The organism is Rhizobium pisi (genome assembly GCF_003938655.1).
In the GTDB taxonomy this organism is placed as follows: Bacteria; Pseudomonadota; Alphaproteobacteria; order Rhizobiales; family Rhizobiaceae; genus Rhizobium; species Rhizobium pisi.
Genome location: NZ_RJJT01000006.1, coordinates 224,844 through 280,391, shown reverse-complemented (window position 1 = coordinate 280,391; position 55,548 = coordinate 224,844). Strand labels below are relative to the sequence as shown.

The 55,548-nt window shown below is 60.0% G+C and carries 59 protein-coding genes (2 of these 59 running past the window's edge); 28 read left to right on the top strand and 31 right to left on the bottom strand.

Annotation, left to right across the window (positions count from 1 at the left end; translation table 11 throughout):
• Positions 1–249, top strand: the 3' portion of a protein-coding gene (locus tag EFD55_RS10975) for a fumarylacetoacetate hydrolase family protein (RefSeq protein ID WP_125845069.1). The gene continues 777 nt to the left of window position 1, outside the view; only the last 249 of its 1,026 coding nucleotides appear in the window; its start codon lies off the left edge, out of view; the stop codon is at positions 247–249.
• Positions 246–902, top strand: coding sequence for a maleylacetoacetate isomerase (gene maiA / locus EFD55_RS10970; RefSeq protein ID WP_125845068.1), 657 nt, complete (start codon positions 246–248; stop codon positions 900–902). Before EFD55_RS10975 ends, maiA begins: the two co-directional genes overlap by 4 nt.
• A gap of 28 nt (positions 903–930) precedes the next feature.
• Here the strand turns inward: maiA and EFD55_RS10965 are convergent, their stop codons facing one another.
• Positions 931–1,401: an MEKHLA domain-containing protein gene (locus EFD55_RS10965; RefSeq protein ID WP_125845067.1), complete on the bottom strand. Its 471-nt coding sequence runs from the start codon at positions 1,399–1,401 to the stop codon at positions 931–933.
• On the bottom strand, positions 1,385–1,624 hold the full coding sequence (locus EFD55_RS10960; protein ID WP_125845066.1) for a hypothetical protein: 240 nt from the start codon (positions 1,622–1,624) through the stop codon (positions 1,385–1,387). The genes EFD55_RS10965 and EFD55_RS10960 overlap by 17 nt, the downstream gene beginning before the upstream one ends.
• A gap of 32 nt (positions 1,625–1,656) precedes the next feature.
• On the opposite strand from EFD55_RS10960, the gene EFD55_RS10955 reads away from it, so the two are divergent.
• Positions 1,657–2,097 carry a DUF2314 domain-containing protein gene (locus tag EFD55_RS10955; RefSeq protein WP_245438451.1) on the top strand — a complete coding sequence of 147 codons (441 nt, stop codon included), beginning with the start codon at positions 1,657–1,659 and terminating at the stop codon, positions 2,095–2,097.
• A 166-nt stretch (positions 2,098–2,263) separates the two neighbouring features.
• Here EFD55_RS10955 and EFD55_RS10950 read toward each other — a convergent pair whose 3' ends face one another.
• On the bottom strand, positions 2,264–2,548 hold the full coding sequence (locus EFD55_RS10950) for a hypothetical protein (protein WP_245438449.1): 285 nt from the start codon (positions 2,546–2,548) through the stop codon (positions 2,264–2,266).
• Between the two features lie 75 nt (positions 2,549–2,623).
• Here EFD55_RS10950 and EFD55_RS10945 point away from each other — a divergent pair, with 75 nt between their 5' ends.
• Positions 2,624–2,920, top strand: coding sequence for a hypothetical protein (locus tag EFD55_RS10945; protein ID WP_125845064.1), 297 nt, complete (start codon positions 2,624–2,626; stop codon positions 2,918–2,920).
• 95 nt (positions 2,921–3,015) lie between these two features.
• On the opposite strand, the gene EFD55_RS10940 is transcribed toward EFD55_RS10945, so the two are convergent.
• Positions 3,016–6,831, bottom strand: a complete 3,816-nt coding sequence (locus EFD55_RS10940) for a vitamin B12-dependent ribonucleotide reductase (RefSeq protein WP_125845063.1) — start codon at positions 6,829–6,831, stop codon at positions 3,016–3,018.
• A gap of 121 nt (positions 6,832–6,952) precedes the next feature.
• Here EFD55_RS10940 and EFD55_RS33115 point away from each other — a divergent pair, with 121 nt between their 5' ends.
• Positions 6,953–7,234 carry a hypothetical protein gene (locus tag EFD55_RS33115; protein ID WP_164737615.1) on the top strand — a complete coding sequence of 94 codons (282 nt, stop codon included), beginning with the start codon at positions 6,953–6,955 and terminating at the stop codon, positions 7,232–7,234.
• 186 nt (positions 7,235–7,420) lie between these two features.
• Here the strand turns inward: EFD55_RS33115 and EFD55_RS10935 are convergent, their stop codons facing one another.
• The 4 genes from EFD55_RS10935 to EFD55_RS10920 form a co-directional block, all read right to left on the bottom strand.
• Positions 7,421–8,011 (bottom strand): hypothetical protein, encoded by a 591-nt coding sequence (locus tag EFD55_RS10935; RefSeq protein ID WP_125845062.1) that lies wholly within the window; start codon positions 8,009–8,011, stop codon positions 7,421–7,423.
• A 189-nt stretch (positions 8,012–8,200) separates the two neighbouring features.
• Positions 8,201–8,695, bottom strand: a complete 495-nt coding sequence (gene gpt / locus EFD55_RS10930; RefSeq protein ID WP_125845061.1) for a xanthine phosphoribosyltransferase — start codon at positions 8,693–8,695, stop codon at positions 8,201–8,203.
• 206 nt (positions 8,696–8,901) lie between these two features.
• A complete protein-coding gene (locus EFD55_RS10925; protein ID WP_125845060.1) occupies positions 8,902–9,744 on the bottom strand; it encodes a putative universal stress family protein in 843 nt (280 codons plus the stop codon).
• Between the two features lie 106 nt (positions 9,745–9,850).
• The gene (locus tag EFD55_RS10920; protein WP_125845059.1) at positions 9,851–10,627 is read right to left on the bottom strand and encodes a competence/damage-inducible protein A; all 777 of its coding nucleotides are present in this window, start codon (positions 10,625–10,627) and stop codon (positions 9,851–9,853) included.
• A 290-nt stretch (positions 10,628–10,917) separates the two neighbouring features.
• Here EFD55_RS10920 and wrbA point away from each other — a divergent pair, with 290 nt between their 5' ends.
• Together wrbA and EFD55_RS10910 are read left to right on the top strand one after the other, a co-directional pair.
• Entirely contained in the window at positions 10,918–11,514 is a 597-nt protein-coding gene (gene wrbA, locus EFD55_RS10915; RefSeq protein ID WP_125845058.1) for an NAD(P)H:quinone oxidoreductase type IV, read from the top strand.
• A gap of 369 nt (positions 11,515–11,883) precedes the next feature.
• Positions 11,884–13,110: a tyrosine-type recombinase/integrase gene (locus EFD55_RS10910; RefSeq protein WP_125845057.1), complete on the top strand. Its 1,227-nt coding sequence runs from the start codon at positions 11,884–11,886 to the stop codon at positions 13,108–13,110.
• A gap of 82 nt (positions 13,111–13,192) precedes the next feature.
• Here the strand turns inward: EFD55_RS10910 and EFD55_RS10905 are convergent, their stop codons facing one another.
• Positions 13,193–13,411 carry a hypothetical protein gene (locus EFD55_RS10905; protein WP_125845056.1) on the bottom strand — a complete coding sequence of 73 codons (219 nt, stop codon included), beginning with the start codon at positions 13,409–13,411 and terminating at the stop codon, positions 13,193–13,195.
• A gap of 24 nt (positions 13,412–13,435) precedes the next feature.
• Complete coding sequence (locus EFD55_RS10900; protein ID WP_125845055.1) at positions 13,436–15,367, bottom strand: hypothetical protein; 1,932 nt, start codon at positions 15,365–15,367, stop codon at positions 13,436–13,438.
• A gap of 226 nt (positions 15,368–15,593) precedes the next feature.
• On the opposite strand from EFD55_RS10900, the gene EFD55_RS10895 reads away from it, so the two are divergent.
• From EFD55_RS10895 to EFD55_RS10855, 8 genes are all read left to right on the top strand, one after another.
• The gene (locus tag EFD55_RS10895; RefSeq protein ID WP_125845054.1) at positions 15,594–15,977 is read left to right on the top strand and encodes a hypothetical protein; all 384 of its coding nucleotides are present in this window, start codon (positions 15,594–15,596) and stop codon (positions 15,975–15,977) included.
• Positions 15,978–16,065: 88 nt separating this feature from the next.
• On the top strand, positions 16,066–17,265 hold the full coding sequence (locus EFD55_RS10890; protein ID WP_125845053.1) for a YcaO-like family protein: 1,200 nt from the start codon (positions 16,066–16,068) through the stop codon (positions 17,263–17,265).
• Positions 17,262–17,981: a TfuA-like protein gene (locus tag EFD55_RS10885; RefSeq protein WP_125845052.1), complete on the top strand. Its 720-nt coding sequence runs from the start codon at positions 17,262–17,264 to the stop codon at positions 17,979–17,981. The genes EFD55_RS10890 and EFD55_RS10885 overlap by 4 nt, the downstream gene beginning before the upstream one ends.
• 629 nt (positions 17,982–18,610) lie before the next feature.
• The gene (locus EFD55_RS10875) at positions 18,611–18,811 is read left to right on the top strand and encodes a hypothetical protein (RefSeq protein WP_245438446.1); all 201 of its coding nucleotides are present in this window, start codon (positions 18,611–18,613) and stop codon (positions 18,809–18,811) included.
• 560 nt (positions 18,812–19,371) lie between these two features.
• Positions 19,372–19,767: a hypothetical protein gene (locus EFD55_RS10870; RefSeq protein WP_125845050.1), complete on the top strand. Its 396-nt coding sequence runs from the start codon at positions 19,372–19,374 to the stop codon at positions 19,765–19,767.
• Positions 19,768–20,029: 262 nt separating this feature from the next.
• Complete coding sequence (locus tag EFD55_RS33730; RefSeq protein WP_125845049.1) at positions 20,030–20,362, top strand: sunset domain-containing protein; 333 nt, start codon at positions 20,030–20,032, stop codon at positions 20,360–20,362.
• 86 nt (positions 20,363–20,448) lie between these two features.
• Complete coding sequence (locus EFD55_RS10860) at positions 20,449–20,730, top strand: ribbon-helix-helix domain-containing protein (RefSeq protein ID WP_125845048.1); 282 nt, start codon at positions 20,449–20,451, stop codon at positions 20,728–20,730.
• Positions 20,720–21,031 (top strand): type II toxin-antitoxin system RelE/ParE family toxin, encoded by a 312-nt coding sequence (locus EFD55_RS10855; protein WP_125845047.1) that lies wholly within the window; start codon positions 20,720–20,722, stop codon positions 21,029–21,031. Before EFD55_RS10860 ends, EFD55_RS10855 begins: the two co-directional genes overlap by 11 nt.
• Before the next feature lie 578 nt (positions 21,032–21,609).
• On the opposite strand, the gene EFD55_RS10850 is transcribed toward EFD55_RS10855, so the two are convergent.
• Positions 21,610–21,984 (bottom strand): VanZ family protein, encoded by a 375-nt coding sequence (locus tag EFD55_RS10850; protein ID WP_125845046.1) that lies wholly within the window; start codon positions 21,982–21,984, stop codon positions 21,610–21,612.
• A 213-nt stretch (positions 21,985–22,197) separates the two neighbouring features.
• On the opposite strand from EFD55_RS10850, the gene ilvA reads away from it, so the two are divergent.
• From ilvA to EFD55_RS10830, 4 genes are all read left to right on the top strand, one after another.
• Positions 22,198–23,448 (top strand): threonine ammonia-lyase, encoded by a 1,251-nt coding sequence (gene ilvA, locus EFD55_RS10845; RefSeq protein ID WP_125845045.1) that lies wholly within the window; start codon positions 22,198–22,200, stop codon positions 23,446–23,448.
• A gap of 37 nt (positions 23,449–23,485) precedes the next feature.
• Positions 23,486–23,812 (top strand): HlyU family transcriptional regulator, encoded by a 327-nt coding sequence (locus EFD55_RS10840; protein ID WP_125845044.1) that lies wholly within the window; start codon positions 23,486–23,488, stop codon positions 23,810–23,812.
• A 255-nt stretch (positions 23,813–24,067) separates the two neighbouring features.
• Positions 24,068–25,336, top strand: coding sequence for a GGDEF domain-containing protein (locus EFD55_RS10835; protein WP_125845043.1), 1,269 nt, complete (start codon positions 24,068–24,070; stop codon positions 25,334–25,336).
• Positions 25,337–25,657: 321 nt separating this feature from the next.
• Complete coding sequence (locus EFD55_RS10830) at positions 25,658–26,794, top strand: MFS transporter (protein ID WP_245438453.1); 1,137 nt, start codon at positions 25,658–25,660, stop codon at positions 26,792–26,794.
• Positions 26,795–26,843: 49 nt separating this feature from the next.
• Here the strand turns inward: EFD55_RS10830 and EFD55_RS10825 are convergent, their stop codons facing one another.
• Positions 26,844–27,620, bottom strand: a complete 777-nt coding sequence (locus EFD55_RS10825) for an SDR family oxidoreductase (protein ID WP_125845042.1) — start codon at positions 27,618–27,620, stop codon at positions 26,844–26,846.
• Positions 27,621–27,727: 107 nt separating this feature from the next.
• Here EFD55_RS10825 and EFD55_RS10820 point away from each other — a divergent pair, with 107 nt between their 5' ends.
• Positions 27,728–28,303: a TetR/AcrR family transcriptional regulator gene (locus EFD55_RS10820; protein WP_125845041.1), complete on the top strand. Its 576-nt coding sequence runs from the start codon at positions 27,728–27,730 to the stop codon at positions 28,301–28,303.
• A 48-nt stretch (positions 28,304–28,351) separates the two neighbouring features.
• On the opposite strand, the gene EFD55_RS10815 is transcribed toward EFD55_RS10820, so the two are convergent.
• Entirely contained in the window at positions 28,352–28,966 is a 615-nt protein-coding gene (locus EFD55_RS10815; protein WP_125845040.1) for an FMN-dependent NADH-azoreductase, read from the bottom strand.
• Positions 28,967–29,105: 139 nt separating this feature from the next.
• Between EFD55_RS10815 and EFD55_RS10810 the strand changes: the two genes are divergently transcribed.
• Complete coding sequence (locus tag EFD55_RS10810; RefSeq protein ID WP_125845039.1) at positions 29,106–30,074, top strand: LysR family transcriptional regulator; 969 nt, start codon at positions 29,106–29,108, stop codon at positions 30,072–30,074.
• A 38-nt stretch (positions 30,075–30,112) separates the two neighbouring features.
• On the opposite strand, the gene EFD55_RS10805 is transcribed toward EFD55_RS10810, so the two are convergent.
• Positions 30,113–32,101: a bifunctional 2',3'-cyclic-nucleotide 2'-phosphodiesterase/3'-nucleotidase gene (locus tag EFD55_RS10805; RefSeq protein WP_125845038.1), complete on the bottom strand. Its 1,989-nt coding sequence runs from the start codon at positions 32,099–32,101 to the stop codon at positions 30,113–30,115.
• Between the two features lie 174 nt (positions 32,102–32,275).
• Here EFD55_RS10805 and EFD55_RS10800 point away from each other — a divergent pair, with 174 nt between their 5' ends.
• Complete coding sequence (locus EFD55_RS10800; protein ID WP_125845037.1) at positions 32,276–32,998, top strand: hypothetical protein; 723 nt, start codon at positions 32,276–32,278, stop codon at positions 32,996–32,998.
• Here EFD55_RS10800 and EFD55_RS10795 read toward each other — a convergent pair.
• From EFD55_RS10795 to EFD55_RS10785, 3 genes are all read right to left on the bottom strand, one after another.
• On the bottom strand, positions 32,968–33,372 hold the full coding sequence (locus EFD55_RS10795) for a PilZ domain-containing protein (RefSeq protein ID WP_125845036.1): 405 nt from the start codon (positions 33,370–33,372) through the stop codon (positions 32,968–32,970). The two genes, EFD55_RS10800 and EFD55_RS10795, sit on opposite strands and share 31 nt — an antisense overlap.
• Before the next feature lie 86 nt (positions 33,373–33,458).
• Positions 33,459–34,343, bottom strand: coding sequence for a DMT family transporter (locus EFD55_RS10790; protein ID WP_125845035.1), 885 nt, complete (start codon positions 34,341–34,343; stop codon positions 33,459–33,461).
• Between the two features lie 72 nt (positions 34,344–34,415).
• Positions 34,416–34,877 (bottom strand): Lrp/AsnC family transcriptional regulator, encoded by a 462-nt coding sequence (locus EFD55_RS10785; RefSeq protein WP_125845034.1) that lies wholly within the window; start codon positions 34,875–34,877, stop codon positions 34,416–34,418.
• Positions 34,878–35,033: 156 nt separating this feature from the next.
• Between EFD55_RS10785 and ald the strand changes: the two genes are divergently transcribed.
• Positions 35,034–36,152 carry an alanine dehydrogenase gene (ald, locus tag EFD55_RS10780; protein ID WP_125845104.1) on the top strand — a complete coding sequence of 373 codons (1,119 nt, stop codon included), beginning with the start codon at positions 35,034–35,036 and terminating at the stop codon, positions 36,150–36,152.
• Between the two features lie 16 nt (positions 36,153–36,168).
• Here the strand turns inward: ald and EFD55_RS10775 are convergent, their stop codons facing one another.
• Entirely contained in the window at positions 36,169–36,672 is a 504-nt protein-coding gene (locus tag EFD55_RS10775; RefSeq protein WP_125845033.1) for a DUF1203 domain-containing protein, read from the bottom strand.
• Between the two features lie 93 nt (positions 36,673–36,765).
• Here EFD55_RS10775 and EFD55_RS33105 point away from each other — a divergent pair, with 93 nt between their 5' ends.
• Positions 36,766–36,933: a hypothetical protein gene (locus EFD55_RS33105; protein ID WP_018445700.1), complete on the top strand. Its 168-nt coding sequence runs from the start codon at positions 36,766–36,768 to the stop codon at positions 36,931–36,933.
• Positions 36,934–36,962: 29 nt separating this feature from the next.
• Here the strand turns inward: EFD55_RS33105 and EFD55_RS10770 are convergent, their stop codons facing one another.
• The 4 genes from EFD55_RS10770 to EFD55_RS10755 are packed head-to-tail and all read right to left on the bottom strand — an operon-like array spanning position 36,963 to position 40,198.
• Positions 36,963–37,523, bottom strand: a complete 561-nt coding sequence (locus tag EFD55_RS10770) for a GNAT family N-acetyltransferase (protein ID WP_125845032.1) — start codon at positions 37,521–37,523, stop codon at positions 36,963–36,965.
• A 5-nt stretch (positions 37,524–37,528) separates the two neighbouring features.
• Positions 37,529–38,398: a 3-mercaptopyruvate sulfurtransferase gene (gene sseA, locus EFD55_RS10765; RefSeq protein ID WP_125845031.1), complete on the bottom strand. Its 870-nt coding sequence runs from the start codon at positions 38,396–38,398 to the stop codon at positions 37,529–37,531.
• Positions 38,399–38,416: 18 nt separating this feature from the next.
• Positions 38,417–39,154 carry an alanyl-tRNA editing protein gene (locus EFD55_RS10760; RefSeq protein WP_125845030.1) on the bottom strand — a complete coding sequence of 246 codons (738 nt, stop codon included), beginning with the start codon at positions 39,152–39,154 and terminating at the stop codon, positions 38,417–38,419.
• Positions 39,155–39,160: 6 nt separating this feature from the next.
• Positions 39,161–40,198: a cysteine synthase A gene (locus EFD55_RS10755; protein WP_125845029.1), complete on the bottom strand. Its 1,038-nt coding sequence runs from the start codon at positions 40,196–40,198 to the stop codon at positions 39,161–39,163.
• A 213-nt stretch (positions 40,199–40,411) separates the two neighbouring features.
• On the opposite strand from EFD55_RS10755, the gene EFD55_RS10750 reads away from it, so the two are divergent.
• Complete coding sequence (locus tag EFD55_RS10750) at positions 40,412–41,068, top strand: ChrR family anti-sigma-E factor (RefSeq protein ID WP_183736693.1); 657 nt, start codon at positions 40,412–40,414, stop codon at positions 41,066–41,068.
• A 98-nt stretch (positions 41,069–41,166) separates the two neighbouring features.
• Positions 41,167–42,000 carry an SDR family NAD(P)-dependent oxidoreductase gene (locus EFD55_RS10745; protein ID WP_125845028.1) on the top strand — a complete coding sequence of 278 codons (834 nt, stop codon included), beginning with the start codon at positions 41,167–41,169 and terminating at the stop codon, positions 41,998–42,000.
• Here EFD55_RS10745 and EFD55_RS10740 read toward each other — a convergent pair whose 3' ends face one another.
• The 4 genes from EFD55_RS10740 to EFD55_RS10725 all read right to left on the bottom strand — a co-directional run bounded on the left by EFD55_RS10740 (position 42,001) and on the right by EFD55_RS10725 (position 46,986).
• Positions 42,001–43,260: an SAM-dependent methyltransferase gene (locus EFD55_RS10740; protein WP_125845027.1), complete on the bottom strand. Its 1,260-nt coding sequence runs from the start codon at positions 43,258–43,260 to the stop codon at positions 42,001–42,003.
• Positions 43,261–43,355: 95 nt separating this feature from the next.
• Positions 43,356–44,207, bottom strand: a complete 852-nt coding sequence (locus EFD55_RS10735; protein WP_125845026.1) for a DUF1365 domain-containing protein — start codon at positions 44,205–44,207, stop codon at positions 43,356–43,358.
• A gap of 11 nt (positions 44,208–44,218) precedes the next feature.
• Positions 44,219–45,538 (bottom strand): NAD(P)/FAD-dependent oxidoreductase, encoded by a 1,320-nt coding sequence (locus EFD55_RS10730; RefSeq protein ID WP_125845025.1) that lies wholly within the window; start codon positions 45,536–45,538, stop codon positions 44,219–44,221.
• Positions 45,535–46,986: a cryptochrome/photolyase family protein gene (locus tag EFD55_RS10725; protein WP_125845024.1), complete on the bottom strand. Its 1,452-nt coding sequence runs from the start codon at positions 46,984–46,986 to the stop codon at positions 45,535–45,537. Before EFD55_RS10725 ends, EFD55_RS10730 begins: the two co-directional genes overlap by 4 nt.
• 259 nt (positions 46,987–47,245) lie before the next feature.
• On the opposite strand from EFD55_RS10725, the gene EFD55_RS10720 reads away from it, so the two are divergent.
• Complete coding sequence (locus EFD55_RS10720) at positions 47,246–47,557, top strand: hypothetical protein (protein WP_125845023.1); 312 nt, start codon at positions 47,246–47,248, stop codon at positions 47,555–47,557.
• A gap of 212 nt (positions 47,558–47,769) precedes the next feature.
• Entirely contained in the window at positions 47,770–48,447 is a 678-nt protein-coding gene (locus EFD55_RS10715) for an HAD family hydrolase (RefSeq protein ID WP_125845022.1), read from the top strand.
• 27 nt (positions 48,448–48,474) lie between these two features.
• On the opposite strand, the gene EFD55_RS10710 is transcribed toward EFD55_RS10715, so the two are convergent.
• The 5 genes in view from EFD55_RS10710 to ntrB are tightly spaced (at most 11 nt apart) and all read right to left on the bottom strand, a layout consistent with a single transcriptional unit that may run on beyond the window.
• Positions 48,475–51,132 carry a nitrate reductase gene (locus EFD55_RS10710; RefSeq protein WP_125845021.1) on the bottom strand — a complete coding sequence of 886 codons (2,658 nt, stop codon included), beginning with the start codon at positions 51,130–51,132 and terminating at the stop codon, positions 48,475–48,477.
• Entirely contained in the window at positions 51,133–51,468 is a 336-nt protein-coding gene (gene nirD / locus EFD55_RS10705) for a nitrite reductase small subunit NirD (RefSeq protein ID WP_125845020.1), read from the bottom strand.
• Between the two features lie 4 nt (positions 51,469–51,472).
• Positions 51,473–53,923, bottom strand: a complete 2,451-nt coding sequence (nirB, locus tag EFD55_RS10700; protein WP_125845019.1) for a nitrite reductase large subunit NirB — start codon at positions 53,921–53,923, stop codon at positions 51,473–51,475.
• Positions 53,924–53,926: 3 nt separating this feature from the next.
• Positions 53,927–54,712, bottom strand: a complete 786-nt coding sequence (locus tag EFD55_RS10695) for an ABC transporter ATP-binding protein (protein WP_125845018.1) — start codon at positions 54,710–54,712, stop codon at positions 53,927–53,929.
• 11 nt (positions 54,713–54,723) lie between these two features.
• Positions 54,724–55,548, bottom strand: the 3' portion of a protein-coding gene (gene ntrB / locus EFD55_RS10690) for a nitrate ABC transporter permease (RefSeq protein ID WP_312860823.1). The gene runs 57 nt beyond the window's last position; 825 of the gene's 882 nt are visible here — the last part of the coding sequence; its start codon lies off the right edge, out of view; it ends in the stop codon at positions 54,724–54,726.

Sequence of the window (55,548 nt, the reverse complement as noted above, 5' to 3'; positions counted from 1 at the left end):
ATCGGTTCGGGAACGGTGTCCAACAAGCTCGACGGCGGCCCGGGCAAGCCGGTGGAAGACGGCGGCAACGGCTATTCCTGCATTGCCGAACTCAGGATGATCGAGGCGATCGAGACCGGTTCGCCGAAGACGCCGTTTCTGCGGTTCGGGGATATGGTCCGCATCGAGATGAAGGATCAGGCCGGCCATTCGATCTTCGGGGCGATCGAGCAGACGGTCGAAAAATACGCGGGAGCCGGGCCGCAATGAAGGAAGTCGTTCTCTACGACTACTGGAGATCATCGGCGAGCTATCGCGTCCGCATCGCGCTCAATCTCTTGGGGCTCGACTATAAGACGGTGCCCATCAACCTGCTGGACGGCGCACACAGGAAGCCGGACTATCTCGCGCTCAATCCGCAGGGCTTCGTCCCGACATTGGTGATCGACGGAAAAACACTGACGCAGTCGCTGGCAATCATCGAATATCTCGCCGAGCTCCGGCCGGAATGCGGATTGCTGCCACCTGACATCGTCGGTTGCCAGAAAGTCCGCGCCCTCGCATATGCCGTCGCCATGGACATCCATCCGATCTGCAACATGCATGTCGTTGCGCATGTCACTGCCATGACTGAGAAGGCCGATACCCGCGAGGAATGGATGAAGCATTTCATCGCGGACGGACTGCGCAAACTGGAAGCCATGATCGGCGAAGGCGATGGCGCGTTCAGTTTTGGCGATACGCCAACGATAGCCGACCTTTGTCTTGTTCCCCAAGTCTATAACGCCCGCCGCTGGGGAGTCGATATGACCGCTTTCAAGCGCATCGTCGACATCGACGGCAGATGCGCCGAACTGCCGGCCTTTCAGGCGGCGCATCCGGATCGCGTAGCCAAAACGTCATTGCCGGCAGCAATTCGTTAGGCCGAGATCCGGCGGCTGGACGGCGTTTCTACGCGTCCCGCCACGAAGGAAATATCGCAGCCTGGCCCAACCGCTGTCCGCTTTCGTCGATAAGCTGCCAGACGGTCACGTTCTCAATCCAGAAACGACGCCCCGATTTCGCGATCCTGATGCCGCGACCATTGTCAACAAAACCATCGCGCGTGACGCTGTCCAATAGCCGCTGACGCTCGGCCCGATCGGGCTGCTCGGCCGAAAGCCGCGAAGGCAGCGCGATGAATTCATCCCAGCCGTATTCGAAGCAGGTCTGCGCGGTCCGGTTTGCGTAGATGAAGCGCGGGTCGGGCTCGGTATTGTGAGCTAGGACCACGAAAGGCGCATCGTTGTAAAGCCAGTCCGGGCCTTGCCCGTCCTGGACGAGACGACGGCCGACGATGCGCGCATAGCTTCCGGTGAGGAGCGAGAAAAAATCAGGGTCGGTCGTCAGATCGAGGGCGTGATTATTATAGGTGAAACTCACGAAGTACCTCTTTGATCGAAGGCTTGATGCGGGCGACATAGTCTGCATTTATCGCCAGTGCCAGTTCGACGGCAAATTTAGGGTCCCTGGAAGCCGTGAGGGCGGCATTGCGGGCAAAGGCGGTTACGGTGCCGGTGGATTTACTGGCCAATGCGGCGAAACCAGCACCGCGTCCAATTCCAAACCAGACATTGAAAATCAACCCCAGGTAGCTATGTTGCATCGGTAAAGTAACAGCAATTTTGGGTCTATCGAATGTTGCGCAACGTCATTTCACTCTTCTCAATGCTTGGACTATCCATCCTGGTCATTCCCACCGAACTGGCTCTGGCTACCGACAATCCAAACGTCCAGTCGATCGCGCCCGGCGATCCGGCCATGGCCAAAGCCCATGGGAAGTCTGAACAAGGCTTGGACGGCTTCCTTGAGAAACTGCGAGATCCACCGCCGGGAACCGAAAATTACAGCATCAAGCTGGGTTTCAGGGACAAGGGCAAGGACATAGCACTGACCACGGATCAGATGGCACCGAATGTGGAATTCATGTGGGTCTATCAGATCAAGGCATCAGGTGACCATTTCACCGCTCTTCTTGGCGATACGCCGGAATGCATTCACAACATCAAGCCCGATGATCGCGTCGAGTTCGAAAAGTCGGATATCTCGACTGGCTCTATATCGAGAATGGGAAAGTGAAGGGAAACTATACCGCTTGCCCACTGCTGTTGGCCGGTCCGAAGGAACAGTTGGATCAATATCGCGAAATCTACGGAATTGTTTGCGACTGATCCCAGGTCGCTCCTATGCTCCCCATCAACATGATCTCGATGATGTTGATGGGTCTCAATACTCGGATGGTTAGTCAGGCTTTTTTCGACTCACAGTGAGTAAAATAGCTCCCATAAAACTCAGCCATACCGTTTCCGATCGACCAATCCGATATGCTGACGTGGGTTCGCCCTGCTCCCGATCCAGCAACCTCGATGATGGTCTGCAATTTACCTGGCGGGAGCAGCAGGAATCGCACTTGTTTGGCATCATCATGGTCTTCGCGAAGCCAATCATCGCTGGGCAGATACTTAGTTGCACAGTGGGCTATCGCTTTATAGTCGCCGCTCAGTTCAAAATCGGCAAAATGTTGGATCATAGGGTCGCAGGCGCATAGCGGGATGAATACCAAAGATGTCGCCAAGCGCTTGCACCAGTCTACGAGAGTTATCGATTGAACCTATATGGTTTCCACGCTGCGCCTAAGGGCGATAATCCGTCAAAAGCCGGTGATGTATGCTTGGATGTAAGACCATTCGAATTCCTTCCGGGTTTAGGTCTTGTCGCGCTTGGGCTCGACCGATCCCAACTCGTTGCCGGTGGTTTACAAATTTTTGATCCTGTTTTGTTCCTTCAGGCATTTCCCAGGCGACCTATCGCCTGGGAAATTCTTGATATGAAGGAAATCAGCCTGCTGCGTTTCCTGATTCACCCGCTCGCTATCCCATATCGTCGAAGGTTGCAGAGCTAAGGTTTATCTTCGTTTCTTGCAGTCACGGCTGCAGAATGTCCATTTTACTTTCATTTCTGACAGTGCGCGTGACAACTGAAGAGTAGGACGAATAATCAGCTGCACCCGCTCGTCGCACCACACGTGTCGCACTTCTCGCAAGTGCCATTCCGCACCATCGTGAAGTTCTGGCATTCCGAGCACATGTTGCCGGTGTAGCCCTGCATGATCGAGCGTTGGCGGCGTTCGGCTTCCATCTTCTTGGCTTCCGTCTTGGCCGTTGCGGCATCCGCGGCGGCCTTGTCGGAGAAGAGGGCGGTCGCGTCGCTGGTGATTTCCTCGATCACCTCTTCGGCGATCTCTTCCGCCAATTCCTTGGCGCGTTCCTCGTAATCGCGCTTGAAGGCGACAATTTCGGAGGTGGAGATGGCGGTGGTCGGCTCCAGCTTGCGGGCCGCACTGCCGGCAAAGGCAGTCACGGTGCCGGTGGAAGCGGCGCGGGCAGGGGCTGCGGTGGCCGCACCCTTGGGTTCACCAGCCTGGCGTTCGCCGCCGGTGCCTGGCACCAGCGTCGGCTTGTAGCCGCGGGTCCAGCCGGTGGAGAGCAAGTTGGTCTTGCCTTCCTGGATGCCTTTGCCGAGTGCGGTGTTGGAGAAATCCGACGTATCGACATGCGCGAGATCATGGCGGCCGAGATAGGAAACGGCAAGCTCGCGGAAGACATAGTCGAGGATCGACGTGGCGTTCTTGATTGCGTCATTGCCGATGACCATGCCGGCCGGCTCGAACTTGGTGAAGGTGAAGGCCTCGACATATTCCTCGAGCGGCACGCCATATTGCAGGCCGAGCGAGATGGCGATAGCGAAATTGTTCATCATCGCACGGAAGGCAGCGCCTTCCTTGTGCATGTCGATGAAGATCTCGCCGAGGCGGCCGTCGCCGAATTCGCCGGTGCGGAGATAGACCTTGTGTCCGCCGACGGCGGCCTTCTGGGTATAGCCCTGGCGGCGGTTCGGCAGCTTCTCGCGCTCGCGGGAAACGCGCTCGATCACCCGCTCGATGATCTTCTCGGTGATGGTGACGGCCTGGGCTGCGACAGGCGCCTGCAGCAGTTCCTCCAGCGCATCCTCGTCGTCCTCATCCTCGATCAGCGAGGCGTTGAGCGGCTGCGACAGCTTCGAGCCGTCGCGATAGAGCGCATTGGCCTTGAGGCCAAGCTTCCAGGATAGCATGTAGGCGTTTTTGCAATCCTCGACGGTCGCCTCGTTCGGCATGTTGATCGTCTTGGAAATCGCGCCCGAGATGAAGGGTTGGGCGGCCGCCATCATGCGGATATGGCTTTCGACCGAGAGGTAGCGCTTGCCGATCTTGCCGCAGGGATTGGCGCAATCGAAGACCGGCAGATGTTCCTTCTTGAGGAAGGGTGCGCCTTCCAGTGTCATCGCGCCGCAAACATGGATGTTGGCGGCTTCGATGTCCTTCTTCGAGAAGCCCATATGGTCGAGCAGGCTGAAGCTCATGTCGGCCAGCTGTTCGTCGGAAACCTTCAGCGTGTCCTTCAGGAAGTCGGCGCCGAGCGTCCACTGGTTGAAGACGAACTTGATGTCGAAAGCGCTCTTCAGCGCGGCGTTGACGGCTTCGACCTTCTCGTCGGTGAAGCCCTTGGTCTTCAGCGTCGAGGGATTGATCGCCGGCGCCTGGTTCAGGTTGCCGTGGCCGACGGCATAGGCCTCGATCTCGGCGATCTGGCTTTCCGAATAGCCGAGCGTGCGCAGTGCTTCAGGCACGGCGCGGTTGATGATCTTGAAGTAGCCGCCGCCGGCGAGCTTCTTGAATTTAACCAGCGCGAAGTCGGGCTCGATACCGGTTGTGTCGCAATCCATGACGAGGCCGATCGTGCCTGTCGGCGCAATGACCGAGACCTGGGCATTGCGGTAGCCATGCTGTTCGCCGAGCTCGAGCGCCTTGTCCCAGGCCGACTTGGCGTGGGCGACGAGATCCTGGTCCGGGTTTTCCGAATGGATCAGCGCGACCGGGTCGATCGAGAGCGCCTCATAGCCTGAAGTTTCGCCATGCGCTGCGCGGCGATGGTTGCGGATGACCCGCAGCATGCTCTCGCGGTTCGGCGCGAAGTTCGGGAACGGGCCGAGCTCCGCGGCCATTTCGGCCGAGGTCGCGTAGCAGATGCCGGTCATGATCGCGGTCAGCGAGCCTGCAATGGCGCGGGCCTCGGTAGAGTCATAGGGAATGCCCGAGGACATCAGCAGGCCACCGATATTGGCGTAGCCGAGACCGAGCGTGCGGTATTCGTAGGAAAGTTCGGCAATCCGCTTCGACGGGAACTGCGCCATCATCACCGAGACTTCGAGCACGACGGTCCACAGGCGAACCGCATGTTCGTAGTCGGGGATATTGATGCGCTTGGTGGCCTTGTCTTTGAACTGCAGCAGGTTCAGCGAGGCAAGGTTGCAGGCCGTGTCGTCGAGGAACATGTATTCCGAGCACGGGTTCGAGCCGCGGATCGGGCCGCCGGCCGGCGACGTGTGCCAGTCGTTCATCGTCGTGTTGAAGTGGATGCCCGGATCGGCCGAAGCCCAGGCGGCATAGGAAATCGTTTCCCAGAGGTCGCGCGCCTTCAGCGTCTTCATCACCCTGCCGTCCTTGCGGGCGGTCAGCTTCCATTCGCCGTCATTTTCGACCGCGCGCAGGAAGTCGTCCTTGATCGAAACGGAGTTGTTGGAGTTCTGGCCCGACACCGTGAGATAGGCTTCCGAATCCCAATCCGTGTCGTAGGTCTTGAATTCGAGATCCTTGTAGCCCTGGCGCGCGAACTGGATGACGCGCTGGACGTAGTTTTCCGGAACCTGGTCCTTCTTGGCGGCGCGGATTTCGCGCTTCAGGGCAGGGTTCTTGCTCGGGTCGAAGCAATCGCCGTTGTCCCCGCCGTCGCAATTGAAGCAGGCCTTCATGATCGCCTTCAGATGCTTGGCGACGACCTTAGAGCCGGTGACGAGAGCCGCGACCTTCTGCTCTTCCTTGACCTTCCAGTTAATGTATTCCTCGATATCCGGATGGTCGATATCGACGACCACCATCTTGGCGGCGCGGCGCGTCGTGCCTCCCGATTTAATGGCGCCGGCGGCGCGGTCGCCGATCTTCAGGAAGCTCATCAGGCCGGAAGAGCGGCCGCCGCCGGAAAGCTTTTCGCCTTCGCCGCGCAGCATGGAGAAATTGGAGCCGGTGCCGGAGCCGTATTTGAACAGGCGGGCTTCACGCACCCACAGGTCCATGATGCCGCCTTCGTTGACGAGGTCGTCTTCAACGGACTGGATGAAGCAGGCATGCGGCTGCGGGTGTTCGTAGGCCGACTTGGACTTGGTCAGCTTGCCGGTGAAGGGATCGACGTAGAAATGGCCCTGGCCGGGACCATCAATGCCGTAGGCCCAATGCAGGCCGGTGTTGAACCACTGCGGGGAGTTCGGCGCGACGCGCTGCGTGGCGAGCATATAGGCAAGCTCGTCCTTGAAGGCTGCGGCATCTTCCTCGGAAGAGAAATAGCCGCCCTTCCAGCCCCAATAGGTCCAGGTGCCGGCGAGACGATCAAAGACCTGGCGCGCATCGATTTCGGAGCCGGTCTGCTCATCCTTGGGCAGGTTCTTCAGCGCGGCATCGTCGGGAACGGAGCGCCACAGGAAGGAAGGAACGTCGTTTTCCTCGACCTTCTTCAGCCGGGTGGGAACGCCAGCCTTGCGGAAATACTTCTGCGCCAGAACGTCGGTCGCGACCTGGGAGAACTGCGCGGGAACATCGATATTCTCGAGGCGGAACACGATCGAACCGTCAGGGTTCTTGATCTCGCTCGTCGCCTTGCGGAATTCGATATCCGCATAGGCGCCTTGGCCGGCCTTCGTGAAACGACGTTCGATGCGCATAGTCTTGACCTCGCGTTGGCGCCCGGTCCCCGCGACCTGGGCGCAAATTTCCTATCCGGCGGCACTTTGTCGTCGTGCAGCCAGCCTCGTTTCCGTATTGTGACAGGGGTGTCATCCGGAGATGTCCTTCCTGTATCTTGTGGTGATGGTGGCTGCAAACGCTAAATATAGTATTAACAGCTTATTATCGCCAGTCCCAATGTCGCTTTTTTTGGAGGCTGAAAACCGCGCAAGAACCCTGCCGGGCCTGAACCGTTTCCGGTGCAATGCCCTGGTCCTGCGTCCTGTTTTTCAAAAGGGAACCGGGCTCGTTACCTCCGGTCCTGTCGCCGCCGCAACATCAGGAATAGTAAAGTTTGAAACAGCTGATTCCGTCAAGGGCTGGCTTTTAATTGATTGCTAACCACAACATCTTGTGGATGCGCCTGTGAAAATTGGGGAAAGCCCGGGAGCGCTGAAAATACAATGGCTTGCAGGCATTGCCGGCTAAGAAAAATGGCGCAAGGGTAGAAAATCGCCCTGCGGCAAATCTTATGATGGCATTTTCCCTGCAAATGCGCATGCCGATTCGCCCGGGTGCAAGCGCCCGTCAGAGCGCATCGACGGCGATGGTGACGGTGGCCACGCCGATCGGCCTGTCCTGTCCGTCCATGACGACGAAGCTCGCCTGCGTTTCCAGCATCTGCGTGGATTCGTTGCGTTCCGCCCGGTCGATGAAGATCTCGCGGGAACCGTTGGCGAAGGTTTTGAGATATTTCTCCTCGTCGCCCTGCCAGTAATCGGTGGTGATGGCACTCTGCCCGACGTTCAGCCCATGGCTGTCGGTCACGAAGAATTCGACAATTGCTCCCTGCGAGGCGTCCTGCATGGCCTTCAGATAGTGCGAGACCGATTTGTCGAGCAGCAGCTTGACCATCTGCAGGTGGTGCTGAATGACCTCCGACCGGTAAGTCTCGTCGAGAACCCGCATATCCATTTCGCTGACATTGCCGAATTCCACATTCTGCTCAGCAATGGCATTCAACACCAGTGGCGTTTTGACCATCTGCCTGACCCGCCGTTCGACATAGTCGCGCACGAGGGGCACGTAGGCTGGTTCGGCGCGGGCAGGGGGCAGAGGAAAGAGGCACGCCGCCAGTCCGACGGTCACACCCGCTCCCACACATCCCCATCGCGCCATCTTGCTTCCCTCTCTCGCATCGTCAGCCGCACGTTTTAAGCGCAACCTGACGCGATACGCACGCCGCCCCTGCATGAGAAGAAAATAAAATAGATGCGGAAAACCCGATAGCGGATTCAGCAAACTTCGCCGACAAAATCTTGAACAATTTCAAGTGGCAAATACGAAGTCTGCTGCTGCCGGTAGCGGTCAGTGCGCGCCCTTGGCGATCGGTTCCTGATAGGTGAAGCCCATGTCCCAGGGGAAGTAGATCCAGGTATCCTGGCTGACCTCGGTGACGAAGGTATCGACGGTCGGAACGCCTTTCGGTTTGGCGTAGACGCAGGCGAAATGCGCCTTCGGCAGCATGGTGCGCACCTGTGCTGCGGTCTTGCCGGTATCCGTCAGGTCGTCGATGACGAGCACGCCTTCGCCTTCATTTTCGGCAAGCTCGGGCGCGATGCCCTTGAGCAGCACCATGTCGCCCTGGTTCACATAGTCATGATAGGAGGCGATACAGACTGTCTCGATCAGCCGGATGTTTAATTCGCGCGAGATGATTGCGGCCGGAACGAGGCCGCCGCGGGTGATGCAGACGATCGCCTTGAAGGTCTGCCCGAGGCCGGCAAGCCGCCAGGCAAGCGCTCGCGCATCGCGGTGGAATTGATCCCAGGAAACGGGAAAGGCTTTATCGGGAAGGGACATCGGGGCTGCTCCGCGGCATGATGAAAATGACACGCCGTTTGCCGGCGACCGAGCGGTTTGAAGCGACGATCGGCAAAACGAGAAATCGCGCAGCCGACACTGCGCGAGATCGCGAGCTGCTACTGCGCGAGACGTGGCCGAGGCTCGAAGCCGTCATCGGTCGCTGCAATTAGCGGGATTTGCCGGTAAAACGCAAGAGCAACCCGTTACCGCGACAACAGGGTCAGCGCCGTCATCGATTGCAGCAATGTCCTCGTCGTGCCGCCGAAGATCATCTGCCAGAGCCAGGAATGCGTATAGGCGCCCATGACGAGAAGATCGATGCTGCTGTCGGAAAGCCGGTTCTCGATGACATGAGACGTGTTCTTGTCGATACTTTCCGCCGTCGAAAGTGTCGTCTTCACGCCGTGACGGGCAAGCGTGGCGGCGATCTCGGCGCCTGATGTCAGCGGCGAATGCAGCGCCGTGTCGGCGGGATCGACCGAAAAGATTTCCACCTCGTCGGCCGCCTTCAGGATCGGCAGCGCGTCGAAGGTCGCGCGCGCCGCCTCCTTCGAGCCGTTCCAGGCGATCAGCACGCGTTTGATCGGCTTCGGCTGGCGGATGATATAGGGGATCATCAGCACCGGCCGGCCGGTGTCGAAGAGGAAGCTGTCGACATCGACATGGCTATCGGAGGGGTTGGCGGGGTCTGCCTGCGAGGCGATCAGCAGATCGGCGCTGCGTGCGCTTTCGATCAGCGGCGCGGAGCCGTAACCGGTTGCTGTGGCGAAGCTGCGCCACTCCGAGGAAGCGCCGACCGCTGCCGCTTTCTCTCGAAAGATGCGCTCCACCGCAATCGTTTCGCTATGCGCCATGTCCTGCAGCGCCTGCACGGCGACGGGATCGGGAATTTCCATCGGCGCCACCAGCGGCACGGCGGAGATGGTTTCGGCATGCAGGCCGATCACATGGGCGCCGCTTTCGGCGGCCATGGCAAAGGCGAAATCGGCAACGGCGGCGCTATTGTCTCTTGTATCGAGAATGGCGAGAATGGTTTTGTAAGACATATCAATTCTCCTTCGCTGAAATGGCTTGTGCGCGAGGGAAGGAATGCACCGGACCCTTCTCCTGTTCCTTGATGGGGATCAAGCAGATCCCAATCCGGCGTTGCCCTCAAGCCTCGGCGGAGTGGTTTTCGGCAATGTCCTTCCTTTGGCGGATGGCATCGATCATCGCATGCACCTCGGCGCCGGCCGCATCGATCGCCGCCTGCGAGCGGCCGCGCACGACGATCTCGGTCGAGAACTTCTGGCCGACATAGCGCGGATAGGAACCGATGCTGGTTTCCGGATGTGCTTTCTGGATTGCGGTCAGCGGCGTGCCGATTTCGCCTTCGCCGTAAGGGCAGGCGATGGCAAGTGAAAGCACCGGCGTGCCGGCTCGAAGAGTCGGCAGCACATTGTCGACCATCGCCTGGAAGACCTGCGGCACGCCGGCCATGACATGCACATTGCCGATGATGAAGCCCGGCGCCGTCGAAACGGGATTGGCGATATGGACAGCGCCCCGCGGCATGCGCGCCATGCGCTGACGTGCCTCGGTGAATTCCATCTCGCGGCGTTTATACATCTCGGCAAGCAGCGTCATTGCCGCTTCGTCGTATTCGCAAGGCACGCCGAAAGCCTTTGAGATGGCATCGGCGGTGATATCGTCATGCGTCGGCCCGATCCCGCCTGATGTGAAGACATAGTCATATTTGCCGCGAAGCGCATTCAGCGCCTCGACGATCGCCTCCTCGTCGTCGGCAACGATGCGCACCTCCTTCAGGTCGATACCGGAAAGGGTGAGCATATCGGCGAGATGGCCGATATTTTTGTCCTTGGTGCGTCCGGAAAGAAGCTCGTCGCCGATGGCGAGCATGGCGGCGGTGACGACGATGTCATGGCTCATGGGATGTTCCGTGATGTGAGGCTGGTGAATAGGTAGCGCCCTTCGGCCGCTTTGCAAACAGGGAGCATGATGCCGAAAAATGTGAGCGGTTTTCGGATGACATCATGCCCTAACTCTCTGAATGCTGTTCAGCCGATGCGTTCATTTTTGCCCAAATGAAAACGCAAGTGAATTTTCGTCTACATCAGTTGAACACTGAGTTCTTCGGGGCAGGGCTGTGTTAAGTCACATGCGCTGATAGAAATCCCTCAGTTTCAAAGTTCACCCCAATGTTCCAAGGAAGATAGAAGATGGCGAAGGTTCTCGTCCTTTATTATTCGGCTTACGGCCACATCGAAACCATGGCTTATGCTGTTGCCGAAGGCGCGAAGTCGGCTGGTGCCGACGTAACCGTCAAGCGCGTTCCCGAACTGGTGCCGGAAGAGGTTGCCAAGGCGTCCTACTACAAGGTCGACCAGGCCGCTCCGATCGCCACCGTCGACGAACTGGCGGACTATGACGCGATCATCGTCGGCGCCGGCACGCGCTTCGGCACAGTTGCCTCTCAGATGCGCAATTTCTGGGATCAGACGGGCGGCCTCTGGTTCGCCGGCAAGCTCGTCGGCAAGATCGGTTCGGTCTTCACCTCCTCGGCAACCCAGCACGGCGGCCAGGAATCGACCATCCTCGGCTTCCTCCCAACTTTCCTGCATCAGGGCATGGTCGTTGCCGGCCTTCCCTATGCCTTCCAAGGCCAGATGGGCACCGAAGAAGTCAAGGGCGGCTCGCCTTACGGCGCCTCCACGATCACCAACGGCGACGGCTCGCGCCAGCCTTCCGAGATCGAACTGGAAGGCGCGAAATACCAGGGCGCCCACGTCGCCAAGCTTGCCGCCAAGCTCGCCTGATCTTTGATACCGGAATGATGAAGGCGCGGCAGGCGTGAGCCCGCCGCGCCTTTTATTTTTTACCGCGACGGGCCGGCGGCCATCGATCGCTGCCGCCGGCAAATGAGGTATGATTTTTACGCCTCACGGCTCTTCCCATCGCCAATGACGCAAGTTATTGAAAACGCGGCAAGCGGGCGTGGCGAAACTGGTAGACGCAAGGGACTTAAAATCCCTCGGCCTTGGCTGTACGGGTTCGAAGTTTCCCATTAAAAACACATGAAATCAGATATTTAAAAAACACAGGCCATAAATCTTCCGCTTTTACGGCGTACACATTCCATACACAGTTTTGGTGCTTTTGCGAAACGCAACGGGTAGGAATGAAGAATGGCCAGTCACGAGATTTTGGGCGGCAAGGTTCTCGTTTATCGCCGCGAGAACAGCAAACGATGGCAGTGCTCGACGCGCATCAATGGCCGGAACTGGCGGATGAGCACCGGCGAGGATAGCCTCGCGTTGGCCAAGGAATTCGCGGAGGACTGGTTCTTCCGCATGAAGGCCAAGGAGAAGGGTGGTGGGCTTAAAGACGAAAGGAGCTTCAAGGAAGCAGCCAAGCGGTTTCTCGAGGAATACGACGTGATCACCGGCGGCACCCGCAACCGGTTCCATGTCGTCGGCAATGAACGCCGTTTGCGTCTTTATCTCCTGCCGTTCTTCGGCGAGCTGGGGCTTTCGGAGGTGACGGCAGGCAAAGTGCAGGAGTACCGGGTGATGCGATACAACTCGGCACCCGAGCGAGTGTCGCCGACTAGCCCCGACGGAAAACCGGAAAAGAAGCTGCCGGCGAAGAGTACCCTTCACAAGGAGATAGTCACGCTTCGCCAGGTCCTGAAGACCGCCATCCGCCACGGCTGGCTCGCGCACCTGCCCGACCTGTCCATGCCCTACAAGTCAGCGGAGAAAATTGCCCATCGGGCGTGGTTCTCTTCCGAGGAATACAAGCGTCTCTATACGGCCACCCGGAACCGGGTGGACCGGCACGAAAACGGACGTTTTCATTGGCATGCTGAACAGCTTCATGACTACGTCCTGTTCATGGCCAATACTGGCCTGCGGCCCGATGAAGCCAACCGGCTGCAATATCGGGACGTCGAGATCGTCGAGGACGAGGAAACCAAGGAGACCATCCTTCTCATCCAGGTACGGGGCAAGCGTGGCGTAGGCTATTGCAAGAGCATGCCGAGCGCCGTTTTCCCGTTCGAGCGCCTGCTGCAGCGCAATCTTCCGAAGCCGGATGACCTGATGTTTCCCGGTAGTCACCTTGAGATGTTCAACAACATCCTGGAAGAGGAGGGGCTCAAATTCGACCGTGAGGGCAATCGCCGCACGGCCTACAGCTTGCGCCATACCTATATCTGCCTACGGCTGATGGAAGGGGCCGACATCTACCAGATCGCCAAGAACTGCCGGACCAGCGTGGAGATGATCGAGAAATATTACGCTTCGCACATTTCAACGAGCATCAGTGCCGCGGCGGTGAATGTGAAGCGGAAGGCTAAGTCGAAGAAGCAGATTATCGAGCACGAAAAGCGCAATGCGCATCGGGCCGGATAATGCTGAGCATCACAAATTTACCACTGGACGGCGAGCGGAAACTCAGCCGCCGTCCAGCGCTATGTCCTTAGGTTATAGGCGCTCAGCCATCATAATGGCCCGAAAATGCTGCTTCCGCAGACTTTACGACCACGGCGATATTCACGCCCTTTGTCAAGATTGTCCCGGTCGCACGAAGATCGGTCACCACTTTCAGGTCGCCCGATTTGGGGGCCGGGAGCGGCACGACGGTGTTGGCATCCAGATCTACGACCCAAAGCCCGTCCTGATCTTCAACACTAATAACAACAACTGTAGCCATGTTTTTCTCTCCAACGATTGATGTTTAAAATCCAGCTTTCTTCAGGCCTTCGCGGTAAAGATCTTTATGCCATTGCTCTTTACTTGGAACCGCAGACAACCACTTGTCCACATCGAAGTCCGGATTACCTTCGCGAAACCTCCGTACGAAGACCCGCGCCTTGTCCTGACGGCCCAACATGGCCCAGTTTGCGGCCGACAGCCTGTCCGCCAAATGCGGATCGGCCATCTGCTCAATGTAGTCCAGCGAAGCTTCGAATTCAGCGAGGGCATAGTTTGCTCCCGCTGCGGTCCAGAAATAAGTATCGGGACCGAGCGGATTCAATTCGATGGCCCGCTCGATCTTTCGCAAGGCCATGGCGGGAAGCGAGCAATGAACCAACGTGTCCGCGTAGTCGGCAATCACGTCGGCGTAGTGGGGAGCAAGGCTCTCGGCCACCTCCATCGCCTCGGCGCTTTCGTCAAACGCCCCCTGCAACAGTTTCGCGACACCGAACTCCCGATACCCGTCGGCAAAGTCCGGACGCGTCTCGGTGGCCTGCTTTGCCAAAGTCTCCGCCGTTTGCAAAAGCTCGATATCACCCCGAGCCGTCAACAACCATTCCTTCGAGTAGGTCCGCGCCATCGAACTCAGCGCCGGGGCAAAATCGGGGCTCACGCCGAGTGCTGCTTTCATTTCCTTGCGCGCGCGCCGCAGATTCGGAAGCGTCAACCGCGCCAGGTGCCGCCTGCCGACAAGGTAGCGATGGTAAGCAATCGGGTTCAGATCTTCGCGCAACGCCTCATGGCGCTCGATTTCACTGGACACGGAGAGCGCGATCCGTCGGGCGACGGTTCTCCGGTCTTTGACGAGATCCATATGTTCAAGGCTGAATCTTTCCGCCCAAACAATTTGATTCTGGTCAAAAAAGATAAGTTGGGCGAACAGGGTGACTTCATCGCCCGTATTGCTGATCCGGGTATCGAGGACATAGTTAACGTGATGCCGTTCAAAGAAGGCACTCTGCGTCTCGAGGTGGTGGCCGATTTGAACCGCCGAATACGGGGCTATGACCTCCAGGCTGTTGAAGGCGCAAAACCCGATGGTGATATCTTCCACCAAGGATGCAGCTAGAAAACCGGCTTGGGGTTTGACGGACTGGTTCTTGGGCGGAAGCAACACCAGGCGGGGAATGGCAATCCGGATATCTTGGGGCTCGAGGGGTACAGCGGTCTCGAGTTTCGGCGTTGAAGGCACCGAAATCGGACGGAGGGATATTGGGTCGCCGTCATCCGATCTGGCGCGCGCGGCGATCCCCCGCAAAATCGAATTCCGCCGCTGTTCAAAATGGTTCCGAAGGGATGCAACTTCCTCTTCCGCCTCGAATATCCGTATGAGCAATTGCAGCGTATCCGGATCCTTCGGCTCCGTCCGGAAGAGGATAACGGCAGCCTTCCTGAGGAGTTCGGATTCCTTCTGCGACGTCGCCACTCGGGACGCCGTTCTCAATGCATTTCCGAGAAGCTCGATATGGCAAACTTCCCGCTCGGCAAGCCACTTTTGAAACTGACGGCTATGGCTGTGAACCGGCCCAAGGAAAGGCTGGTTCATGAGCTTCATGAGATGCTGAAGCCGGGCGAACGGTTCGAGCTCTTCCTCCTCCCCGGACAACAGGATGTCCGAAGACAGAGACGCGCGGTCGAGAGTGACCATGTTGCCGTCGGATGAAAAGACGTTTGCCCCGAGTTCAATTTGGCGGGCCTTCATTCTCGAAATCAACTTACGCAAAGTCGCAAGCGTATCGTCTCTGTTGGCGTCGCCCCACAGAAAGCTCGTCAACGTCGTTCGATCCGCGGAGCCTTGATCGGTCGTGAGCAAATACGCGAGAAGCAGTAGGCCTTTCTCGGGAAACGCGACAGGAGCCCCGTCCTCATCAACGAGCTGCAACCTACCGAAGGTCTTTAGAACAAAAGCCATTTTGCCCTTCAAGCCACTACATGACCCGGCGTTTCCGCACAAGTGCAGTGTGCGCATTGCATTAGCAGAAGTCGCAAACTGTATCCTTGTGCCGGCACTTTGTCCCAATGTGTTAAGAAATTCAACAGGCTTGTACGTGGTAAACGATATGCTATGTTTTCTAGGCTAACTAGCAGAAATGAATTTCGCAATCGACTTATCCCAATTATCTTTAGAGGAGAATTTCATGTCTAGGATGATGATTATGGGCGTGAAGGGCGAAGAAGGCCTTTGGCTTGTTGACTTCGACGCCGGCACTGTCACCGCGATGGCCGGAAAACGCGAAGACTACGTGATTTCAGCCGCCGGCCCGGCACCCACGGACAACGAAGCGCTCGATTTTGCGGAGTACTTCGAGACCAAGGACGAGGCCTTCTCCGGCCACGTCTGGAGGACCCCGGCGGTCGATCTCGCCGTTGGTTTCGAGCCCAAGGAAGCCGCCTTTTCCGGTCATGTCTACCGGACTCCGGCGGTTGATCTCGCCGTTGGCTTCGAGCCGAAGGAAGCCGCCTTCTCAGGTCATGTGTACCGGACTCCGGCGGTTGACGCTCCCGCTACCAAGGTGAACTAAGTAACATTCCCGGCGGAATCTGCTCTGCATAGCCTTCAAACAGGATGGCCTGCGCTTTGATTCCGCCGCATTCGGTTTTGGTGGCGGTATGACTTCTGTTGCACGGTTGACGTCTTATTCCGACCGCAGTTGCTCACCGCATGAGACCCTGGCACGAATAACGCCCTCGCTTTTGAAATACGGCATCACCCGTCTCGCTCGTCTGACGGATCTCGACAGGATCGGCATCCCGGTCTGGAATGCCATCGCGCCCAACTCCCGATCGATCGTCATTAACCAAGGCAAGGGGATCGAAGATATCGACGCCAAGGTCTCGGCGGCAATGGAAGCGCTGGAGCGTGCGGTCGGCGGAAATCCGCAAATCGAAGTCCGCCTCGCAAGCGTCCGGCAGCTGGAATCGGAGGGCTCCTTTGCTGAGCCCCTGGATTGTCTGATTTTGGCCGGTCAAGACGATGTGCGCCCCGAGGAAATGCTCCGTTGGGTCCAAGGCTACGATATCATTGCGGATCGACATGTCTGGGTGCCTTATGAGGCAATCCTGCTCGACGACACAAGATCGAACAGGTTCTGGCAGTCATCGGATGGCCTTGCATCAGGCAATATTCGCGTTGAAGCGACTTTCCACGGATTGCTGGAACGGATCGAACGTGACGCCGAAGTTCTCTGGCAGTTCGCGTCCGTCGCGGAGAAAAGCGCAAGCTGCATCGATATCAACTCGTTTCGTGACCCGGTTCTGAGCAGCCTTGCGCAACGGGTACGCGATGCCGGCTTCAGGCTTCAAATGTTCAACCGGACCAGCGACATCGGTGTGCCATGTTTTGAAGCCTTCATTGCGCCCGACACGCCATCCGGGGGGGAATTGCGCTATATCGAGGTAACATATGGCGCGGGCGCGCACCCCAATCCCGGCCGAGCGGCGATCAGGGCGGTCACCGAGGCAGCGCAATCGAGGCTGACCTTCATCAGCGGTGCCAGAGACGACATCCATCCCGAAACCTTTGCGCGTCCGCTTCCCGCTCATCTGCGGGAGGTGCTCTTCATCGAACCGGCCCACGAAGCGCATACCCCTGACACTACGCCCGGAGGCACAATCCATGACATGCTACGCGACGTTATCGCGCGGCTCATGGCGGTTGGGGTTACGTCGGCGATCGCCGTGGACATGAACTCAGAGGAGGAGGATTTCAGCGTTGTGAAAATGCTCGTTCCACAATTGGAAAACCTGGACGGAAGGCGGAAACGACGGTTTGGCCCCCGCGCGCTGAAACGGATATTGAAGTCCAGATGAAAGTGATCTTCGCGGGACCGACACTTCATGGTGCGAACTTGCCGCCAACCGCCGACTACGAGCTTCGTCCCCCCGCAAGGCAGGGCGATTTCTTCAGGGCCATTCAGGATGGCGCCAACGTTATCGGCCTGGTTGACGGCATCTACGAGTATGTTCCCGCCATCTGGCACAAGGAGATTCTCTTCGGGCTTTCCCAGGGAGTGCATATCTTCGGCGCCGCGAGCATGGGCGCGTTGAGGGCCGCGGAGTGTTCCGCGTTCGGCATGGTCGGCTTGGGAGAAATCTATGAAGGCTTTGCAAGCGGCGCGCTGGAAAACGACGCGGATGTCGCCCAATCACACGGCCCGGCCGAGATGGGCTTCATTCCCCTCAGCGAACCCCTTGTCAACGTTCGCGCGACGATTTCGCAATGTTTGCAACGCTCTCAGATTACGAGCGCTGAGCACGATCAATTGCAGGATGCCGCAGTGGGGATCTTCTTCAAGGATCGGACCTATCGCCGCGTTGTGCGATCTGCGATTCATGACGCTGATCGCGCGGGTGCGGTGCTGGCGGTCTTGAGCGCCAACAATGTCAATTTGAAACTACGCGACGCACAGCTGCTTGTCGAAACCGTCATCAGCACACCCGATTGCCGCTTTATTCCCGAATTCAGCTGGACGTTCGAAGCGACCAGCGTTTGGAACGCGATGTTTCCAAGAATGGAATCGCCCTGATCGACACTGCCTTCACCAGCATCAGCGCCGCGGTGAACGTTAAACGTGGGGCAAGAGGCAGATTATTGAGCATTCGCAGCGGAATGCGTACAGGACTGATCGGTGTGGATGAGAAATCGGACTTCATACAGGAGTCCTGTTATCTGAAAAATTGGTGCGGACGGCGGGGGTCGAACCCGCATAGCCTAGGCCGAGGGATTTTCTTACCGCTACGGCTTTCGCCGCCGCCTTCCGGCGTTTGTGGTCTGGACTATACCTTCACCCTAGCTTTGCCTTAGGTGCTGCCCGTCTAGTCTCTACACCTTCCCCTGACGGGGCTTGGCTCGGGATTGCCATCTGACAGGTTTCCCCGACTTTGAGCAGTTCTACAGCCGGCGTTTCCGCCGGTGCACTCAATTTCGTCTTAAGTCCCTTGTGTCTACCGATTCCACCACGTCCGCATAGGTCACCTGCTAGCAAAGCGGAGCGGTCTTCTCAACCGATAATCGCGCCTCGATGTCGTTATCTGCGGTGCTGCTAAGGAGCAATATCGGTCATCCGGTGCGGTCCCGTTCCCGTCACATACAGACCCGGCGCTGCCGCGCGACAACTTCCGTAAAGGGCTGGCACGCTTCAAGACGTTGCCGGGCGTGCCGGATTATTTTCAACTGTACGATCTCAAACGGATCGCGATTTCGCTGATGCTGGCAGGGCAGGGTGTCTCGCACGAAGCCATATCCCACTATGTCGATCACAAGGGGAACCTTGAAACGACGATGATCTACGATCTCGGCTTGGTCGATCCGTTGCGGCCGGTCACCGAAAAGCTTGGAGATCTGCTGGGCGTATAGGCGGGATTGCCGGTAGATATCGTCGACGTCCGAGCTTGGTCAGAACGGAATTGGCGAATTCTGTTGGCCCGCGGTACGCAGCTCTCCGACGGTGGCGCTGTCGCATGGATGAGTCCGGAGGCGCGTGAGGAGATCTTCAGCTTCAGAATGGGTAAGTTGGATCGATGTCGCGTCGACTTCGGCGGGAGCACCTGTCGTGACGTCGATGACAGAATAGAACCCGTTGTTCGCCTTGCGCACTCGATATTGAAAAAGGTGCTTTCCCATTCGTCACCCGGCTTCTTAAGGAAGACGGCGCATGGTGTTCTCCGGTCTGGTATGTGTCAAGTTAGTTGACCACCCTAGGGACTTTAGTCCGATGGCACGCCGACCATGCACTCGTGGTCGATTCTGCAGGTCGTGGCCATGACACCTCTTGGGGCAAAGACGATTGAGTGGGCCAACTTCGTCGCATGTGGCATCCAATTCGCTATCAGCCTTGACGTCACTTTTTGGCTGTGAGGCAATGGATGCGCGGTGATCTGCTATCGCACCAATCCCACCAATGAAAGTTATCACTCATGGATGCCTTGCACGCGCTTGTCCTAACCGATGCGCAATTGCGCGAGATGTTGACGGAGGCCGCCAAACGAGGGGCGACTTTGGCAGTCGATGAACTTCGCGCGCAACTTCATCAAGCGCCGGACGACGCCACCCTACAGAAACTCCGCGCCTACCTGGCCGACCCGGCCTCACTTACCAACCCGCAGGATCATTGGGCGCACAGCGGCATCATCTGCCAGATCGCGGCCACCGCACGAGGCAAACCCAAATCCACCGCCTGGTTCATGAAGTTCCAGCGCGAGACTAGTTTGAATCAGTGCTTCAGCCGACCGAGCCCGGCGTACGGACGTCGCAGGGAGTGGACGTTCATCGACATCAAACTGGCGTGGGATGCCTATTATCGCCGACGGTAGGACAACCGTCGTTTATCAACGGATGATACGAACGTATCCCATTGGCCGTGACGGACCTTGAACAAGGTGTCCGCCTCTTGATGAAACCACATGCCCGGCGGCAGAAGCCCATTACCTTTCGAGGAAATCGATCGCGCGGACGAACGCGGGTCGCAACTGTGGCCGATATGCGTGGCGCACTTTAATGAAACGCGCAGACCAGGATTAACCAGTGCCTCAACCAAGGCTTGCGGTGGGGCGTAGGATTCGTATTTGATGGCGCATGCCGACCCACCGCTCATTCCCGCCGAGGCATAAGACTAGGAAGCAGGGGCGTCCCCGGTTTCCGATGGAGGCGCTTTGCCTAGCTGTCATCGGGGGAGGTGTCGTCGGGTACCTCGGCGTCGAAATCGCAGATATGACCGCTCCATTTGCCAATTTTTCCGGTGGCTGCAACATCAAAGGCAATGTGAGCATCGGCAGCGGTGAGCGCATCTATCATGTGCCGGGCCAGGAATATTACGACGAAACCAAGATTTCCCCGCAGTACGGAGAGAGATGGTTTTGCACGGAAGCTGAAGCCCGAGCCGCCGGCTGGCGTCGCGCTGGAAGGTAAGCGCCACCGGTTACCGCGTCGAAATTTCTTGGCAGGGGTGTCAGGTGGTGGTAATAATTCCTACCATAAGTGCATGGAGGTGAGTTATGGCCAATGTTGAAAAGATCAGCGTCTCGGTGACGCCGCAACATGCCGACTTGCTGCGTGATGCGGTTGGAAGCGGTGCCTACGCTAGCGCCAGTGAAGTCATCCGCGAAGCCATGCGCGACTGGTCCGCCAAATGGCAGCAGCGCAGTGGCGATATCGAAAAGCTGCGCGGGATGTGGGCCGAGGGCAAGGCAAGCGGTGCCGCAACACCGGTCGATTTTGACGAGACGCTTGCGGAAGCGCGGCAGGAACTGACGGCTGCCCGCAGACATGGCGCTTAAGCTTCTCTGGACGCCGAAGGCGCGCGCCGACGTCAAGCAAATCTTCGTTGAAATCGGCAAAGAGGAGCCGCAGGCGGCCGAGCGGTATTTCCAGCGGTTCCGTTACAGGGCCGGCCTGCTTGTCGATCACCCGCGTCTGGGCGAGCGCCATCCCGAGATCTTCCGTACCGCGCGAATGCTGGTCGAGGCTCCATATGTGATCCTCTACGAGACGCACCCCGATACGGATGAGGGCGAGGTTGATGCGGTCGAGATTGTCCGCGTGGTGGATGGCCGGCGCGATCTGGCGGCACTTTTCTAACAGATTTCCGCGAAATATGAGGGCCCTTGGGTTGCTCCACGGGGCGCTCAAGCGGGCAAAAACGCCTCTATTTGTACACATTCTCGTACACATACACATAAAAAATCAGAAATTATCACGTAAAAACAATATGTTTACATATGACGCAAGGGACTTAAAATCCCTCGGCCTTGGCTGTACGGGTTCGATCCCCGTCGCCCGCACCACCTTCATAATCCTGTTTGAATATGCTCGTATTTTGTGCATAAAAGCGAGTAGCGCTTGACAAAGGCATTTTCGGTGCAAGGATTGCGCCGCGACAGGTGAGTAAGTGTTGTCTTGTGGGAGTAAGACGATGGTTTACGATTGGAGTGGGACTAAGGTTCGGCGCATCCGCATCTTTAAGGCCAGCGTCGCACTTGTTATGGGAACTGCGATGGCCGCGATACCGCTGTTTTTCTGGGCGATGCAATTGCGCGGTTTCTAGAGTGTTCTTAGCGCGTCCAGGAAGACGCGCTAAGAACACTCTATCGGTTTCGACATGCACAAATCCCGAATTCGATCTTCGGGGTCATGTGCTGGTTTGTCGCTAACAACAATCAGCGTTCTGTGAGCGGAAGGGTGTCTGGTGCTTTCGCATCGCGCCATTTGTTGATCACCCAGCCGGCCAGAAGCCCCAAGGCTGCGCCCATTGCCTTAATGCCGGCGTCATGCAGGCGCGCGTGACGCGTCGGTACGAAGTATTGCAGATATTCGATGGCGACCGCGCCGACGACCAGCAGCGCCGCCACCGTTTTCCACTGCTTCGGATAGGCGAGCGCAAAGGCGAGCCCAAGGACCACGTAGGCGCTCGCACGGTCGGTATCGACCGTCGTGACCGTTTCCGGCCTCAGCCCGATCGGCGACACGGTGACGAAGATGATGAAGGCAAGCAGCAGCCAGGCCAGGGGTCTTGCGAATTTGAAGATCATCATAGCTTCATAAGTGGCCGGCCGGTTCATTGACAATTAAAATTAGTTCATGTGCCGTCAATTTTGCGGTTGGCTTAAGAAAAACTTTCCCGGAGAACAACGGTTCGTCGAGCAAGCCAATCCGACGGCGAACCGGAAATGGCCGAAGCGGGCTTTCTTTTGCCGGTCCGCCTATGCCATAGCGGCGGTGGCTAATCGTGAGAATGGACGACACCCGTGACGAGACTTGATGTCGAAAGCGCCGAAGAGGCAATGCGCAGCCTGTTTCCGGCAACGCCGCTGCAGCTCAACGATCATCTCTCGGCCCGTTATGGGGCCGATATCTGGTTGAAGCGCGAGGACCTGTCGCCGGTGCGCTCCTACAAGATCCGCGGCGCCTTCAATTTCTTTCGCAAGGCAATCGGGCAGGGTGCTTCCGGCAAGACCTTCGTCTGCGCCTCGGCCGGCAATCATGCCCAGGGATTTGCCTATGTCTGCCGCCATTTCGGCGTGCCGGGCGTTGTCTTCATGCCGGTGACGACACCGCAGCAGAAGATCGACAAGACCCGCATGTTCGGCGCCGAGTTCATCACCATCCGGCTGTTTGGCGATTTCTTCGACCAGTGCTACCAGGCCGCCCGCGAGCATGTGGAAGCGGTCGGCGGTGTCATGGTGCCGCCCTTTGACCATGCCGATATTATCGAAGGTCAGGCGACGGTCGCAGCCGAAATCATGCAGCAACTGCCGGAAGGAACGCTGCCCAATATGATCGTCCTGCCGGTCGGCGGCGGCGGACTTGCCGCCGGCATCACCGGCTATCTCGACGGTACGGTTGCGAAATCGGCCTTCGTCTTTGCCGAGCCCGCCGGCGCGCCAAGCCTGAGGCGCAGCATCGAGGCGGGTGAGGTGACGACGCTTGCCAAGGTCGATAATTTCGTAGACGGCGCCGCCGTGGCGCGCATCGGCGACCTGAATTTCGCCGCCCTTCGCGATTTCCCGGCCGAACAGGTGCGGCTGATGCCGGAGAACGCCATCTGCGTCACCATTCAGGAGATGTTGAACGTCGAAGGCGTTGTTCTGGAACCGGCCGGCGCCTTGTCGTTGACGGCGATCGCCGCGATGGATCGGGAGACGATCCGCGGCAAGACCATCGTCGCCGTCGTCTCCGGCGGCAATTTCGATTTCGAGCGCCTGCCTGACGTAAAGGAAAGAGCCATGCGTTACGCGGGGCTGAAGAAATACTTCATCCTGCGGCTCGCCCAGCGCCCTGGCGCACTCAGGGATTTCCTCAACCTGCTCGGTCCCGACGATGATATCGCCCGCTTCGAATATCTGAAGAAATCGGCGCGCAACTTCGGCTCGATCCTGATCGGCATCGAAACCAAGGCGCCTGAGAATTTTGCCCGCCTGATCGGAAATTTCGAAGCTGCCGGCATGGGTTACGAAGATATCACCGAAAATGAGATCCTCGCCAATTTGATCATTTGACTTGGCGGAAACGATGCCCTCGTGCTAAAGGCGGGTCATGGCTTCGTTCATTTCAAATCTTTTTTCGATGTTCTCCGGCGGTGGCAAACCGGCCGCGGAAGCGGCAGGCCCTTCCGGCGAGCCGCAGCTTTACGGCGATTGCACGATCTATGCCGAACCACGCAAGGAAGGCGGCCAATATCGCCTCGTCGGCCGCATCGAGAAGAAGGTCGGCGACGAGGTACTGGTGCGCAATTTCATTCGCGCCGATATGTTTTCCTCTTCCGATGACGCGATCGAATGCACCGTGCGCAAGGCGCAGCAGATCATCGATCAGCACGGTCCGTCGCTGTTTGGTGACGGCGAGAAGGTCCGTCAGGTCTGAAATCGGGATCCCGGCTTGGATCGGGATCGGATCTCGGCAGGATACTCCTTGCTTTTCAATCGCATGACCTGCGTGCCGCGCGGCGCCTGATTTTGCACACGCAATCTTAAAGGATTGCGGTGAAAGCTATCCCCGCAGGATTTGCAGGGTTGCCGTCGTGTTTCATTTTTTTGGACGATCGACAAAAGGGTCCGCTGTCGCGATCGCCGCGCCTGCGGAGTTCGAGGGTCGTTGGCTCGGAGCCGCGGTGTCGTAATGGAGGCACTCAACCTCGCTCTCTTCGTCGTCGAAGCCGTCGCCTATTTCACGCTGATGGTGATGCTTCTACATTTCCGCCATCGGCTCGGCCTCGGGGTCTTTCTGACGGCGCTCGGCGTCATGCATTTCATGGAAACCTATCTGGCGGCGGTCTTCTATGTCTCGCTTCCGTTCGGAGACGTATCGCCCGGCTCATCGGTCTTCTTCTCCGGCAAGCTGATGATGATCCTGATGCTCTATCTGCAGGAGGATGCGGCGACGGTGCGCCAGCCGATCTACGGCCTGTTCTTCGGCAACCTTTTGACCGTCGGCATCGCCTGGGTGCTGCAGCTGCACCACCCGCTCGAGATATCGCCGGATCACACGCCCGACGTCGATTTCTTGAAGGAGATGGGCTGGCTGATGGTCTGGGGCACGGCGCTGCTCTATGTCGATTCGCTCGGCATCATCCTGCTTTACGAAAAACTCGGGGATTTCTTCCGCCGCCGTGTCGTCCTGCGTTTCATGATCTGCGGCTTTGCGTTGCTGACCTTCGACCAGATCGGCTTCTTCGCCGCGCTGCATTATTTCCTGGACGTGCCGGTCGCCGCATTCTGGGGCGGCTGGAAGGCGAAGATGTTTGCCGTCTGCCTCTACGCGGTGATGTTTGCGATCTATGAATATCGCATTCGTCGCGTCGGCTCCGCCGCAGCCGCACGCTCCATCAGCGACGTGTTCGGCGACCTGACGTTCCGCGAGCGCTACAACGACCTTCTCGAGCGGACCGGCCGCGATATGCTCACCGGCGTTTATGACCGTACCCGGATGGAGCTGGAAGCGCCGCTGATGCTGAATGAGGCATCGAGACAGGGGCTGTTCGCCACGGTCCTCATTATCGACGCCGATCACTTCAAGGACGTCAATGACGGCTACGGCCATCTCCAGGGCGACGAGGTGTTGAAGGCGATCGCCGCCCGGCTCGGGACGACGCTGCGTTCCAGCGACCGCATCTTCCGTTTCGGCGGCGAAGAGTTCGTCGCCGTCTGCCCCGGCACAAATCATGAGGAAGGCCTGCTGCTTGCCGAACGCCTGCGCTGGACGATCGCAACCAGCGTCCAGACACCGGATGACAAGCCGGTGACGGTCAGCATCGGCATTGCGACCGCCGATGAAGACGGCACCAGCTTCACCACCGTGCTCTCGGTCGCCGACGGCAGGCTTTATGAAGCCAAGAAGAGCGGCCGCAACTGCATCGTCGGCCGCTCCGGTGTCGTGAAACTCAGTTAGCCCAATAACGATCCTTCCAAGTATCGAGCGCTGCCTCAGGAGCGGCATGAACGAGCCGGCTCGCTGGGTCGTCGGTCAGATGCAATCAGATGCAATGCCTCGCTTGGGGTGTTGGTGATGCTGAGTAAACAGAAACATCCTTCTTAACACTGTCGTGTTTTCAATATGTTATCGACACAATGAAAACGTCTTGTTCGGAAAATACAAACGTGATCTCCATTGCCGCAATATTCCAGTGAACTGTCTTGCGAGGGGCATGGAGACATGAGTGATGCGGTTGCACAGCAGAGGGTCGATAGCGGCGAATTTACCGTTTTGTGAATCGGAGGGTTTCTTCTTTCGATTGCCTATGGGGTAACGTTCCTGATCCCAGTGTTGGTGGGTAAGGGTGGCGGGGACGGGGCGCTGGCCGGCCTGATCATCTCGGCGGCGACTGTCAGCACGGTCATTCTCGTCATCCTGTCCGGCCACATCGCGGATGCCATCGGCTCTGCGCGGGCGGTCGCGGTTTCGGCGCTGTTTCTTGCTGCATCGGGGTTGGGTTTTGCCAGGGTCCCGTCGGCCGGGGTGGGGCTGATGACTGTCGGTTTCATTCTCGGCATAGGCTGGGGCACGTTCTATGCCCTCGGCCCTCTGCTGGTCGCCGCGATCATCGAGCCCGAGCATCGTATCCGGTTTTTTGCCCTGCTTTCCGGATCGATGATGTCAGGCATCGGCGCCGGGCCGATCATCGGCCGTATAGCAACCGGTTGGTCCATGCCGATCGAGACGGCTTTTCTGTTTGCGTCGCTTTCCAGTCTTGCCGGCGGCGCACTTTACTTCCTGCTTCACATCAGGCTGACCAATGCCGGCAAGATTTTGCCTCATGTCAACAAAATCTCGTTTGGCGCGGCACGCCGTGTGATCGCATCACCGGCAATGTATTCCATCGTCATGGTTGGCGTCGGCGGCGCGATTTTCGGCGGATTGTCCAGCTTTCAAACCAGCTACGCCAAGGCGCATGGGTTCGACTACTCCCTTTTCTTCATCGGTTTCATGTCCTCCGCGATTCTGAGCCGGCTATTCGCAGCGGGATATGTGGTCAAGAAAGATCCGTTCTATTCGCTCCTGGTCCTGACAAGCCTGACGCTGGCATCGATCCTGCTGTTCCTGATGGTAACATCGAGTGCACTGGGCTATCTCTGCGCGGCAGCGATGCTGGGGCTGGGATATGGGCTGACTTATTCCGTCATCAACGGCCTTGCCGCCAATGAGGCGCCGGTCGGCCTTATGCCGCAGTCGTTGCTGCTATTCTCGCTAGCCTATTTCATCGGCGTCTTCGGCTTTCCGTTGATCGCCGGCAAGCTCATCGTTTCGTCCGGTATCCAGACCATGCTGTATGCAGTGCTCCTGCTTGCCGTGGCGAATTTGGCAATCGTTCTGTTTCGCGTTGCCTATCGCGCCATGCGGGCGAGCTAAAGCAAGGATCTGTGGGGCCGGGCAGGTTGATTTGCCCGGCCCTGCTTTCTCAGGCGGTGCGGAAAATCTTGGCGCCGGAGGGCGCGCTCGTCATGCCGCCGTCGACGGTGATCTCGATGCCGGTGACATTGGTCGAATCATCCGAGGCCAGATAGAGCGCCGCCTTGGCGATTTCGTCGGCTTCGCTCATGCGGCCGAGCGGGCTCATGCCGCCGAGACGGGCCTCGAGCGCGGACATTGCGTCTTCCGTTTGTGCCATAGGCGACCAGATTGGCGTTTTCGTGCCGCCGGGTGTCACCTGGTTGACGCGGATGCCGCGCGGCGCGAGTTCGGACGCCATATTGCGCGTCATCGCCCGGACCGCCGCCTTGGTCGCTGCATAGGCCGTCCAGGCGGGAGCGCCGAGCACGGCATGCACCGAACCGTTGAGGATCACCGACGCGCCGTCATTGAGATGCGGCAGGGCCGATTGCACGGTGAAGAAAACCGCCGTCAGATTGGTGCCGATGATCCGGTTGAACTGCTCCGGCGACGTGTCACCGAGCGGTGTCGCGCCGCCGATGCCGGCATTGGCGAAGACGATGTCGAACTTGCCGACCTTTTCGGTGGCTTCCGCAAGGGCCTTCTCGGTGGCCGTGGTATCGGTGACATCGACCTTCAGCGCCAGCACGCCGGCCCCCAGAGCCTTTTCGGCGGCAGCAAGTGTTTCCGGATTGCGGCCGGTGATGACGACCTTGGCGCCCTCGTCGATGAAGACCTTGGCGGTCGCAAGACCGATGCCGCTGTTTCCGCCGGTAATCAGGGCTACCTTGTTTCTTAGACGCATGGTTCATGCTCCTCTTGGAATTGGCAACGATATGGATTATGATCGTTATCCATAAGGATTATGATTGCAATCCACATAAGTCAAGAGGCAGTGCCGGGAGAATTCCGATGGGTCGTTCGCAGTTGGAAAAACAGAAGACGCACGAGAAGATCGTCGAGACCGCGTCGAAGCGACTGCGCGAGGAGGGGCTTGAGGGCATCGGCGTCGCCGACTTGATGAAGGAAGCTGGACTGACTGTCGGCGGCTTCTACAAGCACTTCGCCTCCCGTGACGATCTCGTTGCCGAGGCGCTCCGGTCCGCGTTCGATTCATGGGGGCGCAGGCTGGAAGCCGAAGGAGTGGACCCGGCGAAGATGACTGCTGCCGATATCGCTGATCGCTACGTCAGCCCCTATCATCGCGACAATCCCGGCGAGGGCTGCCCCTTTGCCGCACTGACCTCCGATCTGTCACGCAGCGGCGAGAAGGCGCGGGGGATTGCGACGGAGCGGCTCAAGCGCAATTTCGCAGCACTGGCGAGCAAGGCCGCGGGAGCGGATGATGGGGAAAGACGGCGCAAGGCGATCATGGCTTTCGCGATGATGGCGGGCGGCGTCGGCCTTGCCAGGATTTCCTCGGATGAAAATCTCTCGGCTGAAATCCTGGTGACGATCCGAGATTTTGTCGCCGATATCGACAAATGACAAAACGGCCGGCGAAGGCCGGCCGTTCAGAGAAAATTCGAAAGCCGATCAAGCGGCGAGTGCGATTTCCTGGACGCGCGACTTGGCAGCGTCGATGGCCTTTTCGGCGGCTTCCGGACCGAAGGCGAGGCCTTCGACATAGATGGTCTCGATATCGGTGATGCCGAGGAAGCCGAGAACCGACTTCAGGTACGGAACGGCATGGTTCAGGGGAGCAGCCGGGCCCTGCGAGTAGACGCCGCCGGAGGTGAGCACCACATAAACCTTCTTGCCGGTTACGAGGCCGACCGGGCCGCTTTCCGTGTACTTGAAGGTCACGCCGGCGCGGGCAACGTTGTCGATCCAGGTCTTCAGCGACGAGTAGATATTGAAGTTGATCAGGCCGGTGCTGATGACGATCGTGTCGGCGGCAAACAGTTCAGCGACGAGTTCGTCGGAGGTCTTGATGGCTGCAATTTCTTCGGCGGTGCGGGCGTCGGCCGGCTTCCGGATCGCGCCGGTGAAGAGGTCGTCAATATGCGGCAGCGGGTTGGAGGCGAGGTCGCGGCGGACGACGACGCTGCCCGGCTTCTGGTTCTTCAGCTTTTCGGCGAGATCGACGGCGATCGGCGTCGACAGCGAGTCGGCACGCGGGCTGGACGTCAGGAGGAGGATGGACGACATGGTGCATTTCCTTTCGAATTGAATTTGACGGCCCGTTTCTGGGAGGTGAGCCGCAGTGTCGATGAGGAAAATAGGTCTGGCCTGCTATCGAAAAAACGGTGATAATGTCGATCGAAATTATCGATGGAATGGATGATAGATGCTTCCGAACCCGACTCTGGACCAATTGCAAGTGTTTCTGACTGTTGCCGAGACCGGCAGTTTCTCGGCCGCTTCGCGGGTGCTGAACCGTGCGCAATCGGTTGTCAGCTACACGATCGCCAATCTGGAGGCACAGCTCGAAATGCCGCTTTTCGAGCGCTCCGGCGCGCGCCAGCCAAAGCTGACAGACGCGGGCAGGGCGATGCTGGAGGATGCGCGCCGCATTTTGGGCGACCTGCAGGTCATGCGGGCACGCGTCAAGAGCCTCAAGGAAGGGCTCGAAGCGGAGGTTTCCGCCGCCATCAGCGTCATGGTCCCTTCGCAGGCGGTGGTGGACGTCCTGCGGGAGTTCCGTGATATGTTCCCGTCCGTTTCGTTGAACCTCAACGTCGGCGAACTCGGAATGGTCATGGATCTCGTGCTGAGCGGCAAAGCGACGATCGGGATCGGCGGCGCGGTCCTGAGGCAGGACGATTCGGTCGTCACCGAGCGGATCGGCCATTCCTTCATGTTACCCGTTGCCGCGCGCAACCACCCGCTTGCCGCGTTCGAGCGGCCGCTCATGCTCGGCGACGTGCGCGAGGAGGTGCAACTCGTCGTGACCGATGCCTCGGGCCTGACGAAGGGGCGCGATTTCAACGTTCTGTCCTACAAGACATGGCGGGTCAGCGATATTGCGACCAAGCACCAACTCATCAAAGCCGGCCTTGGCTGGGGCGGCCTTCCCGCTTCGCTCATCCGTGACGATCTCGTGAGCGGCGCCCTCGTTCATCTCGATTTGGAGGCCTACGAACAGGGAGAGTATGGCATCTATTCGATGCGCCGGCTTGCCAATCCACCCGGGCCTGCCGCCGCCTGGATGATCGACGCGTTTCGTACCAGGCTTTCCGCCTGTCCAAACCAGGCCGATTTCCATGCCCGGATCGCGGAACTGCATGAACCCGGTATGCCGCTTGCGGCGGAATAAGGCAGGCGCGGATACTGCGCCTGCCTGACTTCCTCGGTTTACAGAACCAGCCTGAATTTTGAGAAGCCGTCGGCACCTTCGCCGGCTTCCTCGATCTTGACGCTCTTGACCGCGGCAAGGAACTGCTTTGCCTTCGGGCCGCTTTCAAAGGTCGCCGTCGTGCCCGGCAGCGGCTTGAAGGTCCAGTTTGCGTCGGCCGACGGATTGATCGTGCCCTGGTCGTGGACATAGCGCACGATCACGTCGCGGTTGGTATCAGGCGCCTGGAAGATCACCTTGTCCGCGGCAATTTCCGGGAAATTGCCGCCGCCGCCGGCGCGGTAATTGTTGGTGACGACGACGAACTTTTGGGTGGGATCGATCGGCTTGCCGCCGAAAGCCAGATTCTGGATGCGGTTCGACGTCGGATTGATCGGCTTGCCGTCATTGTCATATTTGCGCGGCTGCGACAGGTCGATCTGGTAGGTGACGCCGTCGATGACGTCGAAATTGTAGGACGGAAAATCGCTGTTGAGCAGCGCGGCGTCCTTGGCGCCTGCCTCCACCTGGTTGAACATGCCGGCCGACATTTCCAACCAGTTCTTCACCTGCTCGCCGGTAATGACGACGGCCTGCACCGTGTTCGGATAGAGGTAGAGATCGGCGACGTTCTTGATGGCGATATCGCCGGCCGGAACGTTGGTATAATACTCCGCACCACCGCGCCCGCCGGCCTTGAAGGGAGCTGCGGCCGAAAGCACCGGCAGATCCTTGTACTTGGTGTCGGCGAGCATCTGCTTGATGTACCAGGTCTGGGCTTGGCTGACGATCTGCACGGAAGGATCGTCGGCGACGAGCGCGAAATAGGAGTAGAGCGGCGCGGACGTCTTGCCGACGGGCGTGCGGACATAGGCAAGCGTCGCCTCGTGCTCCGCCTTGGCGGCTTCAACCACCTCTTTCTTGTCGGCGTAGTCGGCAACTACCTTCTTCTTGTCGTCGCGATGATAGATCGGCCGCGCTTCCGAGGTGAAGTCGACGATCTTCCAGCTATTGCCGTCCTTTTCCAGGAGCAGGTCGATAAGGCCGAGATGCGAGCCCCAGAAGCCGGCCATCACGGCCGGTTTGCCATGCAGCGTGCCCTTGACCGGATCGGCATTGGCAATGCCGTCCCAGCTCTTCGGTCCGGGGAAGACCAGATGCTGGTGGCCTGTGAAGATCGCATCGATCCCGTCGACCGCGGCAAGATGCAGCGCGGCGTTTTCCATCTTTTCGGAGGGTGCTGCGCCATCGATGCCGGAATGGGAGAGCGCGATGACGATATCGGCGCCGGCTTCCTTCATGGCGGGAACCCAGGCCTTGGCGGCTTCGACGATATCGCGCGTCTGCGCCTTGCCTTCGAGATTCTTGATGTCCCAGAGCATGATCTGCGGCGGCACGAAGCCGATGAAGCCGATCTTGACGGGGCTCTCATTGCCGGCGCCGTCCTTGATCTGTTTTTCCAGGATGACGTAGGGCTTGAAGAAGAGGTCGTCCTGCTTGGGGTCCGAGGCGAGCTGACCCTTGGTCAGATTGGCGCAGACGAAGGGAAAATTGGCGCCGGACAGCACCTTGAACATGAAGTCGAGGCCGTAATTGAACTCGTGATTGCCGAGCGTGCCGACCGAATAGCCGAGCGTATTCATTGCCTTGATGACGGGATGGACGTCGCCGTCCTTCATGCCGTGCTGGTAGGCCATGTAGTCGCCCATAGGATTGCCCTGCAGCACGTCGCCATTGTCGATCAGCAGCGAGTTGACGGCTTCGGCGCGGATTTTGTCGATGATCGTCCCGGTTCGCGCGAGGCCCATCGTGTCGTTCGGCTTGTCGGCATAATAGTCATAAGGGAAGACGTTGACATGAATGTCCGTCGTTTCCATCAGCCGGAGATGCGCCTGGTTGGCGCTGGCACGCGCGCTGAAAGGGTGCAGCAGCACCAGGGCGGAAGTGGCGGCGAGGCCGCCAAGAAGCGAACGGCGGCTCATGGCACCAACGTCGAAAATGGAAGACATGGAAACTTCTCCTTCAAAGATCTGCATCGTCCGGCCCGTCAGAATTAGGACGATTTGGCGAGGAGTACACTGCGAAAATGACAGAACGGCAAAACAATCGGCCGGCGAGGCGATGTGGTCTTGAAATGCAATTTATGGTACAGTCCTCCCGCTGAAATCCAGGGGGACGGGATCATGAACAGGGTCGTTATCGCTGCGGTTGGAGGTTTCGGGGGCACCGCGCCCAGTCTGGTCGATAAGGCGCAGGCGCTTTACAGCGGCGATGTCGAGAAATGGCTGACGACGACGGCAAATCCTTGGATTTCCGTGGCCTGTGCGCTCGGCGCCATTTCGGTCTTTTTTGTTATCGGCGCCGCGATCGCGCTGATCTACCGCGAGCAGCAGCTGCAGAAGGCGCTTCTTCTCGGTATCGGCGCTCCGGCTCTCATCATGGCCGCGGCGCAAGGCAGTTCGGTCAACCCGAAGCCGATCGAGATCCAACCATCCGCCAGCCTGTTTTCCATCGTCGGCGCCGCTTACGCCCAGGATGGCGATCGCTCGCTGCCGCCCCGTGTCGAACTGAAGGTCAACCCCGGCTGGACGCAGGGCGAATGCCAGACCTGCGATATCAAATTCCTCAGCGGTGATGGCCAGATCATATCGAGCGAGCCCCTCTCGGCGAGCCCGGCGCCCGGCGCTGTCAATGTTCCCCTGGGTACGGAGACGATCGTGCTGTCCGGCGCCAACGCCAACAGTGCGGCCATCGACGTCAGGAGCCTCGGCGCCAAGCTGCCGCAGACCCAAGGCCCGGTCACTCTCGATGTCAACGTCAACCGCAGCTACTGGAACGATCTCAGCCGCTCCTTCGGCGCAAAGGCAGTGCAGCCTTACGATTTCAGCGTCGACGTCGCCAGGTGAGGCGTGCGCTCGACGCTGGCCGTTGGTCGCACCAAATGGCGGACCGCCAGGACCGGCCGTATTTCCTTATGGAAAAAGCGGAAATAGGAGGAGACCTGCGCTCGCGCATTCGAATTGATGTCGAACTGGATGCCGACGCGGCCGTTATATTTCCAGCGGATGATGCCTTCGAGCATTCCGAGGTTCTCCGCTTCGATCCGCACCTTGCTGCCGGAGGCGGCGTGGACCGGTCCCTTGGTTTCCAGGGCGGCGCCTGTTGCCGACAGGTTGAGAATGCGGACAGCCACCTCGCTGTTCAGATATTTCATATTGCCGAAGACACGGCAGTTTTGCCGGTCGGCCTTTCGGGCCGTAATTTTCAGGTTGCGGGTCATGCTGTCTCCCTTGGACATCGCCTGGACAGCATAGCGGCCGAAAATTGAAATGGTTTTAGGGGGTTGGATAAAATTGCAGTGAAACGTCAATTGGTGGCGGCGGCGGTTCTGCGTCCCACCACATGCTCGCGCCAGACCGTGAAGATGCCGGCGGCGACCACGATCGCCGAGCCGATGATCATGTTGAGACTGAGCGTTTCGTCATAGATCGTCACTCCGATGATCGAGGCGTAGACGAGCGACAGATAGGTCAGCGGCTGGACGGCGGCGGCATCGAGAAGATCATAGGCGCGGATCAGGAAATAATGGCTGGAAATGCTAGTCATGCAGACGACCGCCATCCATCCCCAGTCGGCCGCCGACATCCAGCTCCAGTAGAAAGGCCCGATGGTAGTCATGATGATGGCGCCGACGACGCCGGTATAGAAGAAGCTGGTCATCGACGAATCGTCGCGGCTGACAAGACGGGTGGCGATGACATAGAAGGCGAAGTTGAAGCAGGAAATGATGGCGAGAAGCAGCTTCACGTCGAAAAGCTCGCCTTCCGGCTTCAGGATCAGCAGTACTCCGAAAAGTCCGGCGCCGATTGCTGCCCACCGCCGCCATCCGACCCGCTCGCCGAGGATCGGCATCGCCAGCAGCGCGATGAGGATCGGCGTCGCGGAAAAGATCGCCTGTGAACGGGCAAGCCCGATTATCGCAAAACAGGTGATGGCCAGAACCACCTGGACCGCAAGCAGGACGCCGCGCGTCACCTGGAGGAAGGGGCGTTTGGTGCGAGCCGTCGCCTTGAGGCCGCCGCGCATCTTCGAAGCGAGGAGGACTGTGAAAATTGCGAAGGCCCAGTAGCGGATCATCGTTACGAAGATCGGCGGATAGGTCGATGCCAGATGTTTCGAGATCGCGTCCTGCAAAGAGAAAATGGTGATCGCCAGCAGAGCGAAAATATAGCCTTGGGTCTTCGATGTCATGACTTGCCACGGAGCGGGAGACGCCCGCGCACAGTCAAAGACTGGGCAGGATTTCGAAAAATATGCAAGGGCTCAAAGCCCGACATTCGGCTTGTCGATGATTTCCCTGAGCGCGAAGCTGGAATTGATCTTGACCACGTGGGGCAGGGCTGAAAGCCAGTCGCGGTGGATGCGTTCGTAGTCCTCGAGATCGCGGGCGGCGATCCTGAGGATATAGTCGTATTCGCCTGACATCAGGTAGCAGACGAGAACGTTCGGACAGAGCTTCACCGCCGCCTCGAATTCCGCCAGCGTCTTGGCGAACTGGCCGGAGAGCGAAATATGGACGATGGCGATCATCTTGTATTCGAGCGCCTTGTGCGAGAGCCGTGCATGATAACCGCCGATGACGCCGCTTCGCTCCAGGATGTCGAGCCGGCGCGAACAGGCTGACGGCGAAAGCCCGATCTTTTCGGCGAGCTCGGCATTGGTGATGCGGGCATTGGCCTGCAGCACCTTCAGAATCGCAAGATCGATGGCATCGAGATCGGTCATTCGAAGAACTTTCGAAAAATACTAGAGATGGCGCAATAATCGCCGAAAAAACGCCTCCGCGCAAATCGTCTTTGCAAGGACATTTCGCAGCCTTGGTGGTTGGATTCATCGTCAGAGGAGATCCGCGACCGCGGAGACAAAATGAGAGGAACGCGAATGCGTGTCGGCTGCCCGAAGGAAATCAAGAACCATGAATACCGCGTCGGCCTGACGCCGGCTTCGGTGCGCGAATATGTGGCCCACGGCCATGAGGTCTGGGTGGAAACCAAGGCAGGTGCCGGCATCGGCGCTGATGATGCCGCCTATGCCGCGGCGGGCGCGAAGATTGCCGCCTCCGCCAAAGATATCTTCGAAAAGTGCGACATGATCGTCAAGGTCAAGGAGCCGCAGCCCTCCGAATGGGCGCAGCTCCGAGACGGCCAGCTTCTCTATACCTATCTGCATCTCGCGCCCGATCCCGAGCAGACCAAGGGTCTCATCGCCTCCGGTGTCACCGCGATCGCCTATGAGACGGTGACCGACGAGCGCGGCGGCCTGCCGCTGCTGGCGCCGATGTCCGAGGTCGCCGGACGCCTGTCGATCCAGGCGGGAGCGACCGCTCTTCAGAAGGCCAATGGCGGCCTCGGTGTCCTCCTCGGCGGCGTACCCGGCGTATTGCCGGCCAAGGTCGCGGTCATCGGCGGCGGCGTCGTCGGCTTGCATGCGGCCAGGATGGCTGCCGGCCTCGGCGCCGACGTCAGCATTCTCGACAGGTCGCTGCCGCGCCTGCGCCAGCTCGACGACATCTTCGCAGGGCGTATCCACACGCGTTACTCCAGCATCCAGGCGCTGGAAGAGGAGGTCTTTTCGGCCGATCTCGTTATCGGCGCCGTGCTGATCCCTGGCGCTGCCGCTCCGAAGCTCGTCACCCGCGAGATGCTTTCCGGCATGAAGAAGGGTTCCGTCATCGTCGATGTCGCGATCGACCAAGGCGGTTGCTTCGAGACATCGCATGCGACGACCCATTCCGATCCGACCTATGTGGTCGACGGCGTCGTGCATTATTGCGTCGCCAACATGCCGGGCGCAGTCCCCGTCACCTCGGCGCATGCGCTGAACAATGCCACTCTGGTCCATGGTCTCGCGCTTGCCGATCGCGGCCTGCGCGCCATCGCCGAAGACAAACATCTGAGAAACGGCCTCAACGTGCATAAGGGCCGCATTACCAACAAGCCGGTCGCCGAGGCGCTCGGCTACGAGGCCTTCGCGCCGGAGAGCGTGCTGAACGTAGCGTAAGCTTCCTGACTCTAGGTTAGGCGCCGGTCTCCGCAAGGGCCGGCGCCTTTGCCTTGTCGATCCGGCACTGGAAGCAGTTATTGCGTGCCGAGCGCACATGCACATAGGCGACATCGGACCGTGCCAGCAGCTTCTCGCCATAGGACGCAATCTCGCCGATAAGGGTCACCGCGCCGCTGCCATAGACGATCCGGTTGTCCTGATTGTAGCCCCGGAGAATGAAGTCAGGACTCGTCGTCAGCGTTGGCGGCAGGATCTCTTCGGCGGCATAGCGCCGGCAAGGCTGCTTGTGCAGGAAGATCGGTCCTGTTTCGGCATAGGGTTGCAGTTCGGGGAAGGGCCGGTAGGCAAAGACCAGCAGTTCTTCGCCCTCATCGATATTATCAAGGCAATGGCGGCAGGGATGCCCCGGGCCATCGGATACCATCGTCTCGGGATGCCGGTCATAGGCGTCGCGGCCACCGTTCCAGAGGTGTTCGGCATCGGCCGTCGGCATGGCGACAAAACGTAAGGCAGTCATGGCAAATCTCCTTTGTGATTGCCATGAAATGTACCCGGATCACCGTGTAAGCCACCCGTTTCTTGCGAAGCTGCAAAGGAAAAGGAGAAGCCCTTGGCCGACATCGATCTCGCGCTGCTGGCGCAACAGAACGCAGAAATACTGGAAGAGCTCAGGGCGCTACGCCGGGAAGTGGCCGAACTGAAGGAGCAGTCGGGCCGCACGCTCGATTTCGAGCGCCGCAACGATCCGCGCCGCCCGAACAGCCTGACGCAGCGTTAGTTACCTCCAACTACGGCGGACGGCAGTCGTCAGCTTTTCCGCGCCATCTCCAGAAGCTCCTTGTCGCTGAGCGGACGGACGATGCCGGTGCCGGTTGATACCGGGGAAAAGCCGAACATCTGGTAGAGCTGCAGCGCGCGCGGGTGGTCGAGATTGTTGGTGGTGGTGGTAACGCGCTTCGGGTTGAGCGACCAGATGGCGTAGAGCGCCTGCAGCATGAACCATTTGCCGATGCCAAGGCCAAGCGCATGTTCGATCAGGCCGAAATGGCTGAGCTCGATCGTATCCTCGTCCCCGCAGAAATATTCGTAGAAGCCCGCAGGAGCGCCGTTCACATAGAGGACGCTGATATTGTTGCGCTTGTCGTTCAACATTTCGGCAAGCTGCTCGTCGCCCATACGCAGGCGGTCCACCCATTGCCAGCGCGCACCCACCTGCCGGTAGAGGTAGCGATAGAAGGGCAGCGGTATGCCGGGAGCGCGCATGATCGCCGTCTGGATATTGACAGGCACTGGCAGGCTCGCCTTCGGCGGCGCCGTCATTTCGAGCCGGGTGATATGGGCCTTGAGCGAAGCGGGCGTTTTCCCCATGACGATCAGGCTTTATCAGGCGTCGGCGGACCGGTAACGACGGGCGTGTCCTCACGGCTACCCCATTCGCTCCACGAGCCGTCGTAAAGCTTGTTGTCGTGATGACCGAGCGATTCCAGCGCCAGCGTGATGATCGCGGCGGTAATTCCGGAACCGCAGGAGGTCACGACGGGCTTCGAAAGATCGATACCGGCATCCTCGATCGTCTTCTTGAGTTCGGGCAGCGACTTGAAGCGGCCCTGGTTCGCGAAGACGCCGGAGGGAAGGCTGCGGGCACCGGGCATATGGCCGGAGCGCATGCCGGGGCGCGGCTCGGGCTCGGCGGCGGCGAAGCGGCCGGCGCTGCGGGCATCGGCGATCTGCATCGCGCCGCTCGAGACGATGTCGCGCATCGCCGCAAGCGTGACGACGCGGCTCTTGTCGAAGTCAGGCGTGAAGGTCACCGGCCGATACTGCGGTGCGACAGTTTCGAGCGGACGGCCTTCGGCCTTCCAGCCGTCGAGACCGCCGTCGAGGACGAAGACGTTCTTCGCGCCCATGACCCGGAACAGCCACCAGACGCGCGGTGAGGCGAACACGCCGATGCCGTCATAGACGACGATGCGATCATTCTCGCTGATGCCAAGCTTCCCGGCCTCAGTGGCGAAAAAATCGGGCGAGGGGATCGTATGCGGTAGCGACGTCGAATGGTCGGCGATCTTGTCATGATCGAAGCGGATGGCACCGGGAATATGGCCGGCCGCATATTCGGCGTCGGCGTCGCGCTTCTGCGCCGGCAGATAGAAAGAGGCATCCAGAACCCGTAGGTCCGGTTTCCCGAGTTCGGCCTGCAGCCAGTCGGCCGAAACGACGAAACGGCTCTTGGTCTCACTCATGAGGGTCTCCCTTGATGGTCAGGCTTCGTCGCCGGGCGTGCCGAAGCGGATGCGGAAACGCCGGTTCTCCTTGCCCTTCTTCTCGATCTTGGCGATATGGATTCGGCCGACTTCCTGCGTCTCGGAAACATGTGTGCCGCCGCAGGGCTGGCTGTCAATCGAGGAGTTCTCGCCGATGCAGACCAGGCTGACGCGCCCGAGCCCCATTGGCGGGCGCACGTTCTTCGATTTGACGATATCAGGGTTGGCGACAAGCTCCTCGTCGGTGATCCATTGCAGATAGACCGGATGATTTTGATCCACCAGTTCCATCAGCTTTGATGTCACCTCGTCCTTGTCGATCGTCTCGCTCATGTCGAAATCGACGCGGCTTTCCTCTTCGCCGACGGCTGCTCCGGTGATTGGATAGGAGCAGACGACGGAAAGAAGGTGGCAGGCCGTGTGCATGCGCATCAGCCTGTAGCGGCGCGGCCAGTCGACATGCAGCACCAGCGTCTCGCCGATTTGCGGCCGTGGTGCGCCGTCGAGCGGCACATGGATGATAATATCCTTGCTCGGACCGTGCTTCGTCTGGCCGAGCGCAATCTTGGTGCCGTCGGCGCGTTCAAGCTCACCGATATCGCCCGGCTGGCCTCCTGATGTTGCATAAAAGCAGGTCTGGTCCAGTTCGATGCCCCCGTCCTCGTGAACGGCTGTGACAACAGCCTCGCACGTCGAGAGGTAGAAGTCGTCACGGTAGAGGGCATTGGCGGGCATGGGGGCTCACGCGGGTTCGTAGGGAACGTCTATCTCGGGCGATTTGCCCATCCAACCGGGAACGGGCAGCCCTTTCGACGCCAGGAAATCCGGGTTGAAGAGCTTCGACTGATAGCGGTTGCCATAGTCGCAGAGGATCGTCACCACCGTATGGCCAGGTCCGAGATCCCTGGCGAGCTTGACCGCACCGGCAATATTGATGGCCGTCGAGCCGCCGAGGCACAGGCCCTCGTTCTCGACGAGGTCGAAGAGATAGGGAAGCGATTCGGCATCGGAAACCCGATAGGAGAAGTCTGGCGTGAAACCTTCGAGATTGGCGGTGATGCGGCCCTGGCCGATACCCTCGGTGATCGAGGATCCCTCGGATTTCAGCGTGCCGTTCTGGTAGAACTCGTAGAGAGCGGCGCCGTCGGGATCGGCAATGCCGATCTTGACGTCCGGCCTGAAGGCCTTGAGGCCGGCAGCCACGCCTGCCAGCGTGCCGCCGGAGCCGACGGAGCAGATGAAGCCGTCAATCTTGCCGTCCGTGTCTTTCCAGATTTCCGGCGCTGTCGTTTCGATATGCGCCTGGCGGTTGGCGACGTTATCGAACTGGTTCGCCCAGATCGCGCCGTTCGGATCGGTTTTCGCCATCTGTTCGGCGAGTCGCCCGGATACCTTCACGTAGTTGTTCGGGTTCTTGTAGGGAACGGCGGGCACTTCGACGAGTTCGGCGCCGAGCAGTTTCAGCGCGTCCTTCTTTTCCTGGCTCTGCGTTTCCGGGATGACGATGACGGTGCGGTAGCCGAGCGCCTTGGCGACCAGCGTCAGCCCGATGCCCGTATTGCCGGCCGTGCCTTCGACGATGACGCCGCCGGGGCGAAGCAGGCCCTTCCGCTCGGCGTCGCGGATGATGTAGAGCGCGGCGCGATCCTTCACCGACTGGCCAGGGTTCAGGAACTCCGCCTTGCCGAGAATGGTGCAACCGGTCGCAGCGGAGGCGCCCTTGAGTTTGATCAGTGGCGTATTGCCGATGGCTTCGAGGACGGAGGGATGGAAGGTCATAGAATCTGCCTCTTTCGAACTCTTACTTTAGGAACGGTCTTTTCCCTTCACAAGGCTGTGTTGGCAAGAAATGCTATTCCATGCCCGTGGCGGACGCGATAAAATTTGGCTTCCATCCCCGAAATGGCGTATCGCCTTCCTGCCGGGGTGATCCGAAGATTGACTTTCCCCGTACGGATGACGACAAAGCGAAACGGAGCGCGATAACAGGGCGTGACCGAAAGACGGATGGTTCACGAGCATATCGACACAATCGATGCATTGATGGCGCATTACGTCGCCGGCTCCTTGCCCGAGCCGGCGCGCGTGCTTGTTCAGTCCCATCTCGAGATGAAACCGGACAATCGCAGCTTTGTGAACGGCCTTGAACTGCTGGCCGGAGAGGCCTTGGAAAATGCGTCCGGTGTTGCCATTACAGACCGGGAGCAGCGGCTGCGGGCAATTTTCGCCTCCACTTCTTCTATCTCGCCGTCGCCTGTCGCGCGGCCGAAACTCGCGTTGTTTCCACGGGCATTGCGAGATTTCGTTGGCTTCGAGGTCGAGGATGTGCCCTGGCGCAAGCGGTTGCCGGGCTTCAAGGAATATCCGCTCGACATGGACGGCTGCGAGGTCAACCTGATGTGGATCCGTCCGGGCCGCGCCCTGCCGGCCCACACGCACAAAGGCATGGAGCTGATCCTGATCCTTGACGGTGCCTTCAACGATGAACGCGGCCGTTTCGGCCCCGGCGACATCTCCATTGCCGACGAGACGGTCGACCACCGGCCGGTTGCCGAAAAGGACAGACCCTGCATCGCTTTTGCCGTTTCGGACGGAACGGTCAGGCTCACGGGATCCCTTCGCCAGATGATCGGCGACCTGATCGGCTGAAAGCAGCCACAATGGTGTGATAGAGCCATACATCCGGAGGGATAGAGGGACTTCCGGACCTGTTTTCGTATTGATAGGCAGTTCTGGAGGAACATGTCATGCGTGATTTCATCGCCCGTCCCGAACATGGAATCGTCTGGATCTCGGGCGCGAGTTCCGGCATCGGCCGGGCGCTCGCGCTGAAGCTCGCCGGCGAAGGATACAAGGTCGCCGTCACCGCCAGGAGCCACGAAAAGCTGGTCGAGTTGCAGGCCGAGGCCAGCGGCCTTTCCGGCAGTATTATCGTTCTCGACGGCGACGTCACCGATGCCGAGGACATGGAGCATGTCATGGCCTCCATCGAATATGAGCACGGGACGCTCGCCATGGCGATCCTCAATGCCGGCGTCTATCTGCCGGTCCATGCCGAGGATCTGAACCGCGCCGATTTCGAAAAGAGCTTTGCCGTCAATCTGTCCGGCGTCGTCAACTGCCTGTTGCCGGCGATCAGCCATATGAAGGCCAAAGGTCAGGGGCAGATCGCCATCGTCTCCTCCGTCACCGGCTATGGTGGCCTGCCGACGGGCGCCGCCTACGGCGCCACCAAGGCGGCACTGATCAATATGGCCGAAAGCCTGAAATTCGATCTCGACAAGATGGGTATCCGCATCCAGCTCGTCAGCCCCGGCTTTATCGATACGCCGGCGACGAGGAGGAACGCTTTTCCGATGCCGGCCCTGGTCTCGGCCGAGGACGCCGCAAGGCAGATTGCCGCCGGATTGAAATCGCAGGCCTTCGAGATCAGCTTCCCGAAGCGCTTCACCCTCATGCTGAAGCTGGCGCGGCTGCTTCCCTACGGCGCTTATTTCGCGCTGGTGAACCGCGTGACCGGCTGGCGGGAGCGGCCGTCGGCAGCTGGTCACCACCCGGCGACACCGCATCCGGCGGAATGATCAGCTGCGCGAGAACACGACCTGGCGCACATCGATGTTGCGGGCGCGGAAGCCGGCCTCGCAATAGAACAGATAGAATTCCCAGAGCCGCTTGAAGCGCTCGTCGAAGCCCATCGGGCGGATGCGTTCCCAGACCGACCAGAAGCGCTCGCGCCATTCGGCGAGCGTGCGGGCGTAATCGAGCCCGAAGCCGAAATCCTTGACCAGCGACAGCTCGACCTTGCCGGCGAGTTCGGCCAGATGATTGCGTGTCGGCAACATGCCGCCGGGAAAAACGTATTTCTGGATGAAGTCGGGATTGCTGCGATACTGGTCGAAGGACTCGTCCTTGATCGTGATGATCTGCAGGCCGGCCTTGCCGCCCGGCTTCAGGCACTGCCTAAGCTTGGAGAAATAGGACGGCCAGTATTTCTCGCCGACCGCTTCGAACATCTCGATCGAGACGATCCGGTCGTAGAGCCCCGCTTCGTCGCGATAGTCCTGGAAGCGGAATTCGACGCGGTCGTCGAGGCCTGCCTTGCGGATGCGCTCTTGGGCGAAGGCGAGCTGCTCGCGGCTGATCGTCAGCCCCGTTACCTTGCAGTTCAGCTCGCTTGCCGCGAATTCGGCAAAACCGCCCCAGCCGCAGCCGATCTCCAGCACGTGATCCCCGGCCCGGATGCCGGTTGCCTCGGCGAGCGCGCGGTATTTGGCATTCTGCGCCGATTGCAGGTCGTTGGCCCCGGTCGAATAGAGTGCGGAGGAATAGGTCATGCTCGGGTCGAGCCATTCCCGGTAGAAATTGTTGCCGAGATCGTAGTGGGCGGAGATGTTGCGCTTCGAGCCCGTCTTGGTATTGGCGTTCATCCAGTGGCGGATGCGCTCGAAGAGGCGGCCAAGGCCGCCCTTGCCATGCGCATAGCTGAACGCGGCTTCGCCGTTGACGAGGAAGAGTTCGAGGAAGGCGGTGATATCAGGGCTGTCCCAGTCGCCGTCCATATAGGTTTCGGCGACCCCGATCGTGCCGCTCGTCAGCGCCCGGTGGGCAAGGTTCCAATTGTTGAGACGCAGCGCCGCCTTCGGCCCGGCCTTCTTGCCCTCGACCAGCAGCCTGCGGCCGTCGGGCAGGGTGACGGCAAGCGAACCGTGCTGCATGCGCAAAAGCCCGCGCAGTGCCAGTTTCGCCTTGAACGGCAGACCCTTCACCAGACGGGATATGTTTTCGGCCGTCAACGTCACTGCGTCGCGAGCCAGCAGATTCCAATCCTGCGCCTTGCTCATCTCTCCTCCTCCAGCATTTTCTTGCCGGTTAAGGACGACGACACATCCTGACGATGTGCTCGGGCGGCCTCCGGCCATTACGTCAAAAGCTAATGTTATTCCGCTGGCTCCGCAAGCGCGCGAGACCGGTGGATGCTGACATCAGGAGGAGGTGAAGGGCGTCGGATATAGCGCGCGCCCTTCAGCCACAATTTCAGCGCTTCCCAATGGATGCCGGCGACGATTTTCAGTGTGAGAAAGGGGATGCGCGCCGTCAGCCCTAGCAGCGAAGCGTTAGTCAACGGCACCTGACGTCCGGAAAATGTCGCCGAAAGAAGCGGGCCTTCGCAGTCGGTTTCGAGGATGCGCCAGCGGATTTCCGCGCCCGGCGGCAACATGCGGAAGTGATAGCGCACCGCCATGCCGATGAAAGGCGAGACATGGAAGAGCTTGTCGAAGCTCTGGCGAAGTCCGCCTTCTGCCATTTCGCCATCGCCGACAGGACAGACGTAGCTGTGTCGCTCGCCGAATGTGTTGCGCACCTCGTAGATCATCGCGATGAGCCCGCCATCGGCATCATAGGCGTGGTAGACGGAGAGCGGATTGAAGACATAGCCGAGAATACGGGGATAACAGACGAGCAGTATCCTCTCGGCGCGCTCGACCCCTGCCGCGGCGAGCAGCCGATCTGCATGGGCGCGTAGCGTCTTATCCTCGTTATCGGCATGGTCCTTTTCATAAAAAGAGACGAGATTGCGCCGGTTGACGGAAAACAGAGCCGACAGCCTGTTGGCCTCATCAAGCCTGTCGAGATCGACGAGCAGTGAGAACACGCGGTAGCGGAAGCGATGGCCGAACGGTTTTATCCGTTGATGCATGATTTCTCCGACATAGAGCACTCTCGGGGCATCCGGTGGAGGGCCATTGTCGGCGGTGCTGACGCCGAGTCTTTTTCGTTGCCGCCTCATGCCACTATGTCCTATTGCGTTTCCCAGGGGGCTCGGGCGGTTCGCCAGGGAATGATCCCGCCGAGAGCCTCGGCGGCGGCCAAGCCGGAAACCAGGCCGTCCTCATGGAATCCATATCCCATCCAGGCGCCGGCGAAATGGCAATTGTTCTGTCCCTGAATGGCGGTGAGCGCCCGCTGCGCCGCCATGGCCTCGGCCGAGAATTGCGGATGCTCGTAGGTGAATTCCGCAAACACCTTGCGGGGATCCGGCTCTCGGTCCGGATTGAGCGTCACGAACAGCGGGAACTTGTGATCAATGCCCTGCAGCCGGTTCATCCAATAGGTGACCGCCACGCTTGCCTTTCCGTCCTCGCGGCTGGAGCGCAGATAGTTCCACGAGGCCCAGACCTTGCGCCGCTGCGGCATCAGCGCCTCGTCGCGATGCAGGACGACGCGGTTCGGCTGGTAGGGGATAGCGGCAAGCAGCTTTTGTTCCCGATCGGTCGCGTCTGTGAGGAAGCGCGCGGTCTGGTCGCTATGGCAGGCGAAGATCACCTTGTCGAACGGGCGTTTGCTGCCCGTTTCGTCGATGATCGTGATGCCGTGGTCGCCGCGGACCACTCCACGCACGCCGCATGAAAGCTTCACCCGCTCGCCGAGCGGCTGCAGCAGCCGATCGAGATAGGTGCGACTGCCACCGGTCACCGTGCGCCACTGGTGCTGACGGCGATAGATCAAGCGATGATTATCGAAGAAATTGACGAAATGCTCGGCCGGAAACTGCAGCATGCGGGTGGACGGCGTCGACCAGATCGCCGCCGCCATCGGCACGAGATAATTGTTGGTGAAGCCGGGCGAGAAGCCGCGCCAATCGAGGTAGTCACCGATCGAGCGCGAGGCGAGATGGCCGGCCGCCCGGTCTTCGAGGCACATGCGGTTGAAGCGCAGGATCTCGCGGATCATCCATAGGAACGACGGTCGCAACAGGTTGAGCTTCTGCGCGAAGATGGAGGACAGCCCGCCGCCGCTCCATTCCAGCCTGCCGTGGTCGAGCGAGAGTGAAAAGCTCATGTCGCTCGCATGCGTGGCGATGCCGAGCTCGGCAAAGAGCGCAGTCAGGTTCGGGTAGTTCAGTTCGTTATAGACGATGAAGCCGGTATCGACGGCAATCCGAACACCGTCGTAGTCCACGTCGACGGTCGCCGTATGGCCGCCGGCGCGGGCTTGGCTTTCGTAGAGCGTAACGTCGTGCACGGGATTTAGCGCCCAGGCTGCGGAGGCACCCGAGATGCCGGAGCCGACGACTGCGATCTTCAACCGGCGAGGAGGGACACGGAAATGCGCGTTCATGCGGCATCCTTCATGGCTTTATAGGCCGCGAGCGCACGGTTGCGGGCGCTGGCATGGTCGACGATCGGTTTTGGATAGGTCTTACCGAGGATGACGCCGGCCTCGTCGAGGAGGCTCTTCGGCGCCTCGAACGGCCGATGGATGTATTTTGCGTCCAGTCCCCGAAGCTCCGGCACGTGGATTCTGACATAGTCGCCGTCGGGATCGAAGGTTTCACCTTGCAGCACCGGATTGAAGATGCGGAAAAACGGCGAGGCGTCGGCTCCCGAGCCGGCGACCCATTGCCAGCTTGCCGCATTGTTGGCCGGATCGGCGTCGACCAGCGTATCCCGGAACCAGTCCTCGCCCCGGCGCCAGTCGACCATCAGGTCCTTGATCAGGAAGGAAGCGACGATCATGCGAACGCGATTGTGCATCCAGCCGTGGCGCCAGAGCTGGCGCATGCCGGCATCGACGATCGGATAGCCGGTCATGCCGTGACGCCACGCTTCGAAATCCTCGCTGTCGTTGCGCCATTCGAAATCGTCGAAACGATCGTTCCAGTTGGCCGAGGCGAGGCGCGGGAAATGGAAGAGCAGGTGATAGGAGAATTCGCGCCAGGCGATCTCCTTGCGGAAATGCACGATATCGGCCGCCGGCACTTGTTTCGACAGGCCGCGCGTCGCATCCCATACGCGGGCAGGGGAGATCTCGCCGAGCGCCAGGTGCGGCGACAGCATCGACGTTGCGGGCTTTGCCGGATGGTCGCGGTTTTCCTTGTAGCCCTCGAGACTGTCCTTGACGAAGGCCCGGAGCTTCTCCCGCGCGCCCTGCTCGCCCGGCGTCCACAGATCGGCGAAATCCCGTGCCCAATCCGGCTTCTTCGGCAGCAGGTTCCAACAATCAAGCGTTTCCGATTCCGGAAGTTTCTGAGCCAGTTGCAGCTTCAACGGTGCGTCCAGTGGCGGCTCCGGTTCACCGGCGCTCTCCAGCGCACGCCAGAACGGTGTATAGACGCGATAGGGTGTGCCGCCGCCGGTCGTCAGCCGCGAGGGTTCGTGCAGCAACTGGCCGCCAAAGCTTTGTGCCTCGATCGCCTGCTTTTCCAGTTCACGCTTGATACGGATGTCGATGGAGATTCCGGTCGGATCGTAGCGCCGGTTCCAGAAGACAGCTTCAGCGCGGCTTTTCTCGATGATGGCGCGGAGCACTGCGAGCGTCTCGCCGCTTGCAAGCACCAGCCGTCCCCGTTGCTCACGCAGCGATCGGTCGAGCGCTTCCAGAGAATGATGCAGCCACCAGGCCTGGGCGGCGCCCAGCGGACCGGTGCCGGCGGCTTCCGGCTCGTTTATGTAAAGGGGAATGATCTGCTGCCCGGAGAGATGGGCTGCGTTGAGCGCCTTGTTGTCGTCAAGGCGCAAGTCCTTGCGAAACCAGAGGATAACAGGTCTTGCCGCGTCCTTTGCCAATGAAGCCGTTCCCCGTCCGTGTGCTTTCAAACTGCTACGGATGTACGGGACGCCCGGATCAAAAGTTTCATCGGCAGGGAAAAGCTTTTATGGCTGATACGATATGGAAAAGGCCGGCGCGTTGTAGAAAGCTTGCGGTGGGAACCCGTGTCCTTGCCGATGTGGTTACGGATAAACCTTAACAGCCGAAGTCGCTGGATCGGTGTGGCTGCCTGCCTTAGTGGCATGGCGAAACGCTAATCCGCAGCATGAGGCAGCTATGTTCGTTTCCCCGCGTGAGGTCGGAGATCTCTGCCTCCAGATCGCGATTGCACTCGCCTTGACGATAACTGGATTGGCGATCGCGTCCTCTGCTGCGGGCGGCGAGAAAGTTGCTATCTCAGCGCTCGACGTTAGCCGTCCCTCGCTCTGGACGGCCGTTCCGACGCGCATCGACCCGGCAACACAGGCCTATCTGCGCGCCGATGTTCCCGCCGGGCTGGAACTTGCCGACGGCGCCGATGAACTGTGTCAAGACCAGATCGGCCTCCGCCTCTCTTGCGACTTGATGACAACCAGCACGGCCTTCTAGGCGCTTCAGCGCGAATGACCGGCGGTCCGGCAGAATCGTCGATGTTTAGCACGAACATCGCATGCATCTACGCTGCTGCGCTGATGGATGTCGCCGGTGTGCGGCGACATCGAGACCGGTACGTGCTCGCGAAAGCTTGCAAAAGGCCATGATTTGCCGTTTGATCGAGCGATAGCGACAACCATCCATTGCTCTCCTTAAAGGATTTGCCTTTGTCCCCGCCGATGCCCCGCGGCTTCGAGAAGCCTTATGCCGCCTTCCTGTTCGACATGGACGGCACGATCCTCAATTCAATCCGTGCCGCCGAGCGTGTGTGGGGCGAGTGGGCAAGGCGTCATGGGCTCGACGTCGCTGCCTTCCTGCCGAAGATGCATGGGTCACGCGGCATCGACACGATCACCCGGCTGAACCTGCCCGGCGTCGATCCAGAACATGAAGCAAAACTGGTGACCGAGGCTGAGATTGCCGATGTCGACGACGTCGTTGCCATTCCGGGTGCTGCGGCATTCCTGAGTTCCCTGCCGCCGGATGGCTGGGCAATCGTCACCTCCTCGCCCTTGCGTCTTGCCCGCCGGCGGTTGGAGGCGGCGGGGCTGCCGCTGCCGAGGTTCATGTTGACGGCGGAGGACGTGAGCATCGGAAAACCCAATCCGCAATGTTATATCCTTGGCGCCGAACGCCTCGGCGTCAGCACGCAGGATTGCTTGGTATTCGAGGATGTCGCGGCCGGCATCACCGCCGGCGAGGCGGCGGGCGCCGATGTGATGGTCGTGACGGCAACCCATCACGACAAGATGGAGACGCTACATCCGACCCTCTCATCCTATGACGAGATCTCGGTCCGCATCTCCGCCGATCGTAAAATGCTCATCGTTCCGAACGCGGCCTGACGTCGCGTCGGGTTTCGCGCTTGCACTTTATTCCGCCGCTGCGGCAAGACAGCGATCGATGATCTTGCCGATTTCGCCGCGGCAGGAGCCGCAATTGGTTCCGGCGCTCAGTTCCTTGCCGACGGCCTCGACGCTGTGGCATCCGCCGCGCACGGCGGCGGCGATCTGGTTGACCCCGACGCTGAAGCAGGAGCAGACGGTCGCTCCCGGATCCGGCCTGCCGGCGCCGGGACGGCCTGCGACGAGTGCAAAGCGTATCCTGAGATCGCCATGCGAGGCGGTAAGCTGCGAGATCGCCCAGTTGCGCGCGACGGCGACCGGCTCGCGGGCGAGGAAGAGAGCGGCAAGCAGGACCTCGCCATCGAAGAAGGCGAGCCTGAGGTCGCCGGACTGCCGGTCGGCATAACCGAGCGGTTCGATTTCATCAGGAATGGCGAAAACCGCTCGGCACCAGGCCGTCCAGTCTTCGACGGCCTCAGCAAAGGCAAGTTCCAGCCGCCAGCCGCCGGCGGCTTTCGCCTGCGCCCAATAGGCTGCGTCGGGGGCTACGGGTTTTGCGGCCGAAACGGCGAAACCATAATGCGTGGCGCGGAAGGGACGGACGGCGACGGCAACGTTCTTCGATGCTGGCTGACCGGAAATGGCGTCTGTTATCGGCGCGACCACGGCGTCGATGCGTGCTTTTGCGGCGAACTGGTCGTTCCAGTGCATCGGCGCAAAGATGCCGCCGCGCGCCTGACGATCGGTCACCAGCGCCCGGACGACAGCTTTGCCATGCGGGCTCTCGATCTCGACGAGACCGGCGCTTGATATACCGGTTTCGATCGCATCGCGCGGATGGATTTCGGCGAAAGGTTCGGCGATATGGGCGGAAAGCCGCGCGCTCTTTCCCGTCCGCGTCATCGTGTGCCACTGGTCGCGGATGCGCCCGGTGTTCAGCGTGAAGGGGAAGTCGGCATTGGTGCGATCCGTTGCGGGCGGCTCTATTGCGACGAAGCGCGCCTTGCGGTCCGGATGGAAGAAACCGCCCTCGGCGAAGAAGCGGGTGACGCTGGGTGCGGTCCCTGGCGCCTGCGGCCACTGGAAGGGCGACAGCTCGTCATAGGCGCCGCCGGTCATGCCTGCGCGGGCGCCGATGTCGAAATCGCGGCTGCCGTTGTTTTCGAAGGCGGAAAGGGCAGCGTGTTCTGCAAAGATTGCGGCCGGCGCATCGAAGTCAAAGGCGGAACCAAATCCCATTCGGTGCGCCACCTCCGCAAGCTGCCACCAGTCGGCCCTTGCCTCGCCGGGCATGTCGAGAAAGGGGCGCTGCCTGGAAATTCGCCGTTCGGAATTGGTGACGGTGCCGTTCTTTTCGCCCCAGCCGAGCGAGGGCAAAAGCACATGCGCGTGCCGGGTCGTATCGGTCTCTCTGAGGATGTCGGAAACGACGACGAAGGGACAGGCGGCGAGCGCGCTTTCGACGCTGTCGGCATCTGGCATCGACACGACGGGATTGGTCGCCATGATCCAGAGCGCCTTGATGCGCCCATCGGCCACCGCGCGGAACATGTCGACCGCTTTCAAGCCGGGCTTGGCCGCGATGACGGGCGAGTTCCAAAAGCGCTGAACGCGGTCGCGATCATCGGGATTCTCGATTGCCATATGGGCGGCGAGCATATTGGCGAGGCCGCCGACTTCGCGTCCGCCCATGGCGTTCGGCTGGCCGGTCAGTGAAAACGGTCCCATGCCGGCGTGGCCGATACGGCCGGTCGCCAGATGGCAGTTGATGATCGCATTGACCTTGTCTGTGCCGGAGGAGGATTGGTTGACGCCCTGGCTGTAGCAGGTCACGACCTTCGGCGTCGCCTCGAACAGCCGGAAGAACTCCCGGATCTGCATGGCCGGCAGGCCGGTCCGCTCCAGGAGGTCGTTCATATCAACCGCGGCAGCGGCCGCAAAAGCCTCGCCGAAACCTTCGGTATGGGCGGCGATATAGTTCTGGTCGATGGCTGGGCTTGTCGCGAGATGGGCAAGCAGGCCCATGAACAGCGCGACGTCGCCGTCCGGGCGGATTGCCAGATGCAGGTCGGCGATATCGCATGTCATCGTCCGGCGCGGATCGATAACGACGATCCGCATGCTCGGCCGCACCGCCTTTGCCGCGGCAAGCCGCTGGTAGATGACAGGATGGCACCAGGCGAGGTTGGAGCCGGTGAGGATCACCAGGTCTGCGAGCTCGATATCGTCATAGGTCCCAGGCACGGTATCGGCGCCGAAGGCGCGGCGATGCCCTGCCACGGACGAGGACATGCAAAGCCTTGAATTGGTGTCGATATTGCCGGAACCGATGAAGCCCTTCGTCAGCTTGTTGGCGACGTAGTAATCTTCGGTCAGCAACTGGCCCGAGACATAGAAGGCAACAGAATCAGGCCCGTGTTCGGCGATCGTTTCAGAAAAACGCCGGGCGACCAGCTCAAGCGCTTCGTCCCAACCGCTGCGTTCGCCCGCGATTTCGGGATAGAGGAGGCGGCCGTCGAGATCGATGGTTTCGGCCAGTGCCGAACCTTTCGAGCAGAGCCGGCCGAAATTCGACGGATGCTCGGGATCGCCCTTGACGCTGACCGCGCCCGCCTCGTCGACCGTGGCAATGACGCCGCAGCCGACACCGCAGTAAGGGCAGGTGGTCTTGACCTCCGCCGCCATCTATTCCGCCGCCATCATCAGGCTTTCGAGCGCAATGAACAGCTTGCCGTCTTCGTTCAGCACCCGCACAGTCCTGACCTCGCCCTCGTCTGCGCCGAGCGCCTTGCCTGTCTCCAGCGAGATCACCCAGTTGTGCAGCGGGCAGGTCACCGCTGTGCCGTGGACGATACCCTGCGAAAGCGGGCCACCCTTGTGCGGGCAATGATCCTCGATGGCGAAGACCTCGTTTTCAGCCGTGCGAAACACCGCGATCTTGCCCTGTGGCGTCTTCACGCAGCGCGCGCCACGCAGCGGGATGTCGGAGATGTCGCCGATTGCGATCCAGTTCATGTCCATCTCCTTACTCGGCTGCCTGCGGATAGCCGATCGTCGCCATCGGCTTGAACTCGTGCTTGTCCTTGCCGGAGACGCGCTCCGACCAGGGATCGACCTGGGCAAATTTCTGGGAGAAGACGAAGCGGTCGTAATAGGCTTGGCGCTTTTCGGCATCCTCCATGATCTGCCGGCGGATTTCCTCCAGGCCGATGCGCTTGGCCCATTTGTAGATGCGCTCGAGATAGCGTGCCTGCTCGCGATACATCTGCGTCAGCGCCACGATATGCTCCAGCGCCTCGTCCTCGGTCTTCACAAGACCGAGCACCTCAGTGCCCTTGATGTCGAGACCGGCCGCACCTGCGAAATGGATCTCGAAACCGGAATCCACGCAGATCACGCCGATGTCCTTGCAGGTTGCTTCCGCACAATTGCGAGGGCAGCCCGATACGGCCATCTTCAGCTTGGCCGGCGTCCACGAGCCCCACATGAACTTCTCGATGCGGATGCCGAGACCGGTGGAATCCTGCGTGCCGAAACGACACCAGTCGGAGCCGACACAGGTTTTCACCGTGCGCAGACCCTTGGCATAGGCCTGGCCGGAGATGAAGCCGGCCTTGCCGAGATCGGCCCAGACGGCCGGCAGGTCTTCCTTCTCGATGCCGAGCAGGTCGATACGCTGGCCACCCGTCACCTTCACCATCGGGATCTCGAATTTGTCGACGACATCGGCAATGGCGCGCAGCTCGTTCGAATTGGTAACGCCGCCCCACATACGGGGAACGACGGAGTAAGTGCCGTCCTTCTGGATGTTGGCATGCACGCGTTCATTGATGAAGCGCGACTGGTAGTCGTCGGCATATTCGTCCGGCCAGTCGCAGACGAGGTAGTAGTTGAGTGCGGGCCGACATTTGGCGCAGCCGCAGGAGGTCTTCCATTCGAGTTCCTGCATGACGGCAGGAATGCTCTTCAGGCCCTTGGCCTTGATCAGCCGGCGAACGTCGTCATGACCGAGTTCGGTGCAGGTGCACATCGGCTGCACGGCAGCCGGGTTGTAACTGTCGCCGAGCGTCAGCGCCATCAGCTGTTCGACGAGGCCGGTGCAGGAGCCGCAGGAGGCGGACGCCTTGGTATGGGCGCGTACGTCGTCGAGCGATGTCAGCCCCTTGCCTGAAATCGTCGAGGTGATCTTGCCTTTGCAGACGCCGTTGCAGCCACAGATTTCCGCGTCATCCGGCAAGGCTGCAACGGCCGCCATAGGGTCCAGCGGCGACCCTCCCTGATAGGCCTGTCCGAAGATCAGCGTCTCGCGCATCTCCGAAATATCGGTCGCCTTCTTCTTCAGGTCGTTGAACCAGGCGCCATCGGCAGTTTCTCCGTAAAGCACGGTGCCGATGATCTTGTTGTCCTTCAGAACTAGGCGCTTGTAGACGCCGGCGCTGGCATCGCGCAGCACGATCTCCTCGCGGTCGTCGCCGTCGGCGAAATCGCCGAGCGAATAGAGATCGATGCCGGTGACCTTCAGCTTGGTCGGCGTGTCTGCATGAACGAAGGCGGGCGAGCGGTCGCCCGAGAGGTGCGCTGCGGCGATGCGGGCCATTTCGTAGAGCGGCGCAACGAGGCCGTAGACCATGCCGCCCACTTCGGCGCATTCACCGAGCGAGAGAATATCGCCGTCCGAGGTCTGCATGCCGGCATCGACGACGATGCCGCGATTGACGGCAAGGCCGGCGTCCTTGGCGAGATTGACGTTCGGGCGAATGCCGACCGCCATGACGACGAGGGTCGCCGGAATGATCGTGCCGTTGTCGAGCTCGATGCCCTCGACCTTGCCGTCACCGATGATCGCCTTGGTATTGGCCTTGCAGATGACCTTGATGCCGCGCTCCTCGACCGCCTTCTGCAAGAGATAACCGGCGGCCGGATCGAGCTGGCGCTCCATCAGCGTCGGCATGACGTGCAGGACGGTGACGTCCATACCGCGCTGGGCAAGGCCGGCCGCTGCCTCGAGGCCAAGCAGGCCGCCGCCGATGACGACAGCCTTTTCGCGCGACTGAGCGGCAAGCAACATCGCCTGCACGTCGTCGAGATCGCGATAGGTGATGACGCCGGGCAGATCCTTGCCGGGAACCGGGATGACGAAGGGCACGGAACCGGTGGCGATCACCAGCTTGTCATAGCTTTCGGTGACGCCATGGTCCGAGGTGACGGTCTTGGTGGCGCGATCGATGTTGACGATCCTGTGGCCCTTGTAGAGCGTGATGCCGTGATCGATGTACCAGCCGTCGCCATGGATGACGATCTGCTCATAGGTCTTTTCGCCAGAAAGCACCGGCGAGAGCATGATGCGGTCGTAATTGACGCGCGGCTCGGCGTTGAAGATCGTAACCTGATAGCGGCCGGGCGCCTGTTCGAAGAGGTGTTCCAGCATGCGCCCAGGCGCCATGCCATTGCCGATGATGACGAGTTTTTCGGTCATGGATTACTCCGCGGCTTCGACGAAGCGGTGACGTTCGTAGAGGAACTTCAATACGGCTTCGCGGCATTTGAGGTAGGTTCGGTCGGAGGCGAGCTCGATGCGGTTGCGGGGACGCGCGATCGGCACGTCGAGAACTTCGCCGATCCTTGCGGCCGGCCCGTTGGTCATCATTACGATCCGGTCGGAAAGCAGCACAGCCTCGTCGACGTCGTGAGTGATCATCACCATCGTATTGCCGAGCCGGAGATGGATCTCCATCACCGCGTCCTGCAGATGCGCCCGCGTCAGTGCGTCGAGTGCGCCGAAAGGCTCGTCGAGCAGAAGGATCTTCGGCTCCATCGACAATGCCCGGGCGATACCGACACGCTGTTTCATGCCGCCGGAGATTTCCGAGGGGCGTTTGTCCTTTGCATGCGCCATCTGCACGAGGTCGAGATTGGCCATCACCCAGTCGTGGCGTTCGGCCTTGCTCTTCGTGTCGCTGAAGACCTTCGAGACGGCAAGTTTGACGTTTTCGTAGACCGTCAGCCAGGGCAGTAGGCTGTGGTTCTGGAAGACGACGGCGCGTTCCGGCCCCGGCGCATTGACCTCGCGGTTTTCGAGCAGCACCGCGCCCGAGGAAACCGGCGTCAATCCGGCGATCAGGTTGAGAAGCGTGGACTTGCCGCAGCCGGAATGGCCGATGATCGAGACGAATTCGCCCTTGTCGATGACGAGGTTGACGTCCTTCAGTACCTCGGAGCGGTCGAAACGCTTGTCGATATGGTCGAGCTTGAGATAGGCGGTCATTGCGATCTCCCTCAGCCGCGTGTGATGATTTTGCCGACGGCCGAAACCAGCTTGTCGAGAGCAAAGCCGACGACGCCGATATAGGCGAGCGCAACGATGATGTCGGGCAGGCGGGACGAGTTCCACGCATCCCAGATGAAGAAGCCGATGCCGACGCCGCCGGTCAGCATCTCGGCCGCGACGATCGCGAGCCAGGAGAGCCCGACGCCGATGCGAAGACCCGTGAAGATATAGGGCGCGGCCGAAGGCAGCATGATTTTGAAGAAGAATTCGAACTGGTTGAGCCGCAGCACTTTCGCGACATTGCGGTAATCCTGGGGGATGTTGCGCACGCCGACGGCGGTGTTGATGATGACAGGCCAGATCGAGGTGATGAAGATCACGAAGATCGCCGACGGATTGGAATCCTGGAAGGCGGCGAGCGAGAGCGGCAGCCAGGCAAGCGGCGGCACGGTGCGCAACACCTGGAAGATCGGATCGAGCCCGCGCATCGCCCAGACCGACTGGCCGATGACGGCGCCGATCACCACGCCGGAAACCGCCGCGAGCCCGAAACCGTAGGCAACGCGTTGCAGCGAGATGAGTACGCGCCAGCCGAGCCCGATATCCTGCGAGCCGTAGTTGAAGAAGGGATAGGCGATGAGGTCGAAGCTTTCCTGCCAGACCCGATGCGGCGAGGGCAGGGAAGCATCCGGCGAGGAACAGAGAACCTGCCAGACCGTGAGGATGATCACGAGCACGACGAGCGGCGGCACGACATTGCTGGCTGCGGCAGCGGTGATCTGGCGAAGGCGCAGGCGCGGCGCGGCTTTGGTCGACAGCGTCACCACCTTGCC

Coding starts and splice junctions, on each gene's coding strand:
- maiA (WP_125845068.1), top strand. CDS start 246: ATGAAGGAAGTCGTTCTCTACGACTACTGGAGATCATCGGCGAGCTAT.
- EFD55_RS10960 (WP_125845066.1), bottom strand. CDS start 1,624: ATGCAACATAGCTACCTGGGGTTGATTTTCAATGTCTGGTTTGGAATT.
- EFD55_RS10955 (WP_245438451.1), top strand. CDS start 1,657: ATGTTGCGCAACGTCATTTCACTCTTCTCAATGCTTGGACTATCCATC.
- EFD55_RS10950 (WP_245438449.1), bottom strand. CDS start 2,548: ATGATCCAACATTTTGCCGATTTTGAACTGAGCGGCGACTATAAAGCG.
- EFD55_RS10940 (WP_125845063.1), bottom strand. CDS start 6,831: ATGCGCATCGAACGTCGTTTCACGAAGGCCGGCCAAGGCGCCTATGCG.
- EFD55_RS33115 (WP_164737615.1), top strand. CDS start 6,953: ATGTCCTTCCTGTATCTTGTGGTGATGGTGGCTGCAAACGCTAAATAT.
- EFD55_RS10935 (WP_125845062.1), bottom strand. CDS start 8,011: ATGGCGCGATGGGGATGTGTGGGAGCGGGTGTGACCGTCGGACTGGCG.
- gpt (WP_125845061.1), bottom strand. CDS start 8,695: ATGTCCCTTCCCGATAAAGCCTTTCCCGTTTCCTGGGATCAATTCCAC.
- EFD55_RS10925 (WP_125845060.1), bottom strand. CDS start 9,744: ATGTCTTACAAAACCATTCTCGCCATTCTCGATACAAGAGACAATAGC.
- EFD55_RS10920 (WP_125845059.1), bottom strand. CDS start 10,627: ATGAGCCATGACATCGTCGTCACCGCCGCCATGCTCGCCATCGGCGAC.
- wrbA (WP_125845058.1), top strand. CDS start 10,918: ATGGCGAAGGTTCTCGTCCTTTATTATTCGGCTTACGGCCACATCGAA.
- EFD55_RS10910 (WP_125845057.1), top strand. CDS start 11,884: ATGGCCAGTCACGAGATTTTGGGCGGCAAGGTTCTCGTTTATCGCCGC.
- EFD55_RS10905 (WP_125845056.1), bottom strand. CDS start 13,411: ATGGCTACAGTTGTTGTTATTAGTGTTGAAGATCAGGACGGGCTTTGG.
- EFD55_RS10900 (WP_125845055.1), bottom strand. CDS start 15,367: ATGGCTTTTGTTCTAAAGACCTTCGGTAGGTTGCAGCTCGTTGATGAG.
- EFD55_RS10895 (WP_125845054.1), top strand. CDS start 15,594: ATGTCTAGGATGATGATTATGGGCGTGAAGGGCGAAGAAGGCCTTTGG.
- EFD55_RS10890 (WP_125845053.1), top strand. CDS start 16,066: ATGACTTCTGTTGCACGGTTGACGTCTTATTCCGACCGCAGTTGCTCA.
- EFD55_RS10885 (WP_125845052.1), top strand. CDS start 17,262: ATGAAAGTGATCTTCGCGGGACCGACACTTCATGGTGCGAACTTGCCG.
- EFD55_RS10870 (WP_125845050.1), top strand. CDS start 19,372: ATGGATGCCTTGCACGCGCTTGTCCTAACCGATGCGCAATTGCGCGAG.
- EFD55_RS33730 (WP_125845049.1), top strand. CDS start 20,030: ATGCCGACCCACCGCTCATTCCCGCCGAGGCATAAGACTAGGAAGCAG.
- EFD55_RS10860 (WP_125845048.1), top strand. CDS start 20,449: ATGGCCAATGTTGAAAAGATCAGCGTCTCGGTGACGCCGCAACATGCC.
- EFD55_RS10855 (WP_125845047.1), top strand. CDS start 20,720: ATGGCGCTTAAGCTTCTCTGGACGCCGAAGGCGCGCGCCGACGTCAAG.
- EFD55_RS10850 (WP_125845046.1), bottom strand. CDS start 21,984: ATGATGATCTTCAAATTCGCAAGACCCCTGGCCTGGCTGCTGCTTGCC.
- EFD55_RS10840 (WP_125845044.1), top strand. CDS start 23,486: ATGGCTTCGTTCATTTCAAATCTTTTTTCGATGTTCTCCGGCGGTGGC.
- EFD55_RS10835 (WP_125845043.1), top strand. CDS start 24,068: ATGGAGGCACTCAACCTCGCTCTCTTCGTCGTCGAAGCCGTCGCCTAT.
- EFD55_RS10825 (WP_125845042.1), bottom strand. CDS start 27,620: ATGCGTCTAAGAAACAAGGTAGCCCTGATTACCGGCGGAAACAGCGGC.
- EFD55_RS10820 (WP_125845041.1), top strand. CDS start 27,728: ATGGGTCGTTCGCAGTTGGAAAAACAGAAGACGCACGAGAAGATCGTC.
- EFD55_RS10815 (WP_125845040.1), bottom strand. CDS start 28,966: ATGTCGTCCATCCTCCTCCTGACGTCCAGCCCGCGTGCCGACTCGCTG.
- EFD55_RS10810 (WP_125845039.1), top strand. CDS start 29,106: ATGCTTCCGAACCCGACTCTGGACCAATTGCAAGTGTTTCTGACTGTT.
- EFD55_RS10805 (WP_125845038.1), bottom strand. CDS start 32,101: ATGTCTTCCATTTTCGACGTTGGTGCCATGAGCCGCCGTTCGCTTCTT.
- EFD55_RS10800 (WP_125845037.1), top strand. CDS start 32,276: ATGAACAGGGTCGTTATCGCTGCGGTTGGAGGTTTCGGGGGCACCGCG.
- EFD55_RS10795 (WP_125845036.1), bottom strand. CDS start 33,372: ATGACCCGCAACCTGAAAATTACGGCCCGAAAGGCCGACCGGCAAAAC.
- EFD55_RS10790 (WP_125845035.1), bottom strand. CDS start 34,343: ATGACATCGAAGACCCAAGGCTATATTTTCGCTCTGCTGGCGATCACC.
- EFD55_RS10785 (WP_125845034.1), bottom strand. CDS start 34,877: ATGACCGATCTCGATGCCATCGATCTTGCGATTCTGAAGGTGCTGCAG.
- ald (WP_125845104.1), top strand. CDS start 35,034: ATGCGTGTCGGCTGCCCGAAGGAAATCAAGAACCATGAATACCGCGTC.
- EFD55_RS10775 (WP_125845033.1), bottom strand. CDS start 36,672: ATGACTGCCTTACGTTTTGTCGCCATGCCGACGGCCGATGCCGAACAC.
- EFD55_RS10770 (WP_125845032.1), bottom strand. CDS start 37,523: ATGGGGAAAACGCCCGCTTCGCTCAAGGCCCATATCACCCGGCTCGAA.
- sseA (WP_125845031.1), bottom strand. CDS start 38,398: ATGAGTGAGACCAAGAGCCGTTTCGTCGTTTCGGCCGACTGGCTGCAG.
- EFD55_RS10760 (WP_125845030.1), bottom strand. CDS start 39,154: ATGCCCGCCAATGCCCTCTACCGTGACGACTTCTACCTCTCGACGTGC.
- EFD55_RS10755 (WP_125845029.1), bottom strand. CDS start 40,198: ATGACCTTCCATCCCTCCGTCCTCGAAGCCATCGGCAATACGCCACTG.
- EFD55_RS10745 (WP_125845028.1), top strand. CDS start 41,167: ATGCGTGATTTCATCGCCCGTCCCGAACATGGAATCGTCTGGATCTCG.
- EFD55_RS10740 (WP_125845027.1), bottom strand. CDS start 43,260: ATGAGCAAGGCGCAGGATTGGAATCTGCTGGCTCGCGACGCAGTGACG.
- EFD55_RS10735 (WP_125845026.1), bottom strand. CDS start 44,207: ATGAGGCGGCAACGAAAAAGACTCGGCGTCAGCACCGCCGACAATGGC.
- EFD55_RS10730 (WP_125845025.1), bottom strand. CDS start 45,538: ATGAACGCGCATTTCCGTGTCCCTCCTCGCCGGTTGAAGATCGCAGTC.
- EFD55_RS10720 (WP_125845023.1), top strand. CDS start 47,246: ATGTTCGTTTCCCCGCGTGAGGTCGGAGATCTCTGCCTCCAGATCGCG.
- EFD55_RS10710 (WP_125845021.1), bottom strand. CDS start 51,132: ATGGCGGCGGAGGTCAAGACCACCTGCCCTTACTGCGGTGTCGGCTGC.
- nirD (WP_125845020.1), bottom strand. CDS start 51,468: ATGGACATGAACTGGATCGCAATCGGCGACATCTCCGACATCCCGCTG.
- nirB (WP_125845019.1), bottom strand. CDS start 53,923: ATGACCGAAAAACTCGTCATCATCGGCAATGGCATGGCGCCTGGGCGC.
- EFD55_RS10695 (WP_125845018.1), bottom strand. CDS start 54,712: ATGACCGCCTATCTCAAGCTCGACCATATCGACAAGCGTTTCGACCGC.